This window comes from Pigmentiphaga daeguensis, from assembly GCF_039523035.1.
GTDB lineage: Bacteria > Pseudomonadota > Gammaproteobacteria > Burkholderiales > Burkholderiaceae_B > Pigmentiphaga > Pigmentiphaga daeguensis.
Genome location: NZ_BAAAEN010000029.1, coordinates 1 through 55523 on the forward strand (window position 1 = coordinate 1; position 55523 = coordinate 55523).

Annotated in this window: 57 protein-coding genes (1 of these 57 running past the window's edge); 19 read left to right on the forward strand and 38 right to left on the reverse strand. The window is 66.0% G+C overall.

Going from position 1 to position 55523, the window contains the following annotated elements; all coding sequences use genetic code 11:
• Positions 1 to 59: 59 nt before the first annotated feature.
• Positions 60 to 350 carry a hypothetical protein gene (locus ABD104_RS25710; protein WP_343928444.1) on the reverse strand — a complete coding sequence of 97 codons (291 nt, stop codon included), beginning with the start codon at positions 348 to 350 and terminating at the stop codon, positions 60 to 62.
• A gap of 287 nt (positions 351 to 637) precedes the next feature.
• Here ABD104_RS25710 and ABD104_RS25715 point away from each other — a divergent pair, with 287 nt between their 5' ends.
• The 6 genes from ABD104_RS25715 to ABD104_RS25740 are packed head-to-tail and all read left to right on the forward strand — an operon-like array spanning position 638 to position 7184.
• A complete protein-coding gene (locus ABD104_RS25715) occupies positions 638 to 1873 on the forward strand; it encodes an alpha-hydroxy acid oxidase (protein WP_343928445.1) in 1236 nt (411 codons plus the stop codon).
• A gap of 29 nt (positions 1874 to 1902) precedes the next feature.
• On the forward strand, positions 1903 to 2886 hold the full coding sequence (locus ABD104_RS25720; protein WP_343928446.1) for a Bug family tripartite tricarboxylate transporter substrate binding protein: 984 nt from the start codon (positions 1903 to 1905) through the stop codon (positions 2884 to 2886).
• A 16-nt stretch (positions 2887 to 2902) separates the two neighbouring features.
• Positions 2903 to 4096: a CaiB/BaiF CoA transferase family protein gene (locus ABD104_RS25725; RefSeq protein ID WP_343928447.1), complete on the forward strand. Its 1194-nt coding sequence runs from the start codon at positions 2903 to 2905 to the stop codon at positions 4094 to 4096.
• Positions 4086 to 4871 carry an enoyl-CoA hydratase gene (locus ABD104_RS25730; RefSeq protein WP_343928448.1) on the forward strand — a complete coding sequence of 262 codons (786 nt, stop codon included), beginning with the start codon at positions 4086 to 4088 and terminating at the stop codon, positions 4869 to 4871. Before ABD104_RS25725 ends, ABD104_RS25730 begins: the two co-directional genes overlap by 11 nt.
• Positions 4861 to 6258, forward strand: coding sequence for a CoA transferase (locus tag ABD104_RS25735; RefSeq protein WP_343928449.1), 1398 nt, complete (start codon positions 4861 to 4863; stop codon positions 6256 to 6258). Before ABD104_RS25730 ends, ABD104_RS25735 begins: the two co-directional genes overlap by 11 nt.
• Positions 6255 to 7184 carry a LysR family transcriptional regulator gene (locus ABD104_RS25740; RefSeq protein ID WP_343928450.1) on the forward strand — a complete coding sequence of 310 codons (930 nt, stop codon included), beginning with the start codon at positions 6255 to 6257 and terminating at the stop codon, positions 7182 to 7184. The genes ABD104_RS25735 and ABD104_RS25740 overlap by 4 nt, the downstream gene beginning before the upstream one ends.
• A gap of 3 nt (positions 7185 to 7187) precedes the next feature.
• On the opposite strand, the gene ABD104_RS25745 is transcribed toward ABD104_RS25740, so the two are convergent.
• The 14 genes from ABD104_RS25745 to ABD104_RS25810 form a co-directional block, all read right to left on the reverse strand.
• Entirely contained in the window at positions 7188 to 7691 is a 504-nt protein-coding gene (locus ABD104_RS25745) for an MgtC/SapB family protein (RefSeq protein ID WP_343928451.1), read from the reverse strand.
• Positions 7692 to 7911: 220 nt separating this feature from the next.
• Positions 7912 to 11736 (reverse strand): hypothetical protein, encoded by a 3825-nt coding sequence (locus tag ABD104_RS25750; protein WP_343928452.1) that lies wholly within the window; start codon positions 11734 to 11736, stop codon positions 7912 to 7914.
• A 252-nt stretch (positions 11737 to 11988) separates the two neighbouring features.
• Positions 11989 to 12375 carry an HNH endonuclease gene (locus ABD104_RS25755; RefSeq protein ID WP_343928453.1) on the reverse strand — a complete coding sequence of 129 codons (387 nt, stop codon included), beginning with the start codon at positions 12373 to 12375 and terminating at the stop codon, positions 11989 to 11991.
• Between the two features lie 76 nt (positions 12376 to 12451).
• Positions 12452 to 12775 (reverse strand): hypothetical protein, encoded by a 324-nt coding sequence (locus ABD104_RS25760; protein ID WP_343928454.1) that lies wholly within the window; start codon positions 12773 to 12775, stop codon positions 12452 to 12454.
• Positions 12776 to 13005: 230 nt separating this feature from the next.
• Positions 13006 to 13803, reverse strand: a complete 798-nt coding sequence (locus tag ABD104_RS25765; RefSeq protein ID WP_343928455.1) for a hypothetical protein — start codon at positions 13801 to 13803, stop codon at positions 13006 to 13008.
• Positions 13804 to 14057: 254 nt separating this feature from the next.
• The gene (locus ABD104_RS25770; protein ID WP_343928456.1) at positions 14058 to 14699 is read right to left on the reverse strand and encodes a class I SAM-dependent DNA methyltransferase; all 642 of its coding nucleotides are present in this window, start codon (positions 14697 to 14699) and stop codon (positions 14058 to 14060) included.
• A gap of 75 nt (positions 14700 to 14774) precedes the next feature.
• Positions 14775 to 15650: a sugar phosphate isomerase/epimerase family protein gene (locus ABD104_RS25775; RefSeq protein WP_343928457.1), complete on the reverse strand. Its 876-nt coding sequence runs from the start codon at positions 15648 to 15650 to the stop codon at positions 14775 to 14777.
• 5 nt (positions 15651 to 15655) lie between these two features.
• Positions 15656 to 16846, reverse strand: coding sequence for a dihydrodipicolinate synthase family protein (locus tag ABD104_RS25780; protein WP_343928458.1), 1191 nt, complete (start codon positions 16844 to 16846; stop codon positions 15656 to 15658).
• Positions 16843 to 18006 carry a Gfo/Idh/MocA family protein gene (locus ABD104_RS25785; RefSeq protein ID WP_343928459.1) on the reverse strand — a complete coding sequence of 388 codons (1164 nt, stop codon included), beginning with the start codon at positions 18004 to 18006 and terminating at the stop codon, positions 16843 to 16845. The genes ABD104_RS25780 and ABD104_RS25785 overlap by 4 nt, the downstream gene beginning before the upstream one ends.
• A 184-nt stretch (positions 18007 to 18190) precedes the next feature.
• A complete protein-coding gene (gene groL, locus ABD104_RS25790; protein WP_087841280.1) occupies positions 18191 to 19813 on the reverse strand; it encodes a chaperonin GroEL in 1623 nt (540 codons plus the stop codon).
• Between the two features lie 26 nt (positions 19814 to 19839).
• Positions 19840 to 20157 carry a co-chaperone GroES gene (locus ABD104_RS25795; RefSeq protein ID WP_087841279.1) on the reverse strand — a complete coding sequence of 106 codons (318 nt, stop codon included), beginning with the start codon at positions 20155 to 20157 and terminating at the stop codon, positions 19840 to 19842.
• A 162-nt stretch (positions 20158 to 20319) separates the two neighbouring features.
• Positions 20320 to 20952, reverse strand: a complete 633-nt coding sequence (locus ABD104_RS25800) for a diguanylate cyclase (RefSeq protein WP_338618778.1) — start codon at positions 20950 to 20952, stop codon at positions 20320 to 20322.
• 161 nt (positions 20953 to 21113) lie between these two features.
• Positions 21114 to 21926: a TauD/TfdA dioxygenase family protein gene (locus ABD104_RS25805; protein WP_087841277.1), complete on the reverse strand. Its 813-nt coding sequence runs from the start codon at positions 21924 to 21926 to the stop codon at positions 21114 to 21116.
• 146 nt (positions 21927 to 22072) lie between these two features.
• A complete protein-coding gene (locus tag ABD104_RS25810) occupies positions 22073 to 22987 on the reverse strand; it encodes a LysR family transcriptional regulator (protein WP_087841276.1) in 915 nt (304 codons plus the stop codon).
• 352 nt (positions 22988 to 23339) lie between these two features.
• On the opposite strand from ABD104_RS25810, the gene ABD104_RS25815 reads away from it, so the two are divergent.
• Positions 23340 to 24326, forward strand: coding sequence for a Bug family tripartite tricarboxylate transporter substrate binding protein (locus ABD104_RS25815; protein WP_279819926.1), 987 nt, complete (start codon positions 23340 to 23342; stop codon positions 24324 to 24326).
• 16 nt (positions 24327 to 24342) lie between these two features.
• Here the strand turns inward: ABD104_RS25815 and ABD104_RS25820 are convergent, their stop codons facing one another.
• The gene (locus ABD104_RS25820; protein ID WP_343928460.1) at positions 24343 to 24639 is read right to left on the reverse strand and encodes a hypothetical protein; all 297 of its coding nucleotides are present in this window, start codon (positions 24637 to 24639) and stop codon (positions 24343 to 24345) included.
• 317 nt (positions 24640 to 24956) lie between these two features.
• Here ABD104_RS25820 and ABD104_RS25825 point away from each other — a divergent pair, with 317 nt between their 5' ends.
• From ABD104_RS25825 to ABD104_RS25845, 5 genes are all read left to right on the forward strand, one after another.
• Positions 24957 to 25406, forward strand: coding sequence for a hypothetical protein (locus tag ABD104_RS25825; RefSeq protein ID WP_132980294.1), 450 nt, complete (start codon positions 24957 to 24959; stop codon positions 25404 to 25406).
• 95 nt (positions 25407 to 25501) lie between these two features.
• Positions 25502 to 26152: a carbonic anhydrase gene (locus ABD104_RS25830; RefSeq protein ID WP_087841272.1), complete on the forward strand. Its 651-nt coding sequence runs from the start codon at positions 25502 to 25504 to the stop codon at positions 26150 to 26152.
• 86 nt (positions 26153 to 26238) lie between these two features.
• A complete protein-coding gene (locus ABD104_RS25835) occupies positions 26239 to 26943 on the forward strand; it encodes a hypothetical protein (RefSeq protein ID WP_343928461.1) in 705 nt (234 codons plus the stop codon).
• A 115-nt stretch (positions 26944 to 27058) separates the two neighbouring features.
• The gene (locus tag ABD104_RS25840) at positions 27059 to 27949 is read left to right on the forward strand and encodes a cation diffusion facilitator family transporter (protein ID WP_087841270.1); all 891 of its coding nucleotides are present in this window, start codon (positions 27059 to 27061) and stop codon (positions 27947 to 27949) included.
• A gap of 12 nt (positions 27950 to 27961) precedes the next feature.
• Entirely contained in the window at positions 27962 to 28522 is a 561-nt protein-coding gene (locus ABD104_RS25845; RefSeq protein WP_087841269.1) for a DUF1415 domain-containing protein, read from the forward strand.
• Positions 28523 to 28538: 16 nt separating this feature from the next.
• Here ABD104_RS25845 and arfB read toward each other — a convergent pair whose 3' ends face one another.
• A complete protein-coding gene (gene arfB / locus ABD104_RS25850) occupies positions 28539 to 28961 on the reverse strand; it encodes an alternative ribosome rescue aminoacyl-tRNA hydrolase ArfB (RefSeq protein WP_087841268.1) in 423 nt (140 codons plus the stop codon).
• Positions 28962 to 28968: 7 nt separating this feature from the next.
• Positions 28969 to 29970, reverse strand: coding sequence for a biotin synthase BioB (gene bioB, locus ABD104_RS25855; RefSeq protein WP_087841267.1), 1002 nt, complete (start codon positions 29968 to 29970; stop codon positions 28969 to 28971).
• 371 nt (positions 29971 to 30341) lie between these two features.
• Here bioB and ABD104_RS25860 point away from each other — a divergent pair, with 371 nt between their 5' ends.
• The 4 genes from ABD104_RS25860 to ABD104_RS25875 all read left to right on the forward strand — a co-directional run bounded on the left by ABD104_RS25860 (position 30342) and on the right by ABD104_RS25875 (position 33472).
• A complete protein-coding gene (locus ABD104_RS25860; protein WP_087841266.1) occupies positions 30342 to 30623 on the forward strand; it encodes an HU family DNA-binding protein in 282 nt (93 codons plus the stop codon).
• A 94-nt stretch (positions 30624 to 30717) separates the two neighbouring features.
• Entirely contained in the window at positions 30718 to 31182 is a 465-nt protein-coding gene (locus ABD104_RS25865) for a MarR family winged helix-turn-helix transcriptional regulator (protein WP_279818380.1), read from the forward strand.
• 109 nt (positions 31183 to 31291) lie between these two features.
• Positions 31292 to 32284 (forward strand): Bug family tripartite tricarboxylate transporter substrate binding protein, encoded by a 993-nt coding sequence (locus tag ABD104_RS25870; protein ID WP_087841264.1) that lies wholly within the window; start codon positions 31292 to 31294, stop codon positions 32282 to 32284.
• A gap of 3 nt (positions 32285 to 32287) precedes the next feature.
• Positions 32288 to 33472: an FAD-dependent monooxygenase gene (locus tag ABD104_RS25875; RefSeq protein ID WP_087841263.1), complete on the forward strand. Its 1185-nt coding sequence runs from the start codon at positions 32288 to 32290 to the stop codon at positions 33470 to 33472.
• Positions 33473 to 33488: 16 nt separating this feature from the next.
• Here ABD104_RS25875 and ABD104_RS25880 read toward each other — a convergent pair whose 3' ends face one another.
• The 3 genes from ABD104_RS25880 to ABD104_RS25890 form a co-directional block, all read right to left on the reverse strand.
• Positions 33489 to 34397: a LysR family transcriptional regulator gene (locus ABD104_RS25880; protein ID WP_279818384.1), complete on the reverse strand. Its 909-nt coding sequence runs from the start codon at positions 34395 to 34397 to the stop codon at positions 33489 to 33491.
• Between the two features lie 179 nt (positions 34398 to 34576).
• Entirely contained in the window at positions 34577 to 35548 is a 972-nt protein-coding gene (locus ABD104_RS25885; RefSeq protein ID WP_279818386.1) for a Bug family tripartite tricarboxylate transporter substrate binding protein, read from the reverse strand.
• Between the two features lie 70 nt (positions 35549 to 35618).
• Positions 35619 to 36446 carry an alpha/beta fold hydrolase gene (locus tag ABD104_RS25890; RefSeq protein WP_343928475.1) on the reverse strand — a complete coding sequence of 276 codons (828 nt, stop codon included), beginning with the start codon at positions 36444 to 36446 and terminating at the stop codon, positions 35619 to 35621.
• Between the two features lie 181 nt (positions 36447 to 36627).
• Between ABD104_RS25890 and ABD104_RS25895 the strand changes: the two genes are divergently transcribed.
• Complete coding sequence (locus ABD104_RS25895; protein WP_343928462.1) at positions 36628 to 37320, forward strand: TetR/AcrR family transcriptional regulator; 693 nt, start codon at positions 36628 to 36630, stop codon at positions 37318 to 37320.
• 35 nt (positions 37321 to 37355) lie between these two features.
• Here the strand turns inward: ABD104_RS25895 and ABD104_RS25900 are convergent, their stop codons facing one another.
• The 11 genes from ABD104_RS25900 to ABD104_RS25950 all read right to left on the reverse strand — a co-directional run bounded on the left by ABD104_RS25900 (position 37356) and on the right by ABD104_RS25950 (position 48702).
• On the reverse strand, positions 37356 to 37757 hold the full coding sequence (locus ABD104_RS25900) for a hypothetical protein (RefSeq protein WP_087841258.1): 402 nt from the start codon (positions 37755 to 37757) through the stop codon (positions 37356 to 37358).
• Between the two features lie 11 nt (positions 37758 to 37768).
• Positions 37769 to 38500, reverse strand: coding sequence for an SDR family oxidoreductase (locus tag ABD104_RS25905; RefSeq protein WP_343928463.1), 732 nt, complete (start codon positions 38498 to 38500; stop codon positions 37769 to 37771).
• Positions 38501 to 38521: 21 nt separating this feature from the next.
• Positions 38522 to 39484: a Bug family tripartite tricarboxylate transporter substrate binding protein gene (locus ABD104_RS25910; protein WP_343928464.1), complete on the reverse strand. Its 963-nt coding sequence runs from the start codon at positions 39482 to 39484 to the stop codon at positions 38522 to 38524.
• A gap of 29 nt (positions 39485 to 39513) precedes the next feature.
• Positions 39514 to 40248 (reverse strand): enoyl-CoA hydratase/isomerase family protein, encoded by a 735-nt coding sequence (locus ABD104_RS25915; RefSeq protein ID WP_087841255.1) that lies wholly within the window; start codon positions 40246 to 40248, stop codon positions 39514 to 39516.
• Positions 40245 to 42605, reverse strand: coding sequence for a xanthine dehydrogenase family protein molybdopterin-binding subunit (locus ABD104_RS25920; RefSeq protein WP_343928465.1), 2361 nt, complete (start codon positions 42603 to 42605; stop codon positions 40245 to 40247). The genes ABD104_RS25915 and ABD104_RS25920 overlap by 4 nt, the downstream gene beginning before the upstream one ends.
• Positions 42598 to 43095, reverse strand: a complete 498-nt coding sequence (locus tag ABD104_RS25925) for a (2Fe-2S)-binding protein (RefSeq protein ID WP_279818394.1) — start codon at positions 43093 to 43095, stop codon at positions 42598 to 42600. Before ABD104_RS25925 ends, ABD104_RS25920 begins: the two co-directional genes overlap by 8 nt.
• The gene (locus ABD104_RS25930; RefSeq protein ID WP_087841252.1) at positions 43092 to 43547 is read right to left on the reverse strand and encodes an SRPBCC family protein; all 456 of its coding nucleotides are present in this window, start codon (positions 43545 to 43547) and stop codon (positions 43092 to 43094) included. The genes ABD104_RS25925 and ABD104_RS25930 overlap by 4 nt, the downstream gene beginning before the upstream one ends.
• Before the next feature lie 43 nt (positions 43548 to 43590).
• Positions 43591 to 44382 carry an FAD binding domain-containing protein gene (locus tag ABD104_RS25935; RefSeq protein WP_343928466.1) on the reverse strand — a complete coding sequence of 264 codons (792 nt, stop codon included), beginning with the start codon at positions 44380 to 44382 and terminating at the stop codon, positions 43591 to 43593.
• Positions 44383 to 44523: 141 nt separating this feature from the next.
• A complete protein-coding gene (locus ABD104_RS25940) occupies positions 44524 to 45687 on the reverse strand; it encodes an acyl-CoA dehydrogenase family protein (RefSeq protein WP_087841250.1) in 1164 nt (387 codons plus the stop codon).
• A gap of 30 nt (positions 45688 to 45717) precedes the next feature.
• Complete coding sequence (locus tag ABD104_RS25945) at positions 45718 to 47838, reverse strand: acetate--CoA ligase family protein (protein ID WP_343928467.1); 2121 nt, start codon at positions 47836 to 47838, stop codon at positions 45718 to 45720.
• Between the two features lie 21 nt (positions 47839 to 47859).
• On the reverse strand, positions 47860 to 48702 hold the full coding sequence (locus ABD104_RS25950; protein ID WP_343928468.1) for a p-hydroxycinnamoyl CoA hydratase/lyase: 843 nt from the start codon (positions 48700 to 48702) through the stop codon (positions 47860 to 47862).
• A 257-nt stretch (positions 48703 to 48959) separates the two neighbouring features.
• On the opposite strand from ABD104_RS25950, the gene ABD104_RS25955 reads away from it, so the two are divergent.
• Both ABD104_RS25955 and ABD104_RS25960 read left to right on the forward strand, forming a co-directional pair.
• Positions 48960 to 49946 (forward strand): tripartite tricarboxylate transporter substrate binding protein, encoded by a 987-nt coding sequence (locus ABD104_RS25955; RefSeq protein ID WP_165963265.1) that lies wholly within the window; start codon positions 48960 to 48962, stop codon positions 49944 to 49946.
• 22 nt (positions 49947 to 49968) lie between these two features.
• The gene (locus ABD104_RS25960; RefSeq protein ID WP_338618761.1) at positions 49969 to 51687 is read left to right on the forward strand and encodes a CocE/NonD family hydrolase; all 1719 of its coding nucleotides are present in this window, start codon (positions 49969 to 49971) and stop codon (positions 51685 to 51687) included.
• Positions 51688 to 51691: 4 nt separating this feature from the next.
• Here the strand turns inward: ABD104_RS25960 and ABD104_RS25965 are convergent, their stop codons facing one another.
• From ABD104_RS25965 to cobA, 6 genes are all read right to left on the reverse strand, one after another.
• Positions 51692 to 52066 (reverse strand): VOC family protein, encoded by a 375-nt coding sequence (locus tag ABD104_RS25965; RefSeq protein ID WP_279818403.1) that lies wholly within the window; start codon positions 52064 to 52066, stop codon positions 51692 to 51694.
• A gap of 64 nt (positions 52067 to 52130) precedes the next feature.
• A complete protein-coding gene (locus ABD104_RS25970; RefSeq protein ID WP_343928469.1) occupies positions 52131 to 52820 on the reverse strand; it encodes a helix-turn-helix transcriptional regulator in 690 nt (229 codons plus the stop codon).
• 19 nt (positions 52821 to 52839) lie between these two features.
• Entirely contained in the window at positions 52840 to 53976 is a 1137-nt protein-coding gene (locus ABD104_RS25975) for an enoyl-CoA hydratase/isomerase family protein (RefSeq protein ID WP_087841243.1), read from the reverse strand.
• Positions 53977 to 53985: 9 nt separating this feature from the next.
• On the reverse strand, positions 53986 to 54501 hold the full coding sequence (locus ABD104_RS25980; protein WP_087841242.1) for a disulfide bond formation protein B: 516 nt from the start codon (positions 54499 to 54501) through the stop codon (positions 53986 to 53988).
• Positions 54502 to 54522: 21 nt separating this feature from the next.
• Positions 54523 to 55230: a MarC family protein gene (locus ABD104_RS25985; protein ID WP_087841241.1), complete on the reverse strand. Its 708-nt coding sequence runs from the start codon at positions 55228 to 55230 to the stop codon at positions 54523 to 54525.
• Positions 55231 to 55254: 24 nt separating this feature from the next.
• Positions 55255 to 55523: the 3' portion of a uroporphyrinogen-III C-methyltransferase gene (gene cobA / locus ABD104_RS25990; protein ID WP_343928470.1), read on the reverse strand. 493 nt of this gene lie beyond the right edge of the window; 269 of the gene's 762 nt are visible here — the last part of the coding sequence; its start codon lies beyond the right edge, outside the window — the gene reads right to left on this strand; its stop codon occupies positions 55255 to 55257.

Sequence of the window (55523 nt, forward strand, 5' to 3'; positions counted from 1 at the left end):
TGCCAATGATTTGTTCTTCTGTGAAACGCTTCTTCATGCTACCTCCACGGAGGCAGACTCTACATCATTACCGTACTAATCTCGGGGAGCAGGTCAAAGCCAGTCCCGACGAGAAACAACACAACGGCAGTGGCAGCTTTGGAGCTGGCGAAAACAGAAAACGCGCCCAGGAAAACAGCGTTCCAAAGTAAAACCTCGAAGATCTTCGGGACAAGGGCCTGGCCTGCAAACCTGCCGCCTGCCAAGTCGCCCGCCACCATTCCTAGCCCCCATACGCAAAACACCATGGGCACGGTAGCCTCCTCGAAGCCCGTCACTTTCTGCAGCGCCATCCCCTGGTCTTGCTGCACGACCGCCGCCTGGCGCGCGCCTGCGGGTCAGCGCCGCGAACGGGTGGGAGCGCCGCTCCCGGGGGTCTACGGCACGTGGCAGTCGCACCAGAACGTACGGCACCTGCTGCCCAAGCGACTGGCGGGCCTGACACCGCTATTGGGAAGCCTGATCGTGTCGAGCCGGAATTCCCATCGAAAAACCACCTCGGCGCCCTTCGTTGCAGCGCTTTTTTTCGAATTTCTAGAAGTACTACCACCGAATAATTTCACTTTTTTCAATATCGGCGGGTGTGTAGTCTTGCCGCATGACAACGACGCACCACCCTTCCACCCCGGCCACGCACGCCGCCTATGAAGCGCGCACGACGGGGCTCCCCGCCCGCATCCGTCACGTCCTGAACCTGGACGACTTCGAACGCGCGGCGGCCCGCTACCTGCCCCGGCCGCTGCGCGAATACGTGCTGGGCGCGGCCGAGGACAACCGGTCGCTGGCCGCCAATCGCGCGGCGTTCCGGCGCCATGAGTTCGTCACGCAGGTGCTGGCGGACGTTTCCCGCCGCTCGACGCAGACCACGCTGCTGGGCCAGGCCTACCGCGTGCCTTTCGGCATCGCGCCGGTCGGCATCAGCGCGCTGCTGGCCTACCAGGGCGATCTGGCCATGGCCCTGGCCGCGCGGCAGGAAGGCGCGTGCATGATCATGAGCGGCTCGTCGCTGATGCGGCTGGAAGAGATCCACGAACAAGCCCCCGGCACGTGGTTCCAGGCCTACCTGCCGGGCGATCCGATCCGCCGCGCCGCCCTGGTCGAACGAGTGGGCCGCGCCGGCTACGAGACGCTGGTGGTCACCGTGGACATCCCCGTGTGGGCCAATCGCGAGAACAACATACGCGCGGGCTTTTCGCTGCCCCTGCGCCCCACCCCGCGGCTGGCCTGGGAAGGCGTCACGCATCCCGGCTGGCTGGTCCGCACCCTGCTCCGGACGCTGGCCACGCGCGGCATGCCGCATTTCGAAAATTCCTTCGCCGAACGCGGCGCGCCGGCGTTTTCCGCCAAGGCGGTGCGCGACACGACAGGCCGCGACCATCTGACCTGGGACGACATCGCCGCGATACGTCGGCAGTGGCGCGGCAACCTGGTGGTCAAGGGCATTCTGTCGGTGGAGGATGCGCGCCGCGCGCTGGCGATCGGCGCCGAGGGCATCATCGTGTCCAATCATGGCGGGCGCCAGCTCGACGGCGCCGCCGCCCCCCTGCGCGTACTGCCGGCCATCGCGGACGCGGTCGGGCAGCGCCTGGCGGTGATGATGGACGGCGGCATCCGGCGCGGCGGCGACGTCCTGATCGCGTTGTCCCTGGGCGCCCGCTACGTTTTCGCCGGCCGCCCTTTCATTTGCGCCGCCGCCGTGGGCGGCCAGGCCGGCGTGGCCCACGCCATCCAGCTTCTGCAAGCCGAGGTCGATCGCAACATGGCGATGCTGGGAGCCAGCCGCCTGGACGAACTCGGCCCGCACTGCCTGTTGCAGGCACAACAAGAATCCTGAAGAGGATCCGACATGACGAGGAGAAAACCATGAACAAGACCCTGTTGACCACTTTATTCGCCGCCCTGGGCGCCGGCCTGGCCGCCCCCGCCCTGGCCGACTCGTTTCCCGCCGCGCCCATCACCATCGTCGTTCCGATGGCGGCGGGCGGCCCGACGGACACCGCCGCCCGCGCGATCCAGCAGGCCATGGGCACGGCGCTGGGACAGTCGGTGGTCATCGAGAACAAGGCCGGCGCGGCCGGACTGATCGCCATGAATTTCGTGCGCCGCGCCAAGCCCGACGGCTACACGCTGGGGGTCGCCTCGGCTACCACGCATGCCATCGCGCCCAACATCTATACCGAAGCGCCGTACGACTCGGTCAAGGACTTCAGCTTCGTCGGCGCGCTGATCACCGCCCCCGGCGTGCTGGTGGTGGCGCCGTCGGTCGCGCCCAAGTGCGACATGCAGGCCTTCCTGAAGAACCTGAAGGCCAACCCCGACAAGTACTCGTACGGCTCGGCCGGCACGGGCTCGCTGTCGCATCTGAACGGCGCGCGCTTCCTGCAGGCCACGGGCACCAACATGCTCCACGTGCCCTACCGCGGCCTGTCCAACGCGATGAATGACCTGTACGCGGGCCAGGTGCACGCCGTGTTCGACAACGTCAGCTCGGCCATGACGCACATCAAGAGCGGCAAGGTGTGCGCCCTGGCCGTCCAGGCTCCGTCGCGCCTGGACAGCCTGCCCGAGGTGCCGACCTATGCCGAGCTGGGCCTGCCGGAACTGAACAAGCCCACCTGGTACGGCATCGTCGGCCCCGCCGGCATGCCCAAGGAGCGCGTGCAGGCGCTGAACCGGGCCCTGAACAAGGCGCTGGCCTCGCCCGAGGTGGCCAGCCTGTACGAACGCCAGGGCGTCGCGGCGGCGGCCGGCTCGGCCGACGACTTCGCCGGCAAGGTCGCCAGCGAGCGCCAGATGTGGGCGGACACCACCGCCCGGATGAAATTCGAGAAATTCTCGGTGAAGTAAGCAAAGGAGAATCAGGATGTCTGAACAGCAGGCCCGCTTGCCCTTGTCCGGCCTACGCGTGCTCGACCTGACGCGCGTGCGCGCCGGCCCGACCGCCGTGCGCGTCCTGGCGGACTGGGGCGCCGACGTGGTCAAGATCGAGGAACCCGTCGATCCCGAACACGAGAACGAAATGGGCGGCATGCGCCTGGGGCCGGACTACCAGAACCTGCACCGCAACAAGCGCAGCATCACGCTCAACCTGAAATCGGACCCGGGGCGCGCGCTGTTCCTGAACCTGGCCGCGCAGGCCGACGTCGTCGTCGAGAACTACCGCCCCGACGTCAAGGATCGCCTGGGCATCGACTACGACACGCTGCGCGCCCGCAACCCGCGCCTGATCTACGCCAGCATCTCCGGCTTCGGCCAGGACGGCCCTTATGCGCGGCGCCCGGGCTACGACCAGATCATCCAGGGCATGACCGGCATGATGTCCATCACCGGACTGCCCGGCCACGGGCCGGTGCGCGCCGGCATCGCCATCGCCGACACCACGGCGGGCGTTTTTGGCGCGCTGGGCATCCTGACCGCGCTGTACGAGCGCGAGAAAACGGGACAGGGGCAATGGGTGCGGACCTCGCTGCTGGAGTCCCTGCTGGCGACCATGGACTTCCAGTGCGCCCGCTATCTGGTGGCCGGCGAGATTCCCGTGCAGGCCGGCAACGACCATCCCACCATCATTCCCACCGGCGTGTTCGACACGCAGGACGGACAGGTCAACATCTGCGTGTCGGGCACCGTGATGTGGAAGCGCTTCTGCCACGCCATGGGCCGGGAACGCTGGCTGGACGATCCGCGCTTCGCCACCAACAAGAACCGCTCGGCCAACCGCCGCGAACTCAACGACGAGATCGCCGCCGTCTTCGCAACGCGAACCAACGATTACTGGATCGAGCACCTGAACGCCAGCGGCCTGGCCTGCGGCGCGGTCAACAACGTCAAGCAGGCCTTCGACGACGCGCAGGTGCGGCACCTGGGCATCGCCTGGCCCGTCGCGCACGAGAAGCTGGGCGACATCCACCTGGTCGGCCAGCCCTTCAGCCTGGGCAACCATCAGGCCGGCGTGCGGCGCGTCGCCCCCATGCCCGGCCAGGACAACGAGGTCATTCTTGCCGAGATCGGCATCCAGGGCGACACCCTGCAGCAACTCAGGAGCGAACATGTCATCTGAAGCCCGGCCCGGCCGCATCCACGTCGCCGTCGAGCAGCACCTGGGCCGCGTCGTGATCGACCACCCGGCCAAGCACAACGCGCTGACCTTCGACATGTGGCAGTCCCTGCCCGGACTGCTGGACGAACTGGAAGACCGCGACGACGTGCGCGCCATCGTGTTCGAGGGCGCGGGCGACCGCGCCTTCGCCTCGGGCTCGGACATCTCGCAGTTCGGCGAACAGCGCGACACCGAAGAGAACGTGCGCCGCTACAACACCACCGTCGAACGCGCCATCGGCCGCATCGGCGCCGTGCGCAAACCCACGCTGGCCTTCATCAACGGCTATTGCTTCGGCGGCGGCGTCGCCATCGCCCTGCATTGCGACATGCGCTATGGCAACGAACAGGCGCAGTTCTGCATCCCCGCCGGCAAGGTGGGCGTGGGCTACCACGAGCTCTGGCTGCACCGGCTGGCGCAACTGGTGGGGCCGGCCCACGCCAAGGAAATTATGTTCACCGCTCGCCGCTACACGGCCGAAGAAGCCCGGCAGATGGGTCTGATCAACCGGATCCAGACGCGCGAGGAAACGCTGGACCTCGCGCGCACCATCGCCGGCCTGGCGCCGCTGACGCACCGCGCATCCAAGCTCGCCATCGAAACCTCCACCGCCCCGGACGGACGAGACTGGCAGGCCTGCAAGGATGCGATCCTGGACTGCTTCCGCAGCGCCGACTATGTCGAAGGACGCGAGGCCTTCACCGGCAAGCGGACACCGGTGTTCCGTGGCAAGTGAGCATACCGGCGCCCCGGAGCAGCGCGTCCGCGCCATTGCCGACGACCTGCTTGCCGGCGCGGGCCTGCCGCGCCTGACGGCGTTCACGCTGGCCGGGCCGCGCCCGGCGCTGGACTCGCCGCTGCCGTTGGCGGACATCGCCTCGGCCTTCCAGTTGGCGGTGGCCCATGGCACCGCGCTGGTCGCCACAGGCGAACCCCGCGCGCACTACGAAGTGTCGCCCGCGCAGGCGCTGGCCGGGCTGGAACCCACGCACTTCCAGCGCATCCATGAACACCGCTTTCCCCAGTCGTCGCACGGCAAGGAACTGAAGTCCGACTTCTATCCCACCGCCGACGGCCGGTGGTTCCTGCCGTCCGGCTCCTATCCCCATCTGCGCGACGGCACCCTGGCCCTGCTGGATTGCGCCAATACGGCGCCCGCCCTGGCCGCGGCCATACGGCGCTGGCCGGCGCAGGAACTGGAAGACACAGCAGCCGGACAAGGCCTGCCCGGCGCCTGGGCGCGCACGCCCGAAGCCTGGCTGGCCAGCGACGCGGGCGCCGCCATCGCCTTGGAGCCGCTGCTGACGCTGCGGCCGCTGCGCGCCGGCGCGCCGGCTGTGGGCGGCCTGGCCGGATTACGGGTCCTGGACCTGTCCCACGTCATCGCCGGGCCGGTGGTCGCCCGCCATTTCGCCTTCCTCGGCAGCTACGTGCTAAGAGTCTCGTCGCCCGCCCAACCCGACCCGCTGCCGCAGATCCTGGATACCGGCATAGGTAAGCGCAACGCCTTCGCCGACTTCCACGACCCCGACGACCTGGCTAGCGTCCGAGCACTGGCCACGGACGCGGACATCGTCGTCGATTCGTGGCGACCCGGCGCGCTGGCCCAGTTCGGCCTGGACGCCCCCGGCCTGCTGCCGCGCGCCGGCCGCGACTTCATCCACGTCGGCGTAAGCGCCTTCGGCCATGACAGCCCCTGGGGCGCGCGCAAGGCTTTCGACCAGGTGGTGCAGGCCGCCACCGGCATCGCCGCGCTGCACGCGCGGGACGGCAAGCCCCGGCTGTCGCCCACCCGCCTCCTGACCGACTACCTGACCGGCCAACTGGGCATACTCGGCACGCTGGCCGCGCTGCGCCAGCGGCAGCAGTCCGGCGGCAGTTGGGAGGTCCGGGTATCATTGGCGCGAGTGGCGACGTACCTGCTGGCCTGGGCCGACCCATCGCACCGGGGCGACGACGCCTTCGACGCCCTGGCGCCCCAACTGGTCACCCGCCACGGCCCGTTCGGCACCACCTATCACGTAGCGCCCGCCGTCGCCGGCCTGGACGACGGGACAACCCCCGGCCCCCATCCGCTGGGCAGCTCGCCCGCGGCCTGGGCGCCTTCCCCCCTTCGGCCATGACACTGAAACAGCTCGAAGCGTTCTACCTGGCGGCCACCAGCCCCAACTTCATGATCGCCGCCGAACGCCTGCACATCTCCGTCTCCACCCTGTCCAAGCGCATCACCGACCTCGAACACAGCCTGCGCAGCATCCTGTTCGACCGCAGCTCCCTGCGGGCCCGCCTGACCAGCGAAGGCGAACAACTGCTGCCGCACGTCGAACAACTGCTCAAACAAGCCAACGTCGTCGCCGGCATGGGCCGGCAGGCCGAAATCCTGCGCGGCCGCTGCCACTTCGGTGTAGGCGAGCTAAGCGCCCTGACCTGGCTGCCCACCTTCATCGCCCGCCTGCAAGCCGCCCACCCCGACCTGCAACTGGACCCCGTAGTCGAAGCCGGCAGCTCGCTCGGCAACCTCGCCCGGCGCGTGGCCGAAGGCGACCTCGACTTCGCCGTCATCGCCAACCGCCCCGCCGACAACCGCATCAAGGCCGAATACCTCGGCAGCGCCGGCTTCGCCTGGGTCTGCTCCCCCGCCCTGCACCGCCAGGGCGAAGGCCGACTGCCCGCCCTGTTGCCCGACTGCGCGCTGATCTCGCTACCGCCCTCCAGCGGCACCGCCCTCATCATCGAACAATCGCTCCAGTCCATCGACGCCACCGTGGCGCGGCGCCTGCACTGCAATAGCTGGGCCGTCATCGCCCAACTGCTGATACAGGGACTGGGCCTGGGCGTGCTGCCCGAATCCTGGGCCGATCAACTCGTCCAGGCCGGCCTGCTCGTGCGACTGCGCGGCACCCCGCCCCTGGCTGCGCTGGACTACTTCCTGATCTCGCGCGAACGCGACCTGCGGCCCCTGGTCGGCGCCTGCCTGGACATCGCCTGCGAAGTCGTCAATTTCAAGCCCACCGACATCGGCTTCTTGCACACCGGCACGCGCGCCTGAACCCTATTGAGGGTCCTCGTGCTTCGGCTGGCCGCGGTTGTGCGTGAGCTTGCGCAGCAGCGCCAGGATGACCAGCGCGAACAGCGTGCTGACGATGGCGGTCATCTCCCGCCCCATGCCCGCTGCGATGCCGATGGCGGCTGTCAACCAGATGCTAGCCGCCGTGGTCAGGCCGTGGATCTCGCGGCCGTTTGACTTGAGGATGGCGCCGGCGCCGAGGAAGCCGATGCCAGCGATCACGCCCTGCAGGACTCGGCTCATGTCTGCTACTTCCATGCCGCCTTGCAGGGGGACGAGAACGAATAGTGCGGCGCCCAGGGCGACGAGCATGTGGGTGCGTAGGCCGGCTGAGGTGCCGCGTAGTTCACGTTCCAGGCCTAGGAGGCCGCCCAGGGTCATCGCGACCAGGAGGCGGACGAATACTCGGGTTAGTTCGGCTACGTCGGGGATGTCGGAGAATTCGCTGGAGGCGGTGGTCCAGATTTGGGTCCATAGGGGGGCGTCCATGGGTGGCCTTTTTTTATTCGGATAATCGTCAGACTACGGGCAAGCTGGTGAGATGCGCAGTCACAGAGCACTCACGCTCGTAACAAGGTGTAGACTCAGCAAGTAAAAGGCCAACATTAAGCTTGTTCTCAGATGCCTAGGCTCACAGTCATGGATATCCCCTCCTCCAGGCCAAGTCATTTAGTCAACGTCAGCTATCGGCCAAGAGCGGCCCCATAGCTTATTCGAAACGCTGCTCGCGCCGGCTTTGTTTTGCCGCTTCTCGTTCCCGTTCCTGTCGCACGATTTGCTCAACACGCTCGAGCTTCATGGCTGCGAGATCCCGCACTTCGGGCAAGGGGTGCTCCAGCAGCGCGGCGAAGGCCCTGGCCCGAATCTCCATGATGTCGGCCCGCGAGCCGGACCAACTCATAGGCTGGATTCCCAAAAATATCGTATTTACGATGCCCTGCTTATCCGCTGCGGCTCCCAACAAAGCCTTGATTGGCTCGCTGAGCACAACGCGTTTTGGATGCTCCAGTGGAACATCGCTTGCGTCGGCAACTGAGTATGCGCACACCGCAGTGGCCACGCGCGCGATCCGATCCTGATCACCCTGGCACCATGCGACCAGGCGAGCCACCGGGGCACTATTGAGGGACGGTGAACTACGGCTCAGGCGATCCTTGAAAAGGTGGTGGATCAATCGGCGCTCCCTGTCGCCGCCCGTGAAAACCTCGCTGAGGACGATCTCCGGGAAGTTGCTGGTCAACGTCGTGATGATGACATCGAGATCAGAACTGTAGAAACAGAAAGCATCCACTCCGTCGCAAAGCAACTTCACGATCTCCTTGATCTCCTGTTCCGGAGCGGACGCAGACAGGCACTGACTGACGACACGCTCAGTCCTACGAACACATCTCAGGTTGGTCTGCTCCCGCTCGCCGGACAAAAGCTTGTGAATGGCCCCGCGCCCGACCGAAAGAAGCTCTTCATTCGGCACATAACTGCTGTCCTTCCCGCCAAAGAACCGCATCTCCAGTATGTCGAGCGTGGTGTAAATGCCATCATCCCGCCCGTTTAGAACGGCGAGCAGTTCCGACAGTTCGCTGTCGGGGATGGATTCGTGCATGCGGCCATAAGCAAGCTGCCCGAACCGCCAAGTCTCGAACTCTCCGCCTCGCGCGAGCTCGAGGAGCTTCTTGATCCCCCATGAGGCAACCGTACTGGCCCCGAGCAGGTAAATGAAATACGGCTTCAGCAAGGGATGATTCAGCACGCGTTCCTGCATCACCCTGGCTAAACCGGGGTCCATGTCATGGGCCGCATTGATAAAGCCTCGAAGCATCAACGGATTGAGCACGGCAGGCGCCTGCCGTTGCACCAGTTGCAAGAGATACTCGAAAGTGGCCATCAGGTTGGCGCTGCCCCGCGCTAGCCCAATGCCGAAGGGATACAGCGCATCGAACTTGCCTTCCCAGAGCCGGGACCCCAATCGCTCCAAGTAGAGTGGCTCTGCTGCGGCTACCTCACCCAACGAAGCAATCTTCGTTTCGATCGCGTTGACGCCGGCGGTGCATAGCTCACCCCTGCTCTCGACGTGATCCCAGGTATTGGCCAGAACATAAGCCTCAATCTCCGAATAGGGGCCGGATGGGGCCGAAAGGCGTTCAAGTGCCTCCAGTCGGTCCCGTATTTCGGGATGAGCGGCGTCGTTGTCGAAACCAAGCGTCTGCTTGATGGCCACCCACATCTTTGGCCAACTTCCCCCGGCAGCATGGCTGCGGACGATTTCCTCGAGTTCATCGAAGCAACCCGCGCATGCCCACAGACCACGAAAGTGTTCCGCCATCAACGAGCGCGCCCATTCGCACAGAGTCGGGTCGTCACATGCCAACGCCGATCGCAGCAAATTCAGGAAGCCCACATACCAGTCGAGCGCTTCCGCACGCGTGCGCGGAGACCAACCGAAATCTCTTCTCCGTGCGCCGAAGTCAAACATCGAGACAGACGTCCAATGCCTTGCCTCGAACGCGGCGCGGAACAATTCGCCCGCGATTTCCCGGTGTCTATGGCTACCCGACTCGAGTAGCTTCCCGACGAAGGCGCGCCTGCGTGGCGGTGTCGCCTGCGTACCTGACAGGTGCAACGAGAACAGTTGACGCATCTGACTGACGATACTGTAGCTGTTCTCACCAGACTTCTCGCCCTCGGCAAACTTCAACATAACCGCTACGGCGCGATCGAACTTGTCATCGTCGTAAGCAAGCTGGCTCAGCAAGTGTACAAACGAGCTGAAGTGCGGATTTTCACGAGAGGCAAATCCGGGGTCGGCTGCGGCGTCTTCAAGCAGCCGCAGGACGGTCTCCGGGAAGACCGGCGCGATGTACTGCAACGCTGACAAGCTTTCTTCGCTGCACGATCCGATGTCATGCAGCGGCCCGCCAGGGACCACCCAACTATTCGCCAAGCGAAGCGCAGGCTCGAAATCGTGCAGGTATCCCAACCGATGGGCGCATGAGCGGAACAGACGCCGGTTCTCGGGCTTCAGGAGTTCGGCGTTAATTTCGTCGGGAGGAATATTTTCCAGCGCCCGTTTCGCCAAACGGTTGGCAAGTGCGTGCGGAAGAATTGCTCTCCACTCGCCGCGTTGCTGCGCCAGCTGACGACGCAGCAACTCGGCCTGGCCCCGATACAGCACGCGGCGATCAAGGCCGGCGATGGTGCCCAGGATGTCAAGCTCGTCCTTGAATTCGGACGCGGATACATTGAACGAATAGACGAGCGAAAGCGCTTCGGCGCTTCCCAAGAGCTGATCGGACGCGCCCTTCCTCTGACTGAACAATCGTTGGAACAGGTCTTCGTCAGAGAACTTTATCAGCGTCTCGTCCGCTTCCACCCGGCTTGCCAAAGCAATTGCGATGCGCGCATTGCCGCCGGAAAACTCGGCGATCTTGTCCGAGTTCAACTGCCCCAGGTCCGGGTAGCGCTTCTGGACCAGCATGGAGACCGTTTTCTCGCTGCACGGCTCGAGATGGATTACCTCGGTTTCTTCGGGACGATCGTCGGAGATGTCGTACTCGATGGTCAGCAGACTGAGCCTAGCACTGCTCTCGGAAACCTGCTTCTGCAACTGCCGATGCACGTCAGGGGGACAGTTGTCGAGCACCAGGTGAACAGCGTGATCGTTGGCGATGAGGTATGAAACCAGTTCGGATGCCGTCGGCTCCAAGTCCTCGCCCAGATCGGCGTAGATTGCGCTGGCGGGAGACAGCGCCTCCTCGCCGACCTCCGCCTCGAACAGCGCCTGCGCGAATCGCGTCTTGCCTACTCCCGAGAGGCCGGTGATGCGCACGGCACTGCCGGGGCGGCGAAGCCGGTGACGAGCTAGCTTGATGCCTTCGGATACGGGCATGGGATCCTTCGCGCTCGAATTCGCGTCGATCACGCAGGGGTGGTCGTCAACCATGAACGCGTCGTCCTTCCCCGGAGGGGTCGCCGCCCACCGCCCGAAAGGTTTCCATCCGGACAAGGGCCGGCCGAGGCGCGTGCGAACCCACAGCGCCACGCTTGGATGCCGCCGAAGCCAGGTCGCCAGTCGATCCAGGCCGTAGAAGTCCAGATGCAGAGACGCCTTGTTGGGCAGAAGCGCGACAGCCTCCGCCATTCCCCGCAATCGGCTCGCCAGCATGCTATCCGAACAATCGTCCTTACCACTGACGATGATGTAGGAACCATTCCGATCGGCCAGTTCTGCGATGATCGGCCTCAGGGCCCCGTGTTCCAGCATCTCGTCCCTGCATGCGGCCCCAGCCATCGTGTGCTTCTTGACCTGGAAGCCGCAGATCCCACGCGGAACAAAGCCGTTGCTCGACGCCAGGCCGGCATCCTCGATACGCACGTCCAACCCGCCGTCGGGCGCTTCCTGCGCGCCGCCCCACGTAACGCTCTTCGACAGCCCCCCCTGCTGGATCACCTCCGCTTCGCTCAGACGGGCGACCAGCTCACGCAGGTCGCCCGCGCCAAGCGCCGTAATATCTGTAGCATTAAGTTCGAAGAAACCCATGGCTCCCTTCCAGCACCGACCAAACTCCCGAATTAAAGCAGGAAAGGTGGTTGGCATGACGTCACATATCGCCCGGGGTAAAACGGCCTACCCCAGGAACGCTTACCCTAGATCGATTTGTCGCGAGAGATTTGACCTAAATCTGTTCGCGTTTGGTATCCGACCAATGGCAGCGTTGGGTCGGGATCGGCCAGTGGCAGACTATCGCTAAGTACGTATTATCGATAGCTGAGTAAAGACCGCTTTCGACCCTCAACCGACATTCGACCCGACGACACCTCGACGGCGGGTACTGTGCCTAGAACCGACACTCACGCGACCACGTTTGCGTTTTCGTTGATCGGCTCTACGCGAAACCGAGAAACTGCAAGAAACCACAGAATTCGGCAAAGCCCCCAAGGAGACGCCCCGCTGCGCCAAAGTGCAGTTCTCGGGGCAATTCGGGCATAGCGCAATAGCGTTCTCAACCCTATCCTCGCCGCCGTCTTTCAACAATTGGATATGGTGAACTTCAAGATAGGGCGATCCATCTTTCCTACGAGAAAACGGAGCCGGTTGCTTGCACCGCCCGCACTGCCCGCGTGCCCGATGCAAAGCTTCAGCAACAACATCAGGGTTGCGGACATAAGCCTCAGTCATCACCTTAATCTTTTCGGGTAGTTTCTTTGAGCGTTGCAGACGGCCCTGGCGAATATCGGGTGAATCTGTCGATGCGCTATTGCCAAAACGCTGCCTCCAGCGCGTTCAAATCACGTGGTTCGGAAAGCCGTGCGACCCATTCGTTGACCAGCTTGCGCTTCGAGGGTTGTGGGTGGCCGGTTGGCAGCCGCTCGTAGTAGTCGAGATGCTTAACGTTCGATGCCACAGCGTCAGCTAGATGAGTAGGCCTTTCCTCTTCAATCCGTTGAAGAAAGTAGCGAGTGCCGTCAATGCTCAAAGTGCGCTGGAACACTTTGCCAGCCATCATAGAGCGAAAAATCTCGATTAAATCGCCCGCTGACACCTCGTTGACGCCGTGGTTTTCATAGAGCGTTTGCACCCCTCGCGCTTTCGAGAGTTTCTAATCAAAAACGTCGCTGGCCGCATTGAATGCAGCCGCGATTTGGTCACGTGTGATTTTCTGAGCCATCTGAATATTCAAGGACTCGGCTGGGTCGTTGTGGCATTGATCGGCCAATCCTATCACCCTGCGGATGGTTCGTAGCCAGCGAACGACCGGTATCGGATGGTGAATTGACGTGAACATCTCCTGCGGCGAAATCACACGGATCAACGGCGTCGCTCAGGCCGGGTAAGCGCCGCATAGTCAAAATTCACAAAAGGATCAGCGAGATTCCTTAGCTCCTGCCAGTCGAACTCATATCGATCATCGGCCGGCCAATCGTCCGGAAATCTTATTCGTAACGAGCCACCAATTGAGGGATCCATGCCATCGTTTCCCTCATAGTAGTAGTCAGCACCCATAACGCCGATGCTCTTAGAACCCGGCCCATAATCCTCATCCATGAATTGTGCGGACAATAGGACGTTCAGCCCGCAATAAGCGTCGAGCAGCGCGTCAAAGGTTGCCAAGTGAAAGTTTTCATGTCGATTATGCTTGGCTTTGTTGTATGCGCGATACCAATCAAGGCGACCGTCTTCCTCCACCCACGCAAGAAATGGTCGGCGTGTTCCTCGATTTCCCGTCCATCCTGGAATTCGAACCTGGAATGACGATAGTCTGTGTGACGTATTAACAAGCTTGTAATCGTTGATGTTGAACCGTGTGTCATTATCGCCGAATCCATTGTCCAAGAAGATCGCGGTGAAGTTCGCCTCTACCTCAATACATGCTCTGATCAGCAACTGCTGGATACGGTGAGAGTAGGTATTGAGGTTCACGTCGCTCGGCTCGACATACGAAAAAAGGTCGAGGATATCCTCCTGAAGCAGCAGGAATGCCCGAACGTAGTGGCGTGGGTCTGTCGCATATTTCGGGTGCAAGAGATACATCCATCTGCCGCCCTCTGAATAATGACCGTCAACGAATTGACGGCACATCCGCCTAAAAGGTCTATTTGCACTCATGGGGAATCCTAGTCCTGACCAGCGTCAGAAGATCATGCTGTACCGTTCGCTGCGCGGTGGTCCCAGCAAACACAGACGCCGCAAGCTAAACGGGCGCTCTTTCATCCCTCTAATTACACTTTGCGGCGAAGTTGGGCCGACGAATGGGCATTCATCCTTTACGAATGGATGGCCGCTCGCCGAGTGTAGCCGACCCTTGAACGTCCGAGCGATGCCGCGTGTGAACGGCGGCTCATGGCCGAGAGCGGTCCTTTTCAGGTACCCGATTTCGCCCCAAACAATCTTCCCCCATCCCGCTTCGCCAACCACACCGTCGCTCCCCCGCATGTCGCATCCTCCTCGACATGCCGCACAACCGTGAATCCATTGGCACACAGCAACTCTTGATACTCACTCGCATCCAAGCTGCCGTGATAAAGAGGCTTACCCTCGAACTGGCCGATAGCCTCGCCCAGACGGGTACCACTGGTAAACATCAAAACAGCACCCGACGCCGCCAGTCGCCGAAAAGTGGCGAACATGGGCCGTTGATCTTCAGGGGATAGATGGAAAAAACTATGCCAGACCAACAAACCGTGGAACGGCCCTACAACCGGGATCTGCCGCATATCCGCCGCAATCCAGCGTTGCTCTGGAAACGACTCACGCGCCCGCGCGAGCAATGGCAGCGACGTATCCACCCCGGTTACCCTGCATCCGTTCTGAATAAGGTAGCGCGCCATCGGCGCACCGCTGCCGCAGCCGATATCCAGCACATCCGGCCGCGAGCCGGGAAGCAGCGCCAAAAACCGGTTCAGCCAAGCGCGTTCGATGAGTTCATGGTTTCTATTTTTCTCGAACGCTGCGGCATGTTCCCGGTACAGGGCAATGACATTGTCAGCGGGGGATTTGGACAACACGGCACTCCGGCAGCTTGAGCACGTGACGTGCTCAAGCATATCAGAGCCACGGACACTGCCCTCCCCTCGCCCCTACACCACCGACCGATGCCGCTCGATGCAAGTCCGCAAAATCGTATCGGTATCAAGCTCCCACCACCGATACGAAAATATCTCCACTTCACTAAACCCCGCGAACCCCTGCGCCTCGACCCATCCCCGCGCCTTGGGAATCTCGATCACCCCATCCCCCATCATGCCCCGATCGTTCAACAGATCGGTGGTAGGTGTAAGCCAATCGCAAACGTGAAAAGCCAATAGCCTTTTCTGCCCTGCCCGCTCGATCTGCGCCTGCAACTTCGGATCCCACCAGACGTGATAAAGATCCACCGCCACGCCAATATCCCCACTACGCGCAGGATCCAGCAGATCGCACACATCCAGCGCCTGCTCCAGCGTATTGATGCACGCCCGATCCGCCGCATACATCGGATGTAGCGGCTCGATGGCGATGGGCATCTTGCGTTCACGCGCATACTCCAGCAATTGCGCGATCCCTTCGGTGACCTGCGCCCGAGCGCGAGCGATGTCGTGATACTCGGCCTTGCCCTGCAAGCCGCCCGGCAGCCCGCCCACCACCAGCACCAAACATGCGGCGTTCAGTTCGCAGGCCTCGTCCACGGCCCGGCGATTGTCGTCGCGCGCCCGCGTCAAGCCTGCATCATCCGACGCCGTGAACATGCCGCCCCGGCAATAGCCGGATAAAGCCAGTCCGTGGCTGCGCACGACGCGCGACACCTGTTCCAGCCCTGCCGCCGCGACCTGGTCGCGCCACGGGGAGATGGCGCGCACGCCGTGGCGTGCGCAGGCGTCCAGGATGTCCAGCAGCCGCACTTCCTGGCCGCGCGACTTGCGCACGGTGGCCGTGTTGATGGACATCCAATCATGATCCTGGGAAAAATCTCGCATGAGGCTTAGTCTCCATCCACGCCGTGCATCGCCAGCAATGTTTTCATCCGCCCCACCGCCAGCTCAGGCTGCTCCAGCAACCCCGCCCCATCCGCCAGCCTGAACAGCTCGGCGAAATGCAGCAGCGACCGCGCGCTCTGCTGCCCGCCCACCATCGCGAAGTGGTCCTGGTGGCCGTTGAGCCAGGCCATGAACACCACACCCGTCTTGTAGAAGCGCGTGGGCGCGCTGAAGATGTGGCGCGACAGCGGCACGGTGGGCGCCAGGATCCGGTTGAAGGCGTCCACGTTGCCGGCCGCCAGTTCCGCCAGCGCCGCGCTGGCGGCCGGGGCGATGGCGTCGAAGATGCCCAGCAGCGCGTCGCTGTGGCGGTGGTTGGGCAGTTCGCCCTGGCCGTCGCCAGCGATCAGTTCGGCATAGTTGAAGTCGTCGCCGGTGTACATGCGCACGCCGGCCGGCAGTCGGCGGCGCATGGCGATTTCCTTGTCCTTGTCCAGCAGCGAGATCTTGATGCCGTCGACCTTGTCGGGGTGCGCGGCGATCACGCCCAGCGCCGTCCGCATGGCGGCGTCCACGTCGCCGCTGCCCCAGTAGCCCTTCAGCGCGGGGTCGAACATGTCGCCCAGCCAGTGCAGGATGACGGGTTCGCGGGCCTGGCCCAGGATGCGGTCGTAGACGCGTTCGTAGTCGGCGGGGCCACGGGCCACGCGGGCCAGCGCGCGGCTGGCCATGACGATCAGGCGGCCGCCCAGGCCTTCGATGGCGGCCATCTGTTCTTCGTAGGCGCGGATCACGTCGTCGATGCTTCGCGCATCCTCGGGCGCCAGGTGGTCGGTGCCGCAGCCGGAGGCCACGCGCGCGCCCGGCACGTCGCGGGCGGCGTCCAGCGAGCGGCGGATCAACTCAAGAGACGTCGGCCAGTCCAGCCCCATGCCCCGCTGCGCGGTGTCCATGGCCTCGGCCACGCCCAGGCCCAGCGCCCACAGGCGCTGGCGGTAGGCGATGGTGGCGTCCCAGTCCACGGCGCATTGCAGCCACGGGTCGATGGCCGCCAGGGGATCGGCCACCACGTGCGCCGCCGAATAGGCGATGCGATCGAACTGCGCGCCGGCGGGCGGCGCCTGGAACGGCGCGCGGTCGCGCAGCGCGTATCGCCGCAGGCCGCCGGCCGACGGCAGGTTGATGGACAGGCTCATCGCCGGGCTCCGACGTCCAGGCGGGGCACGTCCACCCAGCGCCGTTCCTTCCAGCTTTGCAGCGCGGCCTCGACCAGTTGCACGCCCTTGGCGCCCTCGGGCAGCGTCCAGCGGTACGGCGCATCCTCGACCACATGGCGGATGAAGTGCTCCCACTGGATCTTGAAGCCGTTGTCGTAGACCTGGGTGTCGGGCACTTCCTGCCATTGTTCGAAGAACGGCATGGTCTGTTTCACGTCCGGGTTCCAGACCGGCTTGGGCGTGTTGACGCGCGACTGCGTGCGGCAGTCGGTCAGCCCCGCCACGGCCGAGCCGTGCGTGCCGTCCACGTGGAAGGTGACCAGGTCGTCGCGGCGCACGCGGGTGGTCCACGAGCTGTTCACCTGGGCCACGACGCCGTCGGCCAGTTCGAAGGTGGCGTAGCAGGCGTCGTCGGCGGTGGCCTGGTAGGGCTTGCCCGCTTCGTCCCAGCGCGTGGGGATGTGCGTCTTGCCCAGGCAGGACACGGCCTGCACTTCGCCGAACAGGTTGTCCAGCACGTAGCGCCAGTGGCAGACCATGTCCAGGATGATGCCGCCGCCGTCTTCGGTGCGGTAGTTCCAGGACGGCCGCTGGATGGGCTGCAGGTCGCCCTCGAACACCCAGTAGCCGAATTCGATGCGCACCGACAGGATCTTGCCGAAGAAGCCGGCCTTGTTGAGCATGTCGAGCTTGCGCAGGCCCGGCAGGAACAGCTTGTCCTGCACCGCGCCGTGCTTGAGGCCCGAGCCTTCGGCCAGCCGGCAGATCTCCACCGCCTCGTTCAGGTTGGTGGCGATGGGCTTCTCGCAATACACGTGCTTGCCGGCGCGGATGGCCTTGGCCAGCAGCGTGGGGCGCATCTGCGTCGTGCCGGCGTCGAAGAACACGGAATCGTCCGGGTTGGCCAAGGCCTGGTCCAGGTCCGTGCCCCAGCGCGGGATGTCGTGGGCCTTGGCCAGGGCTTCCATCTTCTCGGCATTGCGGCCGACCAGGATGGGATCGGGCATGACCTTGTCGCCGTTGGACAGCGTGACGCCGCCCTGCTTGCGTATGGCCACGATGGACCGGATCAGGTGCTGGTTCATGCCCATGCGGCCGGTCACCCCGTGCATGATCAGGCCGAGTCGTTGTGTTGCCATGCGTGTCTCCGTCGTCGACTGTGTGCGGGTCTGCACTTAATTCACCATTTGGTGAATAGTGACGATGTCGCGATCGGATGTCAACGGCGGCCGCGGCTCGGGAACAGCGGGAGAAACCCTAATGCGCAAAAAAAACCGCGCCGGAATCCGGCGCGGTCGACAGGGGTTGGAACGCTGCGGCGGCTTAGAAGTCCATGCCGCCTCCGGCGGGCGCCGGGGCTTTCTCTTCCTTGGGCAGCTCGGCCACGGTGGCGTCCGTGGTCAGGATCAGGCCGGCGATGGACGCCGCGTTCTGCAGCGCCGTACGGGTCACCTTCGTCGGATCGACCACGCCGATGGCGACCAGGTCGCCATATTCGCCCGTCGCGGCGTTGTAGCCGAAGTTGCCCTTGCCTTCCAGCACCTTGGACACGACCACCGAGGGCTCTTCGCCGGCGTTGGCCACGATGGCGCGCAGCGGCGCCTCGAGCGCGCGCAGCACGATGCGGATGCCCGCGTGCTGGTCGGCGTTGGCGCCCTCGAGCTTCTCGACGGCGGCCCGGGCACGCAGCAGCGCGATGCCGCCGCCCGGCACGATGCCCTCTTCCACCGCGGCGCGGGTGGCATGCAGGGCGTCGTCGACGCGGTCCTTCTTCTCCTTCATCTCGACTTCGGTCGCGGCGCCCACCTTGATGACCGCCACGCCGCCGGCCAGCTTGGCCACGCGCTCTTGCAGCTTCTCGCGGTCATAGTCGCTGGTGGCCTGTTCGATCTGCGCCTGGATGGACTTGACGCGGGCGTCGATGCGCGACTGCTCGCCGGCCCCGCCGATGATGATGGTGTTTTCCTTCTGGACCTCGACCCGCTTGGCGCTGCCCAGATCCTCCAGCGTGGCCTTGTCGAGCTGCCGGCCCGTCTCTTCCGAGATGACGGTGGCGCCGGTCAGGATGGCGATATCCTCCAGCATCGCCTTGCGGCGGTCGCCGAAGCCGGGCGCCTTGACCGCGGCGACCTTCAGGACGCCACGCATGGCATTGACCACCAGCGTCGCCAGCGCATCGCCATCGATGTCCTCGGCCACGATCAGCAGGGGCTTGCCGGCCTTCGCGGTGGCCTCGAGCACGGGCAGCAGATCCCGGATGCTGGAGATCTTCTTGTCGTGCAGCAGGATCAGCGGATCCTCCAGGTGGGCGACCTGCTTCTCGGGATCGTTGATGAAGTACGGGCTCAGGTAGCCGCGATCGAACTGCATGCCCTCGACGATGTCCAGTTCGTTTTCCAGCGACTTGCCGTCTTCCACGGTGATGACGCCTTCCTTGCCCACCTTGTCCATCGCCTGGGCGATGATCGTGCCCACGGCCTCGTCGGAGTTGGCCGACAGCGCCGCCACCTGGGCGATCTCCTTGTTGGTCGAGATGGGCTTGGAGAGCTTGCGCAGTTCCTCGACGACGGTAGCCACGGCCTTGTCGATCCCGCGCTTCAGGTCCATCGGGTTCATGCCCGAGGCCACGTATTTCATGCCCTCCTGCACGATGGACTGGGCCAGCACGGTGGCGGTGGTGGTGCCGTCGCCGGCGACGTCTGCGGTCTTGGAGGCGACCTGCTTGACGATCTGGGCCCCCATGTTCTCGAACTTGTCCTTGAGTTCGATTTCCTTGGCCACCGACACGCCGTCCTTGGTGACCACCGGCGCCCCGAAGCTGCGTTCGAGCAGCACGTTGCGTCCCTTGGGCCCCAGCGTGACCTTGACGGCATTAGCCAGTATGTTCACGCCCTGCACGATGCGGGCACGGGCGCCATCATGGAATTGGACGTCTTTCGCACTCATGTCTTTCTCCTCGTGGTGACGGATCGTCAGGCGGCCTTCTTCAGTTCGTCCCGGGCGCCTTCCAGCACGCCCAGCACGTCCTCCTCGCGCATGACGAGAATCTCCTCGCCGTCGATCTTCACGGTCTGCCCGGCGTACTTGCCGAACAGCACCTGGTCGCCGACCTTGAGCGTCAGCGGACGCACGCTGCCGTCATCGAGGGACTTGCCTGGCCCCACCGCGACGACCTCGCCCTGCTCGGGCTTCTCCGCCGCCGTGTCCGGGATCACGATGCCCGAGGCCGTCTTGCGTTGTTGTTCGATCCGCTTGACGATAACCCGGTCGTGAAGGGGACGAATCTTCATGATCAATCTCCTAAGCGATTGCAAATCATCAGAAAGGGGATGTCGGCACCGTCCGTGCAAGGTCGCCGGTGCCGGCAGCGGCTCGCTGCGGATCGAAAAATAGGAGCGGCTGCGTGCGCTTCAAGAGGGGGATGCGCACGGTGTTTGTATCAAATTGCTACATCAAATGATTAACCGATCCACCCGGCCCAGCCGATAGACGGCGCGCCCCGCGCGGCCTGCCTCCAGCGGATACGGCAGCACCGGGCAAGGCGGCTCGCGGCCCCCCGTCCCGTCCAGCGTGCTGTCCTCGTCCTCTACCCATTGCCACAGCCCGCTCTTGCGAGGGCGGAACAGCCACCGCACATAGCCGCGATGGGCGGCCGCCCGCATCAGCTCGTCGCGGTCGGGAGCCCCCATGACGACGCCGGGATCGGCGCTGTCGGCGTCGGGATAGTCGCCGAACGCCCGGTGGCCCGCCAAGGCCTCGCTGGCGGGAGCCCCCAGCCGCCACCAGGGGCGCTTCACCACGCGCTCGAGATCCCAGGCTCCCAGTTGCCATGCGGCGTCCAGCAGCGCCTGCTCGGCCGACTCGATGCCCTCCCCCGGCGCATCGATCTGCAGGGCCGAACCGGCCACCGATCGCGGCGGCAGCGGCAAATCGTCCAGCCGCAGCGGCGTCTCGCGCGCGAAGCCATGCCAGTGGATGATGAGGAGAATGGGCGCGTCCCGTCTGGGCACGGTCGCGGCGGTAACCGCATAGATGGGAAGTTTCATGGCGGCCGCCTGGGCCGCAATCGTTTCAAAGACGTTCATCAGGCCTCCGATTCGATACGCGGGCCGGCATGCGGCCACGGCCCGCCATGCGGAAAAATTTATCGCGGCATGGCGCCCGCTTCAAGCCGCCCGAAATGAAAAAAGGAGGCCTGCAACGCAGGCCGCCAACACAGGCAACAACAACGACAACGAAAAAAGAATCAGCCGGCCACGGGGGCTTCCTTGCCCTCGACCTGGACGCGGAAACCCGAACGCACGTTGGGCCAGTAGTCCCAGATGGCCTTGTGGTGCGTGCAGCGGTTATCCCAGAATGCGATCGAATGCGGTTCCCAGCGGAAGCGGCAGGTCCACTCGGGCTTGTTGCAATGGTCGATCAGGAACTGCAGGATGCGGTCGCCTTCCAGGCGGGGCAGTTCGTTGATGTGCGACGTGAAATCGGTGTTGACGAAAATCAGCTTCTTGCCGCTTTCGGGATGGCGCACGATGACCGGGTGCGAGGAAATCGGCGTGCCGGGACCGAAGACCCGCGTGCCGTCATGGGTGGCGGTCAGGCCTTCCAGGTAGGTCTTCATCCGGGGCGACAGCGCGTCGTAGGCGGCGTACATGCTGGCGAACATGGTGTCGCCGCCGCCGTGCGGAGGCACCGTGTGGTTGTACAGCATGCTGCCCAGCGGCGGGATGGGCGCACAGGACTGGTCGCTGTGGAAGTTCTCGCCCGAGATCTGCTTGGAGGTCTCGTCGTAGTGGAACTTGCGCACCAGGGGATTATCGGTGGTCTTGCTGATGGTGTTGACGCCGACGTGCTTGCCCAGCGTGCCGAAATATTCGGCCGTGCGGATCTGGTCTTCGAAACTGATTTTCTGGTCACGAAAGAAAATGACCTGGTATTCGATGAAAGCCGCGTGCAGTTCCTTGACCTCCTGGTCGGACAGCGGGCGGGTCAGATCGATATTCCCGATTTCCGCGCCTATATGCGGGGATATGGGTTTGACCGTGATGGCTTCATATTTCATGATGTTTTCCTGATTCCGCAATGACAAACTACCGGACACGCCCGGCGGCCACCGGCGACCCGGTCGGCATGGGTGAAATCATCCCTCTTGGGCTGCGATCCTGCTAGCCTTCAGTTCGACTAGTTGTTATGCAGTTTTCGCATTACTCACGCAACCGGTTCGCTGCCCACCAGGGTTTCCGCCGCCGTCTGCCGCAGCAGGTCCACGGTCTTGGCCGTCAGCAGCGTGGGCGGCCGCCGGCTGTGCGTGACCAGCCCGATCACGCCGCCCACCACGGGCTCGACCAGCGGGCAGATGCGCAGGTCGGTGCCCGGCATGCCCGCGCGCACCAGGTTGTAGGGCACCACGGCCGCGCCGAAGCCCTTGTCGACCAGCGCCACGATGGCCTCGACCCCGTCGATCTCGAAGGCGATATCCAGCGCGATGCCCTGCCGCGCGGCCTCGGCCTCGACCAGCATCCGCAGCGGATGCGGCTCGGACGGGAAGATCAGCCGGTGCTCGGCCAGGTGGGAAAAGGCCAGGGGCCGGCTCTCCTGTGCCGCCTCGGTCTTGCGCAGGATCAGGCATAGCGGCTCGCGCACCAGGGGCTCGATCTCGGTCAGGGTCGAGACGGTCGGGTCGTACATCAACGCGGCATCCAGCTTGTCGGAGATCAGGCGTTCGTACAGCGTCATGCTCAGCGCCTCGACGATGGTCAGCCGCGCCAGCGGGAAGCGCTCGCTGAAGGCGCGCACCAGCGGCACGGTCAGCACCCTGCCCAGGGACGGCGGCATGCCGATGACCACCCTGCCGGTGATTTCGGTTTCCGACCGCGACAGCACCTGGGTGGCCGCATCCAGCTGTTGCAACACGCTGCGGGCGAACAACAGGAACTGCTCGCCCGAATCGGTCAGCACGATGCCGCGCCCATGGCGATGGAACAGGGTCTTGCGCAGGTCCACCTCGAGCTGGCGGATCTGCCTGCTCAGGAAAGGCTGTCCAAGGCCGAGCGCCGCGGCAGCGCGGCTGAAACTGCCATGCTCGGCCACACGGACGAAGTATTCGAGCTGCTTGAAATCCATGGTTTTCGATCTAACAGAAATGCAGTATTCGCATAGCTTGTTGCTATCTTCCAGCTAAGGCCGTAATTTGACAAGAAGGTCTTGACACGGTTCGACGCGCGCTTATAGTGTGTCACCTATTAACCATTGGACCATACACGAAACACGGTATCCGGTTTGACGGCCAGGTGTCGAAACTGTTTTTCGTGGGAATCCGATGGCCCGCGCAAACCATCCCCGGATTGCGCGGATTATTAACGGAAGAGACATCAATAATATTCCCGTCCATGGGGCCGGAATAATCACCCTTTATCCGCCTGGAACCGGCCGGATATTTTCTTCCTTCGTTTTTTTCGTCCAGAGAGCATTCACCATGGCATTGAGAAAATACGTGCTGCGAACCTGTGTTGCCGCGGCCTTCGCGTCCCTCGGACTGTCGGGAGCCGCCAGCGCGCAGGGTTACCCGACCCGCCCCGTCACCATGGTGGTGCCCTTCGCCGCGGGGGGCTCCTCCGACATCCTGGCCCGCGCCTTCGGCGCCTCGCTGGCCGCGCGCCTGGGGCAACCGGTCATCATCGAGAACAAGCCCGGCGCGGGCGGCATCATCGCCTCGGACTACGTGGCGCGGGCGCAGCCGGACGGCTACACGCTGCTGTTCGGCACCATCGGTACCCATGCCATCAACCCGGTGCTCAAGAAGACCCTGCCCTTCGACGTCGCCAAGAGCTTCACCGCCATCGGCCGCCTGCAGGACGGCCCCCTGGTCCTGGTGGTCAACCCCTCGCTGCAGGTCAAGAACCTGCAGGGCCTGATCGACTACGCCCGCGCCAACCCCGACAAGCTGTCGTATGCCTCGGCGGGCATCGGCGCCATCTCGCACCTGGCCGGCGAGCTGTTCAAGTCGGAAGCCAAGGTGGAGATCGTCCACGTTCCGTACAAGGGCGGCGGCGCCGCCATGCCGGACCTGCTGGGCGGACAGGTCCAGCTCATGCTGGAAACCATTCCCAACACCTTGGCCTCGGTGCGCGCCGGCAAGCTGCGGGCGCTGGCCATCAGCAGCGACAAGCGTTCGGCCGCGCTGCCCGACGTGCCCACCTTCAAGGAAAGCGGCCTGAAGGGGCTGGACGTCACGACCTGGACCGGCCTGTTCGGCCCCGCGAACCTGCCCGCCGACATCGCGTCGCGCCTGAACGCCGAGATCGCCAAGGTCGCCGCCGATCGCGACTACATCGCGCGCATCGAGCAGACCGGCAGCGAAGTCGCCAAGCCCATGTCCAGGGAACAGTTCGCCGCCTTCGTCGGCAGCGAGGTCGCGCGCTGGCGCAACGTGGCGCAGGCCGCGGGCGTGCAGCCGGAATAAGCCTGGGCCCTTCCCCTTAGCTCGGAGAGTCGCCGCGCGGCCCTCCGGCCGCGGCCGCCGCCTTTCCGGCCGATGCGGATTGCACGGGCGGCGCCTGGGGGGACAGGGATTTCACGCAGGCGACATAGTCGGCGTCGACCTCGGCCAGCGAGGTGCCGCCCTCGTAGATTTCCGAGACCAGCCCGATGAACCAGGTACGGGTCTCGGCATCGTCCAGGCGAGAGTTCGAAAGCACGGCGTCGATCGTGCGCTGGGCGGTCCATCCCATGTCCCTGAGCCGGACGATGACCTCTTTCACGTCACGACTGGTCACGCACTCCTCCTGCCCCGAAGTCGTGACACCTGCCCGGTCGTGACCGGTCATGGCGCACCCCATCGTCACAGCGGTCGCGAGTCCCGCGAGCACCGTTCTCATGGATTCCGCAATCCTCGTAATTTGTCGTTGTCTGCCCAGCAGGCAAGCATATAGAAGCGCGGCCGCGAACTCCACAGCGCCGCTCGTTGCGCCGCGCGCGACACGGCCCGCCGACGCAACCAAGCTGTTAAACCCGGAAAAAACCGCAACGGCGCTGTAACCCCTCGCGACCGGCCATGCGGCTAAGCTGGACCCAAATCGGAACGGACTCCGCCATGCGCATTCCTCCCACGACGCGCGAGACCCGCCCCACTGCGGAAGCCCACCTCAGGGCAGTGGTGCACCCACTGCGTCCGGACATCCCGGCCGGCGCCATCACCATCGAAACAGACGAACGCGGGCTCTGGAGCGCCCAGATCTTCGGCGTCGAGCAGTCGCTGCAAAGCCCCGGGGAATCCCTGTACCAGGAGGTGATGGACCGCCTGTCGCACTGGCATCCCATCTACGAGCACGACGAGATCGCGGCGCTGCTGACCACGCTCAAGATCATCGCGCCCAAGGCGGGGCTGGCCATCCCTCCCGGCTCACTGAAGCTGATCGAACTGCCCGCCGGCGTCCTGGTGCTGACGCTGAACGACGTTCCCGTCGTGGCGTCGGAAGACCCGCTGCACCTGCTGTCCCAAGCCGTCGTCAGCCTGCGCGCCGCCCAGGACTCCGCGCGCTGAGCGCGGCCCCGGGCATCCCCCAGCATCCGGGAAAAGCGGCGGCTGGTATCATGATGCTCCCCGCCCCTCCAGGGCGGGCCAGCAACAGGTGAAGCATGTTCCCAGCACGACTCACAGACGGCTACCGCTCTTTCCTGGGCGGCCGCTTCAACGACGAACGCACCCGCTACAAGACGCTCGCCGAAAAGGGCCAGAAGCCCGAAATCATGGTCATAGGCTGCTGCGATTCCCGCGTGGCCCCGGAAGTCATCTTCGACGCCGGCCCCGGCGAGATCTTCGTGGTCCGCAACGTCGCCAACCTCGTCCCCCCCTACGAAGGCATCACCCAGCACTACCACGGCACCAGCGCGGCGCTGGAGTTCGCCGTGCAGTCGCTGCGCGTCAAGCACATCGTCGTGCTCGGCCACGCGCTGTGCGGCGGCGTCTCGGCCTTCGCCAACAGCGCCGACCCGCTGTCGCCCGGGGATTTCATCGGCAAGTGGATGCAGCAGATCGCCCCGGTGGTCGAACGCACCGTCCCGCCTGGCGAAAACCCCGGCATGTACATCCGCCAGCTGGAACTGGCCACGGTCGAACACAGCCTGAACAACCTGATGACCTTCCCCTGCGTGCGCATCCTGGTGGAACGAGGCCAGTTGCAACTGCACGGGGCCTATTTCGGCGTCGCCACCGGCGTGCTGATGGTGCGCGACCCGGCCACCGGCGAGTTCCATCCCGTCTCCGAAAGCCCGCTGCCGCTGGACTAGGGCAACAATTTTTACGCAACGTCATCCGGCGCCGGCGGTCCAAGCGGTTTGCACCGCGCACGGCCGCTGCGCATGGAGCCTGGACCATGATGTTACGTATCGCCGCCACGGCGCTGTTGTCCCTGTCCCTACCCTTGCTCGCCCACGCCGCCGGGACCGCCCGGCTGGCCGGGCTGGACGACCGGGGGCAGCCTTTCTCCGCCTCGGTCGAATACGCCGGCAACAATCTGCGGGCGGCCTCGCCCCAGAGCCCCAACAACTACCTGCTGGCCCGCGGCGACAAGATCTACGCCGTCAGCCGCGTCAACGGGCAGCAGGTGGTCATGGAAGCGGCCGACCTGATGCGCATGGCGGGCGGCCTGATGCCCAGCCCGACGGCCGCCCTTGAACAGGTCAGCGCCATCGTCTCCCTGCAACCGACCACGCGCAGCGAAACCGTGGCCGGACTGGGCGGCACCGTCTACGTGCTGACCTACGAGGACGGCCGCCGGCAGCGGCGCACCGAAGAACTGGTCCTGACCTCGGCGCCGGCGGCCAGCGAACTGACCGCCGCGGCGCTGAAACTGGGCCGCAGCCTGGCCTCGCTGTCGGGCACGCTGCTTCCGCCCGGCGCCGACGACCTGGCGCGGCGCCTGCAGGCCGACCGGCTGGGCCTGCTGCGCTTCGGCGACCGCTTCCGGGTCGAGACCCTGGACGACCGCGCGCCCCCGCCTTCGCGCTTCGACATGCCCGGCGGCTCGTTCCAGATACCCGACCTGCGGGGCCTCTTGCCCGGCCTGGGCGGCCGCTGAGCGGCGGGCACGCAAACCGCGCGGACCCGGCTAGAATGCCGGGATCCGCACGCCTGCCCGAGCCCATGCTCCCTCCCGTCCTGTCCGCCCCGCGCCACGGGCAAACGGAGTCCCCATGACACGCGCCACGCGATTCGGCGTGATCACCATCGTCGTCGGGATCGCCGTCCTTGGCCTGAAATACCTCGCCTACCGGCTCACCGGCAGCATCGCGCTGTATTCCGACGCGCTGGAAAGCATCATCAACGTGGCCACGGCCGTCATCACCGTGGTCGCGCTGTCGGTCAGCGCCATGCCCGCCGACGCCAACCACCCCTACGGCCACAACAAGGCCGAGTACCTGTCCGCGGTCCTGGAAAGCACGCTGATCGTGTTCGCCGCGCTGACCATCCTGCGCGAGGCCTACCAGGGCTTCATGAATCCCCGCCCGCTCGACGCGCCGGTGCTGGGCATGGCGATCAACCTGGGCGCCACCCTGATCAACGGCGCCTGGGGTACCCTGCTGATGCGCTACGGGCGCCGCTGGCACTCGCCGGCGCTGGTCGCCGACGGCCGCCACCTGTGGACCGACGTGGTCTCCTCGATAGGCGTCGTGATCGGCGTGGCGCTGGTGGCGCTGACCGGCTGGACCCGCCTGGATTCCATCATCGCCGGCCTGGTGGCGCTGCACATCCTGTGGTCGGGGTGGCAGCTGATGCGCGACTCGGTGGGCGGCCTGATGGACGAAGCCCTGTCGCGCGAGATCGTCGACGACGTGCGGCAGATCATCCGCGACCACGGCACCGGGGCGCTGCAGGCCCACACCCTGCGCTCGCGCCGCTCGGGCCCCCGCGTCTTCATCGAATTCAATCTCGTCGTGCCCGGCGCGATGTCGGTGGGCGCCGCCCACGCGATCTGCGACCGGCTGGAAACCGCCATCCATGGCTACATCGAAGGCAGCTCCATCGTCATCCACATCGAGCCCGAACAACAGGCGGTCGCCTCGCCCGAGGTCCGCATCAGCTGAGCGCCACGCATCATGTTCACGTCCCCGCCCGACTCCCTCACCCATCCGGCCATCATCGACGCCACCCGCGCGTGGCTGGAGAAGGCCGTCATCGGCCTGAATCTCTGTCCCTTCGCCAAGGCCGTCCATACCAAGGGCCAGATCCAGTACGTGGTCAGCGATGCGCGCGACCCCGACGCGCTGCTCGAGGAACTGGGCGCCTGCCTGCGCACGCTGGCGCAGAGCGACCCGGAACAGGTCGACACCCTGCTGCTGATCCACCCCTGGACGCTGGCCGATTTCTACGACTACAACGAGTTCCTGGACGAGGCCGACGCCGCCGTGGAAGCGCTGGGCCTGGAAGGCGAGATCCAGGTCGCCAGTTTCCATCCCGACTACCAGTTCGCGGGCACCGGCGCCGACGACATCGAGAACTACAGCAACCGCTCGCCCTACCCCACCCTGCACCTGCTGCGCGAGGCCAGCGTGGACAAGGCGGTGGAGGCGTTCCCGGAAGCCGAGAGCATCTACGAACGCAACATCGAGACGCTGCGCGAACTGGGCCACGAAGGCTGGAAGAAGCTGGGGCTGTAGGACGCCCGCGCGGGCTTCAGTCCTCGTTCACCCGCCCGCGCATGCGCTTGATCTCGCCATGCCGGACCTTGCGCTGCAGGCGGCGCTGCTGCGACCCCTTGGTCGGCCGCGTGGGCTTGCGCGGCTTGGGCGGTTCCGCCACCGAGGCCAGCAGGGCCGCCAGGCGCTCGAGCGCGTCGGCGCGGTTCTTTTCCTGGCTGCGATAGGCCTGCGCCTTGATCACCACCACGCCGGCGCTGGAGATGCGCCGGTCCGCCTTCTGCATCAGCGCCTCCTTCCACGCCTCGGGCAGCGACGAGGCGCCGAGATCGAAGCGCAGGTGAACCGCGCTCGACACCTTGTTGACGTTCTGTCCGCCCGCCCCCTGCGCGCGGATCATCGTGAAGACGATCTCGTCTTCATCGATGGCGACCCCGGGAGCCAGATGCAGGAGCGGCATGCGGGCCTCAGTGCGCGGCCGTATCCACGCGCATGCCCAGCCGCCGCAGCAACTCGCGGTCGGCCTCGGCCTGCGGGTTCTCGGTGACCAGCAGCTTGTCGCCGTAGAACATGGAATTGGCGCCGGCCAGGAAGCACAGGGCCTGCAAGGCGTCGTCCATCTGCTCGCGCCCCGCCGACAGCCGGACCACCGCCTCGGGCATGGTGATGCGCGCCACCGCGATGGTGCGCACGAATTCGAACGGATCCACCGAGGCGTTGTCCGCCAGCGGCGTACCCTGCACGCGCACCAGGTTGTTGATGGGCACCGACTCCGGATAGGGATCCATGTTGGCCAGCTGGACGATCAGGCCCGCCCGCTCGCGGCGCGATTCGCCCAGGCCCACGATGCCGCCGCAGCAAACCTTGATCCCGGCGTCGCGCACGCGCCCCAGCGTATCCAGCCGGTCCTGGTAGGTACGCGTCGTGATGACGCGGCCGTAGAACTCGGGCGAGGTATCCAGGTTGTGGTTGTAGTAGTCGAGCCCGGCCTCGCGCAGCTGTTCGGCCTGGCCGTCGCGCAGCATGCCGAGCGTCACGCAGGTTTCCAGGCCCAGGTCCTTGACCGCCTTGACCATGTCGGCCACCGCGTCCACCTGGTGCGGCTTGGGGCTGCGCCAGGCAGCACCCATGCAGAACCGCGTCGCGCCGTTGTCCTTGGCGGCCCGGGCCGCCGCCAGCACCTCGGCCAGCGGCATCAGCTTCTCGGTCTCGACGCCCGTGTCGTAGCGCGAGGACTGCGGACAGTACGAGCAATCCTCGGGGCACCCGCCGGTCTTGATCGACAGCAGGGTCGACAACTGGATGGCGTTGGGATCGAAGAAGCGCCGGTGCGCCTGCTGCGCCTGATAGAGCAGATCGGCGAACGGCAGCTCGAACAGCGCCAGCACGGCATCGACGTTCCAGGATGCGCAATTGCGGCGAGATGTAACAGCGGCGGCCGCGGGCGCGACGGCGGGATCAGCTTGCATGGGAACTCCTTCACGGGGAATGGCGCGGCCCGCGGGCCGGCGCCAGTGCACATGGTAAGCAAGCCGGACGGCGGCATCAAATATTCAAAATCCGTTTTTTGCCTTAAAAATCGGCGAACTTGCCGCGTACACCCTGATTTTGAACGAAGTCGCGGCCAACATGACGCCTACGGCTGTTGCAACTTCGCAGGATTTTTCAGGTAGGGTTCGCGGGCGCCGCCGCGCAGTGGCCGCTCTCGCCCGCCGCTGCGCCGGTCGCCGCCGTTGACCGCCGGACTTGCATTTCTGCTCCAAGATTGTTTGAATGCCGGCTCTGTGCATAGGCAGAGGGCCATCCGGCCCGTCTGCCGATATTTTTTCAAGGAGTACGCATGCGCACCAAGAAGGAACTGATCGACGCTCTCGCCGAGCGCACCCAACAACCCAAGAATGTCTCCGAAGCCTTCATCGATGCGCTGGGCGATGCCCTGCGCGACACGCTGGCCAAGGGCGACGAGGTCGTGCTGCCTGGCGTCGGGAAGTTCTCGGTGAAAGAAAAAGCCGCCAAGACGGGCCGCAACCCCCGTACCGGCGAAGCGATCCAGATCGCTGCCCGCAAGGCCCCCGCTTTCAGCGCCGCCAAGGTCCTGAAAGACGCCGTCGACGCCAAGTAAGCGTCGCCGCCACGCGCGCCCCCGCCTACCGCGGCGGTGCGCGCCGAATCAGTCTGCCTTACACTGCAAGAATCCTTCGCTCCCGGAGTCATTCTTGTCTACCGACCAACCCGCCGAGCCCTTCAGCGGTCCCAGCACCACCTACCTGGTCTCGCAGGTACACCATCCCCTCCGCAACTTCAGCGACGCCCTGCTCAAGCCCTATGGCGTAACGGGCATCCAGTTCACCGTGCTGTCCGTGGTCGCGCACCGTGAAAAGCTGTCCTCCGCGGATCTGTCCAGGCGCTTCTACGTCACTCCCCAGTCGATGGGCCAATTGCTCTCGACCCTGGAAGAGCGCGGCCTGCTCGAGCGCAAGGAAGACGCCAGCAATCGGCGCATCCTGCGCATCACGCTTACCCCGGCCGGACGCGAAGTGGTCGAGGCCGGCACGCGCGAGCTGAACCGCTTCGAGCAGGAGGCCTTCTCCAGCCTCAGCCCCAAGGAGCTCAAGACCTTTCGCGGATTGTTGCGCACCGTCATCGACGATTTGCGCAGCCGGCATATCGGCGCCACATAGCGTGCATCGCGCTGATCGAAATTCCTTGTGATTCCATAATTATTATGTGATTCAGCTCGCTCATCGCTTCACTTTATAGTCCCCCAACACGGACAATGAGGGGACATCGATGAACAAGCGGATCCTGCGCGCAATGCCGATGCGGCGTGCGTGCCTCGCCACCTTGGCAACACTGGCCCTGGCCGGCACCGCATCGGCCGCGGCAGCCGAATTTCCCGCCGGGCCTGTCACCATCGTCGTGCCTTTCCCGCCCGGAGGTCCCACCGATACCACCGCACGACTGGTGGGCAAGACGCTGTCGAAACAACTCGGCCAACCCGTGGTGATCGAGAATCGCGCCGGCGCGGGCGGCACGGTCGGCTCCGCCTCGGTCGCGCGCGCCAAGCCCGATGGCCACACCCTGCTGTGGGCCAGCACCAGCAGCCTGGGCGTGGCGCCAGGGCTGTACCGCAACCTGGCCTACTCGCCGATGGAATCCTTCGCGCACATCGGCCTGGTGGCGCGCAGCCCCATCCTGCTCGTGGTGCGCCATGCCTTTCCCGCCAATACCTTGCAGGAACTGGTCGCCTATGCCGCCAAGAACAAGGTGTCCTACGGTTCCGCCGGCAACGGTTCCATCAACCACCTGACCGGCGAATGGTTCAAGGAGGTGTCCGGCGCGAACATCCTGCACGTTCCCTACAAAGGCGGAGCGCCGGCGCTGGCGGACATGATCGGCGGCCAGATCGACATGACGCTGGAGACCATCACCGTCGTGCGGCCCTACCTGGAAAGCGGCCGGGCCAAGGTACTTGCCACCGGCGGCGCCACGCGCTCGGCCGACATGCCGCAGGTGCCCACCGTGCGCGAAGTCTTCGGCGGCGATTTCGAATCGTATTCCTGGACCGGCCTGGTGGCGCCTGCCGGCACCCCGGCCGCCGTCGTTCAAAAGCTCAATGCCGCGCTGCGCGCGGCCCAGGACGATCCCGAGCTGATGAGCCAGATGAAGGCCGGCGGCCAGGACGTCATCAAAACCACGCCGGACGAATTCCGCAGCTTCCTGGCGAGCGACACCAAGCGCTGGGCCGAATTGATCAAACGCACCAACACCACACTGGACTGACTCATGCGCATCATCATCGCCGGCGGCGGCCTGGGCGGACTGACCGCCGGCCTCGCCCTGCTCCAACAAGGTTTCCAGGTCCGCATCCTGGAACAAGCCCCGCAATTGAAGGAAGTCGGCGCGGGCATACAACTCGGGCCCAACGCCGTGCACGTGCTGTACGCGCTGGGCCTGGAAGGCGACTTGAGAGAACAGGCCTGCGAGCCGGAAGGCAAGATCGTGCGGCTGTGGAACACCGGCCAGACCTGGAACCTGTTCAACCTGGGCGACGTATCGCGGGAACTCTACGGCTATCCGTACCTGACCGTGCATCGCGCCGACCTGCACCAGGCCATCGCCGCCGGCGTGCGGCGCGCCGATCCCGACGCCCTGGTGCTGGGCGCCAAGTTCGAGCGCTTCGAGCAGAACGGCGACGGCGTGACCGCCTACACGGCCGACGGCCGAAGCTTCCAGGGCGACGTGCTGGTCGGCGCGGACGGCGTGCATTCGCTGGTACGCGGCCAGTTGTTCGGCGCCGACCGGCCCGATTTCTCCGGCCTGGTCGCCTGGCGCGGCGTGATCGAGGCCGACAAGCTGCCCGAGCGCCTGAGCCGCCCGGTGGGCGTGAATTGGGTCGGCCCCGGCGCCCACGTCATCCACTATCCGCTGCACGGCTACAAGCTGGTGAACTTCGTCGCGGCCGTGGAACGCAGCGATTGGCAGGTCGAGTCCTGGACCGAGCGCGGCACCACCGAAGAATGCCTGAACGATTTGCGCGGTTGGAACGAGGACGTGCATACCCTGGTGCGCGCCATCGACGTTCCCTACAAATGGGCGCTGATGGTTCGGGACCCCATGCCCCGCTGGAGCGAAGGCCGGGCCACCCTGCTGGGCGACGCCTGCCATCCCATGCTGCCTTTCCTCGCGCAAGGCGCGGGCATGGCCCTGGAAGACGGCTACATCCTGGCGCGCGCATTGCGCCAGTACGCGGACCCGGCGCAGGCGCTGCAACGCTACGAGCAGGCACGCAAGGATCGCACCGCCAATGTCATCCTGGGCGCCAATGCCAACGCCAAGCGATTCCACAACCGGGAACTGGCCCACGCCGAGGGCGCGGCCGCCTACGTGAACCGCGAATGGCAGGAAGACCGGGTGAAGGAACGCTACGAGTGGCTCTTCACCTACGACGTCGAAACCGTGCCCATCTGATCGGCCGCGCCTTCCCCTACGTGCGGGTCGCCATCACGGCCTTGAAGACCTCGGTGAATTCAGTCAAGGTATCGGGCCGGGGCGCCCCCGCCCGCATCACGTAGCAGAAATCGAAAGTCACCGCCGGACTGATCACCCGGTGCTCCACGGCGTAGCGTGCGCACGCGCTTTGCGAAAACTCCGGAATGATGGCGATGCCGAAGCCCTGCTCTGCCAGCCCCAGCGCCGTATCCAGGTGCTGTACGGCGATGCGGCGGCCGATGTTGATCTGGTGCTTGAACAGGGCCTCTTCCGCCAATTGATGAATGGGGCTGTCTTCCGTCAGCGCCACATAGGGCTGATCGCGCAGGATCTCCCAGGTCGTGTCCTTGCGCCCCTTCGCCGACGGAACCGGCGCATAGCTTCCCGGCGCATAAACCGCCAGCAGCCCCGATGGCGCCAGCGCCTTGCGCACCAGCCCCGACACCTTGGAAAAAAACGCGCCGAACGCCGCATCGGCCTCGCCCGTCTCGACCAGTTGCTGGATTTCGAGGGGGCTGCCGGCGATGATCTCGACCTCGACCTGCGGGTGGTCCGCCAGGAACCGACGCATGGTCTCCGGCACGACATTGGCCGCCATCAAGGGCGTAAACGCCAGACGCAGGGCAGCGCCTTCCTGGCGCCCCATGTCGCGCAGACGGGCCGCCGCGGCGCTGAGTTCACGCTCGACCAACTCCGCCGCGGGCAGAAAGACACGGCCGGCCTCGGTCAGCACCACCGCGCGGGTGGTACGTTCGAACAACCGGGTATTGAGCTGGGATTCGAGTTCGCGAATGGTCGCGCTCAGCCCCGCCTGGCTAAGATGCAGACGCTGGGCGGTGCGGGTGAAATTACCCGATGCCGCCACCCCCAGAAAAGCCCGCAATTGGCGCAAAGAAATATTCATGCGCCAATTATTTCAGTTTTCCCCCCTCTTTGCGCATCACCGCCCCAGACCCAGGATGCGGTGGATCCGGCTCCGCCGGTCCACCCGCACGCCCCACGGGTCCCGGCCCCCTTGGGGGGCTGCCGCGTAGCGGCTGGGGGCCCACCATTCTGGGCGCGCGTCAGCGCGTAGGGGGGGCATCAGTCCAGCTTCAACCCCGTCCGGCGCACGATATCGCCCCACTTCGAGATATCGGTAGCGATGATCTTGCGGAACTCTTCGGGCGAGGTCGGCGCAGGATCGGCGCCGGCCGCGCGCACGCGTTCGATCACACCGGGGTCGCTCAGCGCCGCCCGGATCGCCGCGTTCAGGCGCTTGACGACGGGTTCGGGCGTGCCGGCGGGCACGGCGATCCCGAACCAGCCCATGGCCTCGTAGCCCTTCATGCCCGACTCGTCCAGCGTCGGCACGTCGGGCAGCGAGCTCGACCGTTCGCGCGTCGTCACGGCGAAGGCCTTCATGCGCCCTTCCTTGATATATGCCATGGCGCTGGGCGTATCGCTCATCGCCAGCGGAATCTGCCCGGCCAGCGCATCGGTGGTGGCCGGGCCCGTGCCCTTGTAGGGCACCAGGACGGTCTTCACGTCTCCAATCTGATTGAAAAGCTCGCTGGCCAGGTGCATGACCGTGCCCAGGCCGCCATGGCCGATCGACAGCTTGCCCGGCTCTGCCTTGGCCGCGGCAAGCAGGGCCTTGACGTCCTTGTACGGCGAGTTCGCCGGTCCCACCAAGACAAAGGGCGAGCTCGCAACCATGCTGACCGGGATGAGGTCCTTGACGGGATCGAAAGGCATCGTCCGATACAACACGCTGTTGATGCCCAGCGCGCCTGCCCCGCTGAATACCATCGTGTAGCCATCGGGCGCCGATCGAACCACCGATTCGACGCCGATGTTGCCGCCTGCCCCGCCCTTGTTCTCGACCACCACCTGCTGGCCCAGCTGCTTGGACATGACGGGTGCCATGACGCGGGCGATGAGGTCCGTGCTGCCGCCCGGCGGGAACGATACCACCAGCCTCAGCGGACGATTGGGAAAATCCCCTTGCGCCTGCGCCGCCGGCAAGGCCAGCACGGTCGCGGTCGCCAGGGCCGTCATGATCATCTTCTTCATTGCAGTCTCCTTTCTCATAGCCATATGGGTCCTGCCGCTCGGTGGCGGCCTTTCTTATTTTTGAACGCGATCAAATTTGATCATGTTTCATTTCCAGCGACCGCACCATCAGGGCATTCACCGTATCCGCGGCCTCGTAGGCCGCCCAGTGGCCCGCCCGGGGAATCATGTCGAAGACAGCCTGCGGCAACGCCTCGCACAAGGCGCGGCCTTGCGCGGGCGCATCGCCGCCGCCGTAGACATCGCGTTCGCCGGCGATGCCGTGCACCGGACAACGCAGGCCCAGGAAAGCCTCCAGTTCGCGGCTGGCCAGCAGCGGCCGGGTGTCCAGCCGGCAACGCTCCAGGTTGTCGGCATGCAGCCGGACGGCCTGGTCATCGACCAGGGCGGCGTCGCCGAACATGGACACTTCAAGGTTGTGCCGGTGGATGCGAGTGGCCTCGGCCGGATCGGCTATGCCCCGCCAACGCAGCAATTCCGGCGGCCTCGGCACCGTGCGCGTGAAAGCTCCGCGCAACAACAGTATCTGGCGGACGCGCAGTGGCTGTTGCCGCGCCATGCTCTCCCCCAGGACCGAGCCCAGGGAAAATCCGGCGAGCGCCACGTTTGCATCGGGACCCGCGATCTGATCGATGCCGCGCCACAACAGACCGGCGAAAGCGGCACACGACACGTCGCCCGCCGGCAGGTCGGAATCGCCATGGCCGGGCAGATCGGGCACGAGCACCGTGAAGCGTTCGGCCAGAGCGGCGATGTTGCGCACCCAATGCGTCCACGAACCGCTGTTGCCGTGCAGGAGGACGACCAGCGGGCCGGCGCCCCATTGCCGCCAGACTACGGCCCGGCCATCGTCAACCGTGGTGTGGATCCGGGCGGATTGCCCCAGCGCGTCGACCATTTCGTACACCCTTGTCTCTCTCGCGTCCGGTGACATCCGGCGCTTATGATAATCACACCTTATATAAAGTTTCTTTACTTATCAAGAGAATCTTGCATCATCGCGCGGGAGGCCTGCCGAGTTCTTCTAGAATAGGCGGCCCGGCCCCGCCGCCCCTCATTCCTTCGCGTCCTGCTCTTTCATGAAGAATCCATCCGCTTCGTCGTCCCCGAACCAGGAACTGGGCTTGCGCGAGCGCGCCAAACTCGACAAGCTGCGGCGCATCAAGCACGCAGCGCGCGACGTCTTCCTGGAAAAAGGCTACGACGCGGCGACCACGCGCGAGATCGCGCAGCGCGCCGAAGTGGCCATCGGAACCATCTTCGTCTACGCCGAGGACAAGCTCGATCTGTTGATGATGATCGTCAACAACGACCTGGATGCCGTGAACGACAAAGGCGCCAGGGTGCTACAGCGGGACGGCCCGTTGATCGAATTGCTCATGGCTTTCTTCGAGCTGCGGTACCGCTACTGGGCCAGGCATCCGCAGATCTCGCGGCCGGCCGTGCAGGCCACCTCGGACTTCCTGGCTCGCAGCAGCGACCGTGGCGAGGAAACGCGCCGTTTCTACGCCCGCCGCGCCAACATTTACGCCATGCTGGCCGACGTGGTGCGGCGCAAACAGGAGCAGGGGCAAATAGGCAGCAACGCGGCCCCCGAGCTCATCGCCTCGTTGTTCGTCACCATCTATCTGGCCGAAGTGCGGCGCTGGCTCAGCCAGCCCACGCCGCGCCCCGGCGTCGGCCTGGCCTCGCTGCGCGCGCTGCTGCGCCTGGCCATCGAGGGGCTGGCGCCCATGGACGCCGAACGGCAGGCGCTGGCATCCACCGACTGAGCGGCGACGCCATGCGGCGCGGCCCGCCGTGCGGGCTACGCCCCTCCCAACAGGTCGCGCGAATCGAGCAAGGCGTAGACGATCCCGGGCGTGCGTTCGAAGCAGCGGCGGATCGCGGCGGGAATGGCCTCACGCGTCTTGCGGCACAAGCCCCGCTGTTCCGCCAGTTCGATGGCGATACCGCGCACCGTACGGACTTCGTTGGCGCTGGGCTCGATATGCAGCACGATACCCAGTTGCGCATGCATGCGCGCCTGCATCGCCATCAGGTCCTCCAGGGAGGCCAGGGCCTCGAGGCGAGCCACCAGCCGCTTCTCTTCTTCCTTGGTCAAAAGAAGAATGCGCCTATCGCCCTGCGGGTCGGCCAGCAAATGGTCGCGTTCGCAGATACAGGCACCGGGCGGGCATTCCTTGCGGATGGGAAACGAGGCGTTCATGCCTCGGGATTTTAGCCCCTACCCAGCAAAGGCATGGACAGCGGAAACATCGTGCCTTCGTAAAAATTCACTTCGGGCGGCAGGCTGGCCATCAGCAGCACGACGCGGGCCACGTCCTCGGCCTTCATCAACTCGCCGGGTTCGAACTTGCGGCCGGACTTGGCGGCCAGCGCCGACTCGGTCACGCCGGGATGCAGCACGCTGACCGCGATGCCGTGCGCCCGTCCGTCCAGCGCCAGCGCATGGGTCATGCCGGACAAGCCGTGCTTGGTCGTCGTGTACGGCACCGAGTCCGGCCTCGGCACCTTGGCCGCCACGCTGCCGATGTTGATGATGCGCCCCTGGCACCGCGGCTTCATGACCCGAAAGGCCTCGCGGCTGCAAAGGAAAGCACCGGTCAGGTTCACATCGAGGACGCTGCGCCAGGTGTCCAGGCTCATGTCCTCGATAGGCTGGCTGGTGGTGACGCCTGCGTTGTTGACCAGCACGTCCACGCGGCCATGGGCGGCAAGCGCCGCGCCGAACAATCGCGCCACGTCTTCCTCACGGCCGACATCGGTGACGCAGGCGAGCGCCTCGCCGCCCGCCTCGCGTACCATCCGTGCCGTCTCGTCCAAGGCATCCCGGCTGCGGGCGGCCAGCACCACGCGCGCGCCGGCTTGGCCGAACGCCACCGCCACGGCCCGGCCTATGCCGGAACTGGCGCCGGTCACGATCGCGACGCGATCCTCAAGACTTCGCATGTTTGCCCCGTCCGTTGCCCGTCATTCGACGGTCATGCCCGCGGCGCGGATAATGCGCCCCCACTTCTCGGTATCGACCGCCACCACCCGCGCGAGATCGTCCGGCCCCCCACTCAGGGGTTCGGCGCCGATGCCACGCAGAAAGCGGGCCATCTCGGGGCTGCCGGTGACCTTGAGCAACGCGGCGCTCAGCGTCTTGCGCACGGACTCGGGCGGATTGGCGGGCAGAAAGATGCCGAACCATCCCCCCAGGTCGTAGCCTTGCACCCCGGCTTCGGCCATGGTGGGCACATCGGGCAACGACGTGGGCCGCTTGCTGCCCGTCACCGCCAGCGCCTTCACGCGGCCCCCCTTGAGCTGGGGAATGGCCAGCGTCGCGTCGGCAAACAGGAAACTCACCCGCCCCCCGATCAGGTCGGTCATGGCCGGCGGCACGCCCTTGTAAGGCACGTTGACGGCATCGACGCCGGCGAGTGTCTTGTAGAGTTCTCCCGCCACCTGTCCCGTGGCGTTGCCGCTGCCCCACGAATACTTGCCGGGCTGATCCTTGAGCATCTTGGTCAACTGCGCGACGTTGTCGACCTTGGTGTGTTCGGGCGCCACCAGCAGGACGAACCCCAGGCTGGCCACCGTGCCCACCGGCGCGAAATCCTTGATGGGATCGAAGGGCAGCTTCTTGAACAAATGGACGTTGGCCGCATGGGTGGAGTTCGGCGTGAACAGGATGGTGTAGCCGTCGGCAGGCGCCTTGGCCACGAAGTCGGCGGCCAGGTTGCCGAGCGCGCCGGCCTTGTTTTCCACCACCACCGGCTGGCCGAGTTCCTTTTCCAATCCCGCGGCCACCTGGCGCGCCACATTGTCGATGCCGCTGCCCGCGGGATATCCCAGCAACATGCGCACGGGCCGCACGGGGTAGTCGGCGGCCAGGGCCGGCGCGCCGGACATCAGAGTGATCGCGGCAAACGCGGCAAGGCACTTCTTCATTGATATCGTCTCCTCTGTAAAGCGTGTCGTCACGCCGGCCGCTCGAACTTGGCCGATAGCGCGGTGCCGGACAGATGTCCGGCCAGGCTGCTGGAGGTGCCTACCGGCAATCCCGGCGCCAGCTCCATGAATTGCTTGACCGCGCGCACCGTGACCGGGCTGCACTCCAGGATCGTGGCCGCGATGCGGTCGGCCCGCGACCGCAGCTCGGCGCGCGGGACGACCTCGCTGGCCAAACCGGCCTGCCAGGCCTCGCGGGCGCCCACCAGGTCCCGCGTCAGCACCATGCGCGCGATCGTCTTCATCGGCACCCGGCCGATCAGCGCCGACATCACCAGGGCAGGAGGAATGTCGCGCTCCATCTCGGGAATCTGGAAGCTCGCGTCTTCCGCGGCCAGCGTGATGTCGCACACGCCCGCCAGGGCGCAGCCGACGCCATAGGCCTTGCCATGCACGACGGACAGCACCGGCACCGGCGCCGTCTTGAGCGCGTCGTACAGCGCGAGCGCCGGCATCGCCACATTACGCCGCAAAGCCTCGCCGGTCGGCGTCGAGCCCGGCCTGGGCATGGGCGAGACCCGCCCGGCGCAGAAATCCTCGCCCTCGCCCGACAGGCGGATCAAACGGACCTGCTCGTCCAGGTTGGAGACGGCATCGATGATCAGCCGCCCCATCTCTGCGCTCATGAGATTGCCGTTCTCGGGGGTGTTCAACACGATATCCAGCAGGCCCGAATGGCTGCGTACCGATACCGGCTCGCTCATGGCTGTACTCCTTGTGCGCGTTGTATGGCCGACCAGATCGCGGCGGGCGTGGCCGGCATGGGCAATTCCTCGCGCGTGATGCCGCGCAGCGCGTCGGCCAGCGCGTTGAAAATGGCGGCCGTGGCAGGCGTGATGCCGCTCTCTCCGCCGCCTTTCACCCCCAGCGCGTTGCCGTGGGTGCGGTCTTCGGTCAGCTCCACGTCGAAGCGCCGCGGGATCGCCCCGGCGCGCGCCACGCCGTAGTCCATGTACGAACCGCTGAAGATCTGTCCGCTTTCCGGATCGACATGGTAGTCCTCGAAAAAGGCCTGCCCTATGCCTTGCGCCAGGCCGCCATGCACCTGGCCTTCGACGATGAGCGGATTGATCGGGCGTCCGACGTCGTCGATGGACGTATAGCGCATGATCTCCACGTCGCCGGTCTCGGGATCGATCTCCAGTTCGCACACCGCCGTGCCCGTGGGATGGGCGGCGATGCGGCCGTTGAACTCGGCCTCGGCGAAAAAACGGCGCTCTTCCGGATTGCCGGGCATGCCTTTGCGCCCGATATGGGCCGCGATCTCGCCCAGGCCGGCCACATGCTGCCCGGCCTGGTCGCGCACCCGGCCGTCCTCGTAGCACAGGTCCTGCACCTGGAGGCCCCACATCGATGCCGCGGCCGACAGCGCCGTGGACCGCAGGCGCTCGCCGGCCTGCACCAGCAGGTGGCCCACCAGGCGCATGGAACGGTCCGAATGCGAACCGCCGCCCACCTTGACGAAGCGTGAATCGCCGGTGCGCATGGTCACGGCCTCGAACGGCACGCCCAGCTCGTCGGCCAGCACCTGGACGAAGCTGGTCTCGTGTCCTTGCCCCGTGCTTTGCGTGCCGACCACGAAGTCGACACTGCCGTCGGTGCCTATGGTGATCTCGATGCGCTCGCGCGGCGCGCCCACCGGCGACTCCACATAATTGGCCAGCCCCGTGCCCAGCAATTTGCCGCGCGCGCGCGCATCGCGCTTGCGCTGCTCCGCCTCGCTCCACTGCGATACCACCAGGGCCCGCTCCATGTTAGCGGCGAAGCTGCCGCTGTCGTAGGTCAGCCCCATGGGACTGCGATACGGCATCTGCGCCGGCTGGATGAGATTGCGCCGGCGCAGTTCAATGCGGTCCATGCCCATCTCGTCGGCGGCGATATCCAGCATGCGCTCCATCACATGCGTGGCTTCCGGACGGCCCGCGCCCCGATAAGGACCGGTTGGCGGCGTGTTCGTGAGCACCGCGGACAGCAGCGCCGTGGCCGCGGGCACGTGGTAGACCGTAGTCATGATGCGCGAGCCGTTGGCAAGCGGCACATACGACACGGTATGGGCGCCGATATTGCCGATGATCTCGTTGTCTATGCCCAGGATGCGTCCTTGCGCATCGAATGCGATGGCCGCCCGTATGACCTGGTCGCGCCCCTGGTAGTCGGACAGGAAGGCCTCGTTGCGGTCGCTGGTCCATTTCACCGGCTGCCCGACGCGGCGCGCGGCCCACAGCACCGCAAGCTGATCGGGATTCACGCAACTGCGCGGACCGAAGCCGCCGCCCACGTCAGGCGACACCACCCGCAATTTCGCCGGGGATATCCCCAATGCATCGGCGATGCACATCTGCTGGCGCGTCACGCCCTGGCTACCCGAGATCAGCAGGTATTCGCCGGAACTGGCGTCGAAGCTGCCCAGCGCCGAGCGCGGCTCCATCTGGCAATTGACGACGCGGCTGTTGCGAAATTCCCGGCGCACGACGCAATGGGCGCGGGCAAAGGCTTCGCGCACCGCGGCCTCATCGCCCACCCGGGCCTGGAAGCACAGATTGCGCGGGGCGCCGTCCCACAATTGCGGCGCCCCGTCTTCCATTGCCTGCACCGCGTCCACCACGGCGGGCAAGGGCTCATAGTCGATCTGCACCATTTCGCAGGCATCGCGCGCCTCGCGCATGCTGCGGGCCACCACCAGCACCACCGGCTCGCCGACGTGGCGCACGCGATCCACCACCAAGGGCAGATGCCGCTGATTGAAAATGCTGCCGGTCAGCGAATGCTGGAAGGCGCGCTCCTTGAAGGCAATGGCATCGGCGGGATTGGGAATATGGTCCATGCCGCGCAGGCCGTCATCCAGGTAATCCTGGCCGCGCAGCACGGCGATCACCCCGGGCGCCTGCGCCGCCGCCTCGATGTCGATGCCGCGGATGATGGCATGGGCATGCGTGGACCGCACGAATGCGCCGTAGGCCTGGCCGGGCAGATTCACGTCGTCGGTATAGCGGCCCTGGCCCCGCACCAGCCGCTGGTCTTCGGCGCGCGGGCGCGGCTGGCCGACCAATCGGCTATCCATGCTGCCTCCCGACCGGCTTGCCCGCTTCGGCACGGGCACGAGCCGCGTGCTTGACCGCCTCGATGATGTTGACGTAGCCGGTGCAGCGGCAGATGTTTCCTTCCAGGGCGCGATGGATGCGCTCGTCGTCCAGCGAGCCGTCGGTATCCAGGTAGTAGTCGATCGCCATCATCATGCCCGGCGTACAGAAACCGCATTGCAGGCCATGGCAGGCGACGAAGGCCGCCGGCACCTCGCCCAGCTGCTGCGGCGTCGACAATCCCTCCACGGTCAGCACCTCGCCGCCGCTGGCCTGCGCGGCCAGCACCGTGCACGACTTGACCGCGGCGCCGTCGAGCTTGACCGTGCATGCGCCGCACTGGCTGGTGTCGCAGCCGACGTGGGTGCCGGTCAGGCCCAGCTCGCCGCGCAGCAGTTCCACCAGCAGGGTCCGGTCATCCACCTCGCGGCTCGTCGCCACGCCATTGACGCGCAGTTCCACACGACTCATGGCGCGACCTTCTCTTCCACCTTGGCGCTGAAGCGTTCGAAGAACTCGGCCGCCATCTTGTTGGCGACCGAGCCCACCAGCCGCGCGCCTATCTGCGCGAGCTTGCCGCCGACCTGGGCCTGCGCCACGTAGGTCAGCACCGTGCCCTCCCCGTCTTCGGCCAGCTCGACATCGGCCACCATTTTCCCGAAGCCGGCGATGCCGCCGTCGCCCTGGCCGACGATGCGATAGCCCTGCGGCGGGCGCTTGTCCGCGATGCTCAGGGTCCCCTTGAAGCGCGCCTTCACCGGGCCGATGGCGGCCACCACCACGGCGGCGTACTCGTCCTGCGCCGCTCCGGCGGTGAACGATTCGCAGCCGGGCACGCATGCCTGCAGGATTTCCGGGGTGTTCAGGTATTCCCACACCCGTTCGCGGGGCGCCCGCAACGTATGCGATCCTTTCAGTTCCATGACTTCTCCACCTTGCTCGGCCTCGCTCCGGGCCGTCCGCGATTCAAGATAATTGCGCCCAGGCGCGCCGCGCCATCACCCGCACCAGGTTGGCGCGATAGGCGGCGCTGCCCGCGCGGTCGTCGTTCAGTTCATCGGCATCCAGGGGAACCGTGGCCAGCGCCCCGGCGTCGCCGCCGGCCAGCGCCGCCTCCGCCTCGTGCCAGCGGAAAACACAGGGCCCGGCCCCGGTCACCGCCACCCGCACGCCCTGCGCGGTATCGGCGATGAACACGCCCGTTACCGCGTAGCCCGTGGCCTTGTGGCGATACTTGGCATAGGCGCTGCGGCGAGGAATGGGAAACTCGAAGCCCACGATGATCTCGCCCGGGACCAGCGCGGTCTCGAACATGCCGGTAAAGAAATCGTCGGCGGCGATGCGCCGGCCGCTGCTGACCACGGTCGCCCCCAGCCCCAGCACGGCGGCCGGATAGTCGGCGGAGGGATCGTTGTTGGCCACCGATCCGCCCATGGTGCCGCGGTTGCGCACCTGCGGATCGGCGATCAGGCCGGCCAGGGCCGCCAGGCCCGGAATGGTCTCGCCCACCAGGGCCGATTCGGCCACCTGCACATGGCGCGTGGCGGCACCGATTTTCAGCATGTCGCCGTCGCGCGAGATGCCTTGCAGCTCCGGCAGGCGCGTCAGGTCAACCAGGTGCGAAGGCGCCGCCAGCCGCTGCTTGAGCGTGGGCACCAGGGTCATGCCGCCCGACAGGGGGCGGGCTTCGGGCTCGCGGGCCAGGCAGTCCAGCGCTTCCTGCAAGGTGGCCGGACGCACATAGCTCAGGGGGTACACATCGTCTCCGTCATTATCGTGGGCGGCCGCGACATGCCGCGCCGCCTGATCCCCGCTAACTGTAGAAGAAACACCGCAAAGGCTGAAACACGGGTTTGCGATGGCCTCACAAACATTTTCGATAAGTGTCGAAAATGGCGCTCAATCCTGGTAGCGCTTGAGCATCGTACGGGCGATGACCAGTTGCAGGACCTGGGAGGTGCCTTCGTAGATGCGCAGCGCCCGGGCATCGCGGTACAGGCGTTCGACGTGGTGATCGGCCACGTAGCCCGAGCCACCGTGGATCTGCAGGGCCCGGTCGGCGATGCGCGACAGCGCCTCCGAGCAGAAATACTTGGCGGCCGCCGCCTGGTTGCGCACGTCTTCTCCGCGCGCCAGGGCCTGGCCCGCCTGCATCACCAGCGCGTGTCCGGCCAGGTATTCGGTTTCGGAATCGGCCAGCATGGCTTGCACCAGCTGGAATTCGGAGATGGGCTGGCCGAACTGCTTGCGCTGCAGGGCGTAGCGCGCCGCCTCGTCGATCAGCCGGCGCGCCATGCCCAGCCCGGAGGCCGCCACGCTGATGCGGCCGTGATCCAGCACCTGCATGGCGGTCCTGAACCCCTGCCCCAGCGCGGGCTCCCCGCCTATCACGTTGGATACCGGCACCCGCACGTTCTCGAAGATCACGTCGCTGATGGGCGAGCCGCGCTGGCCCAGCTTCTTCTCGGACTTGCCTATGTGCAGCCCCGGCGTATCCCGATCGACCAGGATGGCGCTGATGCCGGCCGCGCCCGGACGGGACGGGTCGGTGCGCGCCATGACGGTGAAGACGTGGGCACGCGTGGCGTTGGTGATGAAGCGCTTGGTGCCGTTGATGACCAGCATGTCGCCGTCGCGCTCGGCACGCGTCCTCAGGCTGGCCGCGTCCGAACCGGCGTCGGGTTCGGTCAGGCAGAATGCCGCGCGCAGCTCGCCGCTGGCCAGGCCCGGCAGATACTTCTGCTTCTGCTCCTCGGTACCGGCCAGCACCAGGCCCTTGCTGCCTATGCCCACGTTGGGCCAGAACACCAGCCGGAAGGCCGGCGAGGTATAGCTGAAGGCCATCTGCACCTGCAATTCCTGCATCAGGTCCAGTTCGCAGCCGCCGTAGGCCTCGGGAATCCCCAGGCCGAACAGGCCCATTTGCTTCATTTCCTCGATGACCTCGGGCGGCACTTCCTCCTTTTCCTCCACCTGCCGCTCCAGCGGCATCAGGCGTTGGCGGATGAAGCGCTCGACCGAGTCCATCAACTGAGGAAAGGTCTCGCTATCGAATGACGACATAAGATTGCTCTCCGTACAAGCGCGGCGCCCTCAGGACGCCGGCGCCGCATCCATGACGAACAGCGCGTCCAGGGCCACGACGCCCTTGCCCGCGGGCAAGGCAATCAGCGGATTGATGTCGATCTCCGCGATCCCGGGATTGGCCAGCATCAGCGCGGACAGGCGCCGCACCACGGCCGCGACCGCCGCCACGTCCACCGGCGGCGCGCCGCGCAGGCCGGACAGTAGTTTGGCGCCCTTCAGCCGCTGCAGTTCACGCATGATCTGCGCCTCGGTCAGGTCGGGCGGCAAAAGGCGTACGTCGTGCAAGGCCTCGATCCATATCCCGCCCAGCCCCACCAGCGTCACCACGCCCCAATTGGGATCGCGGCGCCCGCCCACCACCAGTTCCAGGCCGGGGCTGGACATGGCCTCGACCAGCATGCCGTCCAGCGCGATATCGGGGCAATGCCGGGCCACCGAGGATTGGATGCGCTGCCACGCATCGCCCAGCGCCGCGGCATCGCGCAGGTTGACCGCCACGCCGCCCACGTCGCTCTTGTGCATGAGCGTGTCGGCCTGGGCCTTGAGCACCACCGGATAGCCGATCTCGCGCGCCAGCGCCTCGGCTTCGGCCGGCGTGCGGGCCAGCCCGCCCCGTGGCGTGGAGATGCCCAGCTCGCGCAGCCATTGCTTGCCCTTGAACTCGGCCAGCGGCCCCGGCTGAAGATCGTCGCGGCGCAGGCCGGATTCCGCCCCGCTGCGTTCGGTCGCCTCGGCGTGCAGGCGTCCGTAGCGGTGCACGTGGGCCATGGCACGCATGGCGCGGTCGGGCGACCGCAGGAACGGCATGCCGCTCGCATGGACCCGCTCCAGGAATTCGCTGCCCAGCGGGCCGCTGTCGCCCATGATGACGAAGCACACCGGCTTGCGCGATGCCTGCATCACCGGCAACAGCGAATCCGCCTTGGCCACTTGCTGCGCGGGCGAGCCGCCCATCAGCGGCATGATCAGGCTCCCCACGCCGGGATCGTCCAGGATGGCCCGCGCCGACAGCCCGAAGATCTCCGGTTTCTGCATGCCGATCGCCGTCAGGTCCAGCGGATTGTCGGGCGCCATGAAGTCCGGCAGGATCTGCGACAAGGCCTGCATCGTGGCGGGCTGGAAATCGGCCAGCTGCAGGCCGATGTCTTCGCAGAAATCCAGCGCCAGTCCGCGCAGGGCGCCCGAGTTCGAGGCCACGGCGGCCCGGCCTTCGGTCACGGGCTGCGGGTAGCGCGCCAGGATGGCCGTCACATCGAACATTTCGTCCATGCTGTCGACCACCACCACGCCTTCGCGCTCGACCAGCGTGCGCATGACCTGGTGGTCGCCCGCCAATGCGCCCGTGTGCGACTTGGCCGCCTCGCGGGCGCGCTGGCTGCGGCCCGGGTGCATCAGCACGATGGGCTTGCCCAGCTCGCGCGCGCGGCTCGCCACGCGCAGGAATTCGGCGGGCTTGCGCAGCATTTCGACGAACACCGCGAAAGCGTCGACGTCGGGCGCATCGACCAGCGCGGACAGGAAATCCTCGGCGCCCAGCACCGCTTCGTTGCCGGTCGAGATCGAGAACGAAACCCCCAGCCCGCGCCCCAGGAAGGCCTGGCGCAGGTTGCCGCTCATCGCGCCGCTCTGGGCCACGATGCCTATGCGCGGACCGCTGCGGACCGGCGCCGGCTGCACCGGCTCGAAGGTCAGCGGGACGGCATCCGCGAAATTGATGAACCCCAGGCAGTTGGGCCCCAGCACCGCCACGCCATGGCGGTGCGCGATGGCGGCCATGGCCTCCTGCGCGGCCCGGCCTTCGTCGCCCATTTCGGCAAAACCCGAGGCGAACACCACCGCCGCGCCTACGCCCCGGCGCCCGCAGGCCGCGACGGAATCGGCCACCGCCACCTGCGGCACCACCAGCACGGCCACGTCCACGCCTTCCGGCAGTTCGTCGATGGACTTGAAACAGCGGATGCCGTTGACTTCGTCCCGGCTGCGGCTGACCAGATGCAGTTGCCCGGCATAGCCGAAGCGCTGCAGGTTGGCCAACAGCAGGCCGCTGACCGAACCCGGCTCGGGCGAAGCGCCGACCACGGCGATCGACTTGGGCCGCAGCAGGCGGTCCAGAGCGAATGAAGACATGCGATACCCCTTCGTGCCGTCTTAGCGCTGATACGCGCCGAGGCCGGGCTTGAACGACTTCTCGTCCAGGAATTGCTTCATGGCATTGTCGCGGCCGCGCTCGGGATCGTGGAAGGTGGACTGGTCGACCTTGGCCATCAGGTAATCGGTCGCCTGCTCCCAGCTCATTTCGGCCGCCATGCGATGGGCGATCTTGGCCGTGCGCAGCACGGTGGGGTTCTTTTCCATCAGGACCTTGGCCAGTTGACGGGTCCGCTCGCGCAGGCGCTCGCGCGGCACGGCCTCGTTGACCAGGCCGATATCCGCGGCGCGGCGGCCGTCGAAGGTTTCGCCCGTCATCACGTAGTACATGGCTTCGCGTTCGCGCACGAGCGAGGCCACCGCGCGGCTGACGACGCCGGCCGGGATGATGCCCCAGTTGATCTCGGAGAGCCCGAACTGCGCGTCCTCGGCGGCGATCGCCAGGTCGCAGGACACCAGCGGCGTGAAGGCGCCGCCGAAGCACCAGCCGTTGACCATGGCGATGGTGGGCTTGGCGTAGAAGCGCAACTGGCGCCATTGCCACTGGGCGTTGGCGCGATACAGCTTGATGCGTTCCTTGGGATCGTTGTCCGTGCCGCGGAAGTATTCACGCAGGTCCATGCCGGCCGAGAACGCGTCGCCCGCGCCGGTCAGCACCAGGACCTTGCAGCGGTCGTCCGCCTCGAGTTCCTCCAGCACCCGGACCATGTTGTAGACGATGCCCGGGTTGATGGCGTTGCGTTTCGTGGGCCGGTTCAAGGTGACCCATGCGATGCCGTCTTCGAAATCGACGAGTACGGGCGATTGGTCGTTGGACTGGACGGCGGTCTGGTTGGCGCTCATGGCTTGTCTCCTCGTGGATGCCGGATGAATTGCGTACGAGGCATTATATAAGATTACTTTATATAAGGAAACATTCTTTTATTTCATGAGGGCTCGGGGTTTTCCTTGATCGTCGATATTGTTTTTATCCATATAATTTTATCGACAAAAATTTTCATTGAGAGTTTTATCGATTTTTTTCCAGACCGCCTGAACGACAACGACAAGAGGCGCGTCCCGATCCCGTCGGGAATACCGCCATGGAGGAGGAACACATCATGAAGAACCCGGTTTTTCTGGCTGGGCTTTCCACAGCCTGCCTCGCAGCCCTGACCATCGCCGCGCCCGCCGCCGGCGGCGACACGTTTCCCGACCGTCCCATCAAGCTGATCCTGCCCTTTTCGCCCGGCGGCAACCCCGACACCGTGTCGCGCATCCTCGCCCAGGAAATGGGCAAGCGGCTCAAGCAGGCGGTCATCGTGGAGAACCGCGCGGGAGCCAACTCCATCATCGCGTCGGAGCTCGTGGCCAAGGCGCCGGCCGACGGCTATACCCTGCTCTACACGACCGGCTCGCACGTCATCAATCCCCTGCTGTACAAGTCCCTGCCCTACGACACCGCCAAGGATTTCGTCCCCGTCGTGCTGGTGGGATCGACGCGCGGCCAGGTACTCGTGGTCACGCCCTCCCTGCCGGTCAAGACCGTGCAGGACCTGGTCAAGCTCGCCAAGCCGGCCAACTCCAACATCCCCTACGGCTCGGCCGGCATCGGCAACACCATGCACCTGGTCGCCGAGTACTTCAACTACAAGGCGGGCACCCACCTGGTACACGTCCCCTACAAGGGCGCCGCCCCCGCCATGAATGCGGTCATGTCCGGCGAAGTGAAGTTGGCCTTCCTCAACCCGGTCTCGGCGATCGAACAGGTCAAGAGCGGAACGCTGCGCGCGATCGCCGTGACCGGCTCGACGCGTTTCCCGCAATTGCCCGACGTGCCGACGATGGAGGAAGCCGGCGTCGCCGGCTATGAAGTCCAGGGTGGCTGGCAGGGGGCGCTGGCCCCGGCGGGCACGCCGCCCGAGATCGTCGCCAAGCTGAACCGCGCCTTCAACGACGCGCTGGCCTCGCCCGCGATCAAGGAGCGCCTTGCCTCCATGGGGCTGGACGTGGCGGGCGGGTCGCCCCAGGACATGGCGAACTACCTCGCCAAGGAAACCGCGACCTACACCGACATCATGCAGGCCGCCAGGATCGAAAAACAATAGCCACGCAAGCGGAGACCCGATCGTGACCGAACCGAACACCCCAGCCCGGCATCGAGCCGCCCCCCATGCCCTCGTCTTCGAAAAAGACGTCGAGATCCCGATGGACGACGGCATCGTCCTGAAGGCGAACGTTTTCCGCCCCGCCGAACCGGGGCGCTACCCTGTCGTCATGGCCCAGGGGGTATACGGCAAGGACGTCCACTTCGCCGACGGCTTCAAGCCGCAATGGGAGAAACTGCAGCGCCTGCATCCCGGCCTGTGCCAGGACGGCTCCACTGGCCGCTACCTGCGCTGGGAAACCGTGGACCCCGAGCGGTGGGTGCCCGACGGCTACGTCGTCATCCACGTCGACGCGCGCGGCAGCGGCAAGTCGCCGGGCTACCTCGACCCCATGTCGCCGCGCGAAATCCAGGACTACCGCGACGCCATCGAGTGGGCCGGCACGCAATCCTGGAGCAACGGCAAGGTCGGCCTGATCGGCATCTCGTACTATGCCGCCACCCAATGGCGTGTCGCCGCGCTGCGTCCCAGGCACCTGGCCGCCATCGTGCCCTGGGAGGGCCGGTCCGACCACTACCGCGACTACGGCTACCATGGCGGCATCCGCAGCAACGGCTTCCTGAACTCATGGTGGCCCAAGCAGGTGCTGTCCAACCAGCATGGCAACGGCGATACCCCCTATCGCGACCGCGACGACGGCCAGCCCACGACCGGCCCCGCGCTGAGCGCAGCCCTGCTGGCCGCCAACCGCAGCGACTATCCCGCGGAAATGGCGCGGCACGGCTTGTGCGACGCCTGGCACAAGGAACGCACGCCCGACCTTTCCCGCATCACCGTCCCCGTCCTGTCCGCCGGCAACTGGGGAGGCCCCGGCAACCACCTGCGCGGCAACATCGAAGGCTACCTGCGTGCCGGCTCCACGCAGAAATGGCTGTCGATGCACATCGGCACCCACTACGAAAGCTTCTACCTGCCCCGCTACATCGCGCTGCAAAAACAATTCTTCGATCACTTCCTGAAAGGCCTGCCCAACGGCTGGGACCAGACCCCGCCCGTCCTGCTGTCCATCCGGACCGTAGAGGGCGAAATCCGCCGCGCCGAACACGAGTTTCCGCTCGCGCGCACCCGGTGGACCAGGTTCTACCTGCATCCGGGCAACGCGACCCTCGATACCGCCGCTCCCGCCCAAGCCGCCAGCGCCGGCTTTCAGGCCCAGCACGAGCACCTGGACTTCACCACCCCGCCCTTCGAAGCCACGACCGAGATCACCGGCTTCATCCCGCTGCGCATCTGGGTGTCCTCCTCCACCCGGGATGCCGACCTCTTCGCCGTCCTCCGGCTTTTCGATCCCGACGGCAAGGAAATCGTCTTCGACGGCGCCCACGAACCGACGCCGCTGACCCGGGGATGGCTGCGCGCCTCGCACCGCAAGGTCGACGAACAGATGTCCATGCCTTACCGGATCTTCCATGCGCACGACGAGGTCCAGAAGATCGAACCCGGTACCGCCTATCCCCTCGACCTCGAAATCTGGCCCACCTCCATCGTCATCCCGCGCGGCTACCGCCTGCGCCTGACGATACAAGGCAGGGATTTCGAATTCGAAGGCATCAAGGGCCGGCTCACCCATACCGACCCCGCGGATCGCGGCGGCGAGGATTTCCAGGGCCGTACCACCGTGTACAGCGGACCGGAACAGGCGTCCTATCTGACGCTGCCCATCATCCCCGCCAGCGACTGACAGGCTATCGTGCCGCTTCGGGGGCGAACACGCGCAACCGATGCCCGTCCGGATCCCGCGCGACGAAGGAGCGGCCGAACTCCAGGGTCGTGGGAGGCATGAGCAGCGAAATGCCGCGCGCCGTCCAGTCCGCGCAGCGCGCGTCGACCGCCTCGTAGCTGTCCATGCGCAAGACGAGTTCGCTGCCGCCGGCCGGCGCGCCGGCCGGCGGCTCGACGGTGTGCCGCGACCACAGGCCGAGCATCAGGCCGGTATCCAGCGCGAACAGCACGAAGGTGGGCGAGGATTCGATCGGGCGGGCGCCCAGCAGGTCCGCATAGAACCGGCCGCTGGCCTCGGGTTGGTCGACGTAGAGAATGACGAAGTTGGGATGGTCCATGAAGTCGCTCCTGGTTGGTAGACGTGTCCAGGATAGCGACCCATGCTGCCAATTTCTGGCAGCATCAAACTTCCTGTGGAGGAATGCCCTCTTTCTCGCGCCATGCCTTCAGCAAGGCCTGGCGCCGGCGCGGGTAGCGCTGGTCCGTGGCGGTCATGGCCTGGATGCGGTCGGTCCGGAAATGGCGGAAATCCTGGCGCAGTTCGCACCAGCCCAGCACCACGCGCGACTGCTCGAAGAACCCCAGGCCGAACGGCCAGATGAGGCGATGCGAGGCGGCGCCGTCGCCGTCGCGGTAGACGATGTCGAGCTTGTGTTCGGCACGGATCGCACGGCGGATCTCGGACAGGTCCACCCGCTCCTGGGCGAACGCCGGCCCCACCAGCAGCGCGGACGTATCCAGGCCGCGGCGCAGCTCGTCGGGCAGGACGGCGGCGATCTTGGCCAGGGCATTGCGGGCCGCCCAGGCCAGCGGCCCGTCGGTGCGGCGGGCCACCCATCGCGACCCCAGCACCAGAGCCTCGATCTCTTCTTCCGAGAACATCATGGGGGGCAGCAGGAAACCCGGTTTCAGCACGTAGCCCAGGCCGGGCTCGCCCTCGATCTGGGCACCCTGGGCCTGCAGGCTGGCGATGTCGCGATAGAGCGTACGCAGGCTGACGCCCAGCTCCTCGGCCAGCAGCCGCCCGCTGACCGGCCGCCTGCGGCGCCGCAGGGCCTGGAGCAAGGCGAACAGGCGCTCGGACCGGGACACGGCGGCAGGCTCGCGGCCGCTATCCGGCCAGGGCCCGCAACGAAGCCGGCACGGGAAAATCCGCGGCCATGTCGCGGAAGGCCCGGTCGGCCCAGGCGGCCCCGACCTCGGTCCCATGAGTGGCCTTCCAGGCGGGACGGCGGTCCTTGTCGATCAGCAAGGCCCGGATGCCTTCCTGGAAGTCGCCGCGGGTACAGCACCACAGGGCGACCTGGTACTCCAGCTGGAAGACCTGGGCCAGCGACATATGGCGCGTGCGATGCTGCAGTTCCCAGGCCAGCCGCGCGGTGCTCGGCGCGCCCTTGGCCAGGGCATCGCGCGCCCCCTCCAGCCACGGGTCCCCGCCGTCGTATTGCAGGATGGCGCCGATGACGTCGTCCAGCGCCGGTGCCCGGCACAGCGCCGCCACGGCATCCAGATTGCGCCGCAACGGGCCTTCCGCCGGATCCGGGGCGGCGTGGCAGGCATCGAGCACGTCGTGCAGCAGGAGGTCGTCGGTGCGGCGATCGCCGGCCCAGGCCTGCCTGGCCAGCGCATCCAGCACCTGCTGCTTGCGGGCATGGGCGATGTGGTAGTCGGCCCAGCCGGCGAACAGCGCGTCGGCGGCTTGCAGCGTCGCGCCGGTCAGCCCCAGGAACAGGCCCGACTTGCCCGGCATGCGGTTCAGGGCCCAGGACATGCCCACGTCGGGAAACAGGCCGATGACGATCTCGGGCATGGCCAGGCGCGACGTTTCCGTGACGACGCGGTGGCTCGCGCCCATCAGCAGGCCCATGCCCCCGCCCATGACGATGCCGTTGCCCCAGCACAGCAGCGGCTTGGGATAGACATGGATCGCGTGGTTCAGGCCGTATTCGCGCTCGAAGAAACGGGCGATGCGGCGCGGCGGACCGTCGCCCCGGTGTTCGAGCATCTCGCGGTACACGCTTCGCAGGTCGCCGCCGGCGCATAGCGCGCGCCCTTCCCCTTCCAGCACCACGACCGCGATGGCCGGATCTGCGGCCCAGGCATCGAGCTGCGCCGCCAGGCTTTCGGCCATTTCCAGCGACAGGGCATTGAGCGTGGCCTGCGCATCGAGCGTGGCCACGCCCAGGCGCCGCCCTCCGCCGGCGGAGATTTCACGGAAGTGGACCGGAGGCGTGGCGCGGGCCTGCATGACGGACTCCTATTGGGCGCCGCCCGCGAACAGCGATCGCGGACGCCGGCGCAGCATCAGGGCGGCAATGCCTGCCACGGCCAGCACCGCGAACAGCAGCACGCTCCATATCTCGTATCGTACGCCCAGCAGGTCCACCGCCGCGTCGGCGCAGGTCGCATAGATGCCGAACACCGCGGGCAGCGCCCCATCCAGGCCCGAGCCCGTCATGAAGCGGTCGGCGAAGGTCTGGTCGCAGCTCATCAGCTGGGACGCCACGTTGTGCTGGTAGATGGCGGTGGCGACGCCGGCCAGCGCCAGCACCGCCACGATGCCGGCGCAGGCCTTCTGCGCCGCCGCCAGCCGGCGAAGAACCAGCCCCAGCACTGCGAATACCGCAATCGCGAGATAGATCAGGCGTTGCAGCACGCACCAGGCGCAGGGCTGCATGTCGAAGACGTGCTGCGACACCAGCGCGACCGCCACGGCTCCCAGGCTGGCGATGGCGGCGAATGCGAGCAGGCGATCAACGAGTACGGTTTTCATGGATAAAGGCCGCGAGGGCTCTCAGGTAGGTGGGTGCAGCGGGACCTGGCGCAGTACGCTCAGGAGCAGTTCGGAGGCCCCATCCCATACGATCTGGACCCCGAGGCAAAGCAGAATGAATGCTGACAAGCGCAGGAACACGACAGTTCCCGTATCGCCCAGCAGACGCAGCAACTGCTGGGCATAACGGAAACACAGCAGCACCGATGCCGCCACCAGCGACAGCCCCAGCACCGCGCCGGCGATGCGGGTGCCGCTGATGAACAGCGAGGCGTGATCGTGCAGGCTCGCCCCCACGGTGATGGCCGCGGCGATGGAGCCCGGACCGCAGGCGATGGGGAACGTCAGGGGATAGAAGGCCCGGCGGTTGGCCATTTCAACGGTGAAACCCTCGGCCAGGCGGGCCGAGCGCTCCGCGCCGCCATCGCTGGAGTTGAGCAGGCGCCAGGCGCTCGCGACCACCAGCAGCCCCCCGCCCACGCGGACGATGGCCAGCGAGATGCCGAAGAAATCGAGCACGATGGACCCGATCAGCATCGCCGCGAACAGCAGCAGGAGAACGTTGCGGGCGATGCGGGCCGCGAGCACCTCCCGCACGCCGGGGGAAGCGCCCTCGGTCAGGGACAGGAATATCGGTGCCGTCGCCGTGGGATTCAGGATGGGGAGCAGTGTCGCCAGGGAAAACAGGAAACTCTTGCCCAGCGCGAGTCCGTAGTCTTCGATCAACATGACCGAAGTGTAAGAGAAATGAAGTCAGGCCGCAGCCGTCCGCCTCGTTTCCGCTTCCAGGCGGCCCGCGGCCTGCTCGAGCAGTTCGGCGTAGATCTCGCCCACCATGATGAGCGCCGGCCCCGTGCCCAGCTGCTGCGCGGCCTCGGGCAGGCGCCCCAGCGTGGTCGGCAGCACGCGCTGGGCCGGCAGGCTGGCATTCTCGACCAGCACCGCCGGACGTCCCGGCGGCATGCCGTTGGCCATCAGCCCCTGGGCGATCGCCTCGGCTTGGCGGCTGGCCATGTACAGCA

What these genes read in the sequence shown, in the direction of transcription:
- ABD104_RS25715 (WP_343928445.1), top strand. Translation starts at nt 638, where the DNA reads ATGACAACGACGCACCACCCTTCCACCCCGGCCACGCACGCCGCCTAT.
- ABD104_RS25720 (WP_343928446.1), top strand. Translation starts at nt 1,903, where the DNA reads ATGAACAAGACCCTGTTGACCACTTTATTCGCCGCCCTGGGCGCCGGC.
- ABD104_RS25725 (WP_343928447.1), top strand. Translation starts at nt 2,903, where the DNA reads ATGTCTGAACAGCAGGCCCGCTTGCCCTTGTCCGGCCTACGCGTGCTC.
- ABD104_RS25730 (WP_343928448.1), top strand. Translation starts at nt 4,086, where the DNA reads ATGTCATCTGAAGCCCGGCCCGGCCGCATCCACGTCGCCGTCGAGCAG.
- ABD104_RS25740 (WP_343928450.1), top strand. Translation starts at nt 6,255, where the DNA reads ATGACACTGAAACAGCTCGAAGCGTTCTACCTGGCGGCCACCAGCCCC.
- ABD104_RS25745 (WP_343928451.1), bottom strand. Translation starts at nt 7,691, where the DNA reads ATGGACGCCCCCCTATGGACCCAAATCTGGACCACCGCCTCCAGCGAA.
- ABD104_RS25750 (WP_343928452.1), bottom strand. Translation starts at nt 11,736, where the DNA reads ATGGGTTTCTTCGAACTTAATGCTACAGATATTACGGCGCTTGGCGCG.
- ABD104_RS25755 (WP_343928453.1), bottom strand. Translation starts at nt 12,375, where the DNA reads ATGACTGAGGCTTATGTCCGCAACCCTGATGTTGTTGCTGAAGCTTTG.
- ABD104_RS25765 (WP_343928455.1), bottom strand. Translation starts at nt 13,803, where the DNA reads ATGAGTGCAAATAGACCTTTTAGGCGGATGTGCCGTCAATTCGTTGAC.
- ABD104_RS25775 (WP_343928457.1), bottom strand. Translation starts at nt 15,650, where the DNA reads ATGCGAGATTTTTCCCAGGATCATGATTGGATGTCCATCAACACGGCC.
- ABD104_RS25780 (WP_343928458.1), bottom strand. Translation starts at nt 16,846, where the DNA reads ATGAGCCTGTCCATCAACCTGCCGTCGGCCGGCGGCCTGCGGCGATAC.
- ABD104_RS25785 (WP_343928459.1), bottom strand. Translation starts at nt 18,006, where the DNA reads ATGGCAACACAACGACTCGGCCTGATCATGCACGGGGTGACCGGCCGC.
- groL (WP_087841280.1), bottom strand. Translation starts at nt 19,813, where the DNA reads ATGAGTGCGAAAGACGTCCAATTCCATGATGGCGCCCGTGCCCGCATC.
- ABD104_RS25795 (WP_087841279.1), bottom strand. Translation starts at nt 20,157, where the DNA reads ATGAAGATTCGTCCCCTTCACGACCGGGTTATCGTCAAGCGGATCGAA.
- ABD104_RS25800 (WP_338618778.1), bottom strand. Translation starts at nt 20,952, where the DNA reads ATGAACGTCTTTGAAACGATTGCGGCCCAGGCGGCCGCCATGAAACTT.
- ABD104_RS25805 (WP_087841277.1), bottom strand. Translation starts at nt 21,926, where the DNA reads ATGAAATATGAAGCCATCACGGTCAAACCCATATCCCCGCATATAGGC.
- ABD104_RS25810 (WP_087841276.1), bottom strand. Translation starts at nt 22,987, where the DNA reads ATGGATTTCAAGCAGCTCGAATACTTCGTCCGTGTGGCCGAGCATGGC.
- ABD104_RS25815 (WP_279819926.1), top strand. Translation starts at nt 23,340, where the DNA reads ATGGCATTGAGAAAATACGTGCTGCGAACCTGTGTTGCCGCGGCCTTC.
- ABD104_RS25825 (WP_132980294.1), top strand. Translation starts at nt 24,957, where the DNA reads ATGCGCATTCCTCCCACGACGCGCGAGACCCGCCCCACTGCGGAAGCC.
- ABD104_RS25830 (WP_087841272.1), top strand. Translation starts at nt 25,502, where the DNA reads ATGTTCCCAGCACGACTCACAGACGGCTACCGCTCTTTCCTGGGCGGC.
- ABD104_RS25835 (WP_343928461.1), top strand. Translation starts at nt 26,239, where the DNA reads ATGATGTTACGTATCGCCGCCACGGCGCTGTTGTCCCTGTCCCTACCC.
- ABD104_RS25840 (WP_087841270.1), top strand. Translation starts at nt 27,059, where the DNA reads ATGACACGCGCCACGCGATTCGGCGTGATCACCATCGTCGTCGGGATC.
- ABD104_RS25845 (WP_087841269.1), top strand. Translation starts at nt 27,962, where the DNA reads ATGTTCACGTCCCCGCCCGACTCCCTCACCCATCCGGCCATCATCGAC.
- arfB (WP_087841268.1), bottom strand. Translation starts at nt 28,961, where the DNA reads ATGCCGCTCCTGCATCTGGCTCCCGGGGTCGCCATCGATGAAGACGAG.
- bioB (WP_087841267.1), bottom strand. Translation starts at nt 29,970, where the DNA reads ATGCAAGCTGATCCCGCCGTCGCGCCCGCGGCCGCCGCTGTTACATCT.
- ABD104_RS25860 (WP_087841266.1), top strand. Translation starts at nt 30,342, where the DNA reads ATGCGCACCAAGAAGGAACTGATCGACGCTCTCGCCGAGCGCACCCAA.
- ABD104_RS25870 (WP_087841264.1), top strand. Translation starts at nt 31,292, where the DNA reads ATGAACAAGCGGATCCTGCGCGCAATGCCGATGCGGCGTGCGTGCCTC.
- ABD104_RS25875 (WP_087841263.1), top strand. Translation starts at nt 32,288, where the DNA reads ATGCGCATCATCATCGCCGGCGGCGGCCTGGGCGGACTGACCGCCGGC.
- ABD104_RS25880 (WP_279818384.1), bottom strand. Translation starts at nt 34,397, where the DNA reads ATGAATATTTCTTTGCGCCAATTGCGGGCTTTTCTGGGGGTGGCGGCA.
- ABD104_RS25885 (WP_279818386.1), bottom strand. Translation starts at nt 35,548, where the DNA reads ATGAAGAAGATGATCATGACGGCCCTGGCGACCGCGACCGTGCTGGCC.
- ABD104_RS25890 (WP_343928475.1), bottom strand. Translation starts at nt 36,446, where the DNA reads ATGGTCGACGCGCTGGGGCAATCCGCCCGGATCCACACCACGGTTGAC.
- ABD104_RS25895 (WP_343928462.1), top strand. Translation starts at nt 36,628, where the DNA reads ATGAAGAATCCATCCGCTTCGTCGTCCCCGAACCAGGAACTGGGCTTG.
- ABD104_RS25900 (WP_087841258.1), bottom strand. Translation starts at nt 37,757, where the DNA reads ATGAACGCCTCGTTTCCCATCCGCAAGGAATGCCCGCCCGGTGCCTGT.
- ABD104_RS25905 (WP_343928463.1), bottom strand. Translation starts at nt 38,500, where the DNA reads ATGCGAAGTCTTGAGGATCGCGTCGCGATCGTGACCGGCGCCAGTTCC.
- ABD104_RS25910 (WP_343928464.1), bottom strand. Translation starts at nt 39,484, where the DNA reads ATGAAGAAGTGCCTTGCCGCGTTTGCCGCGATCACTCTGATGTCCGGC.
- ABD104_RS25915 (WP_087841255.1), bottom strand. Translation starts at nt 40,248, where the DNA reads ATGAGCGAGCCGGTATCGGTACGCAGCCATTCGGGCCTGCTGGATATC.
- ABD104_RS25920 (WP_343928465.1), bottom strand. Translation starts at nt 42,605, where the DNA reads ATGGATAGCCGATTGGTCGGCCAGCCGCGCCCGCGCGCCGAAGACCAG.
- ABD104_RS25925 (WP_279818394.1), bottom strand. Translation starts at nt 43,095, where the DNA reads ATGAGTCGTGTGGAACTGCGCGTCAATGGCGTGGCGACGAGCCGCGAG.
- ABD104_RS25930 (WP_087841252.1), bottom strand. Translation starts at nt 43,547, where the DNA reads ATGGAACTGAAAGGATCGCATACGTTGCGGGCGCCCCGCGAACGGGTG.
- ABD104_RS25940 (WP_087841250.1), bottom strand. Translation starts at nt 45,687, where the DNA reads ATGTCGTCATTCGATAGCGAGACCTTTCCTCAGTTGATGGACTCGGTC.
- ABD104_RS25945 (WP_343928467.1), bottom strand. Translation starts at nt 47,838, where the DNA reads ATGTCTTCATTCGCTCTGGACCGCCTGCTGCGGCCCAAGTCGATCGCC.
- ABD104_RS25950 (WP_343928468.1), bottom strand. Translation starts at nt 48,702, where the DNA reads ATGAGCGCCAACCAGACCGCCGTCCAGTCCAACGACCAATCGCCCGTA.
- ABD104_RS25955 (WP_165963265.1), top strand. Translation starts at nt 48,960, where the DNA reads ATGAAGAACCCGGTTTTTCTGGCTGGGCTTTCCACAGCCTGCCTCGCA.
- ABD104_RS25965 (WP_279818403.1), bottom strand. Translation starts at nt 52,066, where the DNA reads ATGGACCATCCCAACTTCGTCATTCTCTACGTCGACCAACCCGAGGCC.
- ABD104_RS25975 (WP_087841243.1), bottom strand. Translation starts at nt 53,976, where the DNA reads ATGCAGGCCCGCGCCACGCCTCCGGTCCACTTCCGTGAAATCTCCGCC.
- ABD104_RS25980 (WP_087841242.1), bottom strand. Translation starts at nt 54,501, where the DNA reads ATGAAAACCGTACTCGTTGATCGCCTGCTCGCATTCGCCGCCATCGCC.
- ABD104_RS25985 (WP_087841241.1), bottom strand. Translation starts at nt 55,230, where the DNA reads ATGTTGATCGAAGACTACGGACTCGCGCTGGGCAAGAGTTTCCTGTTT.